General features: G+C 66.8%; 47 protein-coding genes and 2 pseudogenes (1 of these 49 running past the window's edge). 16 read left to right on the top strand and 33 right to left on the bottom strand.

Annotated elements, in window-relative coordinates:
• The 9 genes from KK141_RS17610 to KK141_RS17570 form a co-directional block, all read right to left on the bottom strand.
• Positions 1–75, bottom strand: partial view of a beta-L-arabinofuranosidase domain-containing protein gene (locus KK141_RS17610; protein ID WP_250901850.1) — the 5' end (the start) only. Its footprint begins 1749 nt before the window's first position; 75 of the gene's 1824 nt are visible here — the first part of the coding sequence; it begins with the start codon at positions 73–75; its stop codon lies off the left edge, out of view.
• Between the two features lie 2 nt (positions 76–77).
• Entirely contained in the window at positions 78–2264 is a 2187-nt protein-coding gene (locus KK141_RS17605; protein ID WP_250901837.1) for an SUMF1/EgtB/PvdO family nonheme iron enzyme, read from the bottom strand.
• 27 nt (positions 2265–2291) lie between these two features.
• Positions 2292–3221 carry a ribokinase gene (locus KK141_RS17600; RefSeq protein ID WP_214571085.1) on the bottom strand — a complete coding sequence of 310 codons (930 nt, stop codon included), beginning with the start codon at positions 3219–3221 and terminating at the stop codon, positions 2292–2294.
• Entirely contained in the window at positions 3218–4465 is a 1248-nt protein-coding gene (locus KK141_RS17595) for a serine hydrolase domain-containing protein (RefSeq protein WP_214571086.1), read from the bottom strand. The genes KK141_RS17600 and KK141_RS17595 overlap by 4 nt, the downstream gene beginning before the upstream one ends.
• Positions 4466–4500: 35 nt before the next feature.
• Positions 4501–6747 carry a TonB-dependent receptor gene (locus tag KK141_RS17590; RefSeq protein ID WP_214571087.1) on the bottom strand — a complete coding sequence of 749 codons (2247 nt, stop codon included), beginning with the start codon at positions 6745–6747 and terminating at the stop codon, positions 4501–4503.
• A gap of 287 nt (positions 6748–7034) precedes the next feature.
• Positions 7035–7916, bottom strand: coding sequence for a LysR substrate-binding domain-containing protein (locus tag KK141_RS17585; RefSeq protein WP_214571088.1), 882 nt, complete (start codon positions 7914–7916; stop codon positions 7035–7037).
• Between the two features lie 145 nt (positions 7917–8061).
• Entirely contained in the window at positions 8062–10431 is a 2370-nt protein-coding gene (locus tag KK141_RS17580; protein ID WP_345777577.1) for a sodium:solute symporter, read from the bottom strand.
• A gap of 62 nt (positions 10432–10493) precedes the next feature.
• Positions 10494–11348 (bottom strand): CoA ester lyase, encoded by an 855-nt coding sequence (locus KK141_RS17575; RefSeq protein WP_214571089.1) that lies wholly within the window; start codon positions 11346–11348, stop codon positions 10494–10496.
• Positions 11349–11563: 215 nt separating this feature from the next.
• Positions 11564–17248 carry a putative Ig domain-containing protein gene (locus KK141_RS17570; RefSeq protein ID WP_250901836.1) on the bottom strand — a complete coding sequence of 1895 codons (5685 nt, stop codon included), beginning with the start codon at positions 17246–17248 and terminating at the stop codon, positions 11564–11566.
• Between the two features lie 464 nt (positions 17249–17712).
• Between KK141_RS17570 and KK141_RS17565 the strand changes: the two genes are divergently transcribed.
• The 4 genes from KK141_RS17565 to KK141_RS17550 are packed head-to-tail and all read left to right on the top strand — an operon-like array spanning position 17713 to position 19886.
• Complete coding sequence (locus KK141_RS17565; RefSeq protein ID WP_214571091.1) at positions 17713–18216, top strand: tail fiber protein; 504 nt, start codon at positions 17713–17715, stop codon at positions 18214–18216.
• 14 nt (positions 18217–18230) lie between these two features.
• Positions 18231–18761: a tail fiber protein gene (locus tag KK141_RS17560; RefSeq protein ID WP_214571092.1), complete on the top strand. Its 531-nt coding sequence runs from the start codon at positions 18231–18233 to the stop codon at positions 18759–18761.
• A gap of 31 nt (positions 18762–18792) precedes the next feature.
• Entirely contained in the window at positions 18793–19326 is a 534-nt protein-coding gene (locus KK141_RS17555) for a tail fiber protein (RefSeq protein WP_214571093.1), read from the top strand.
• On the top strand, positions 19323–19886 hold the full coding sequence (locus KK141_RS17550) for a GNAT family N-acetyltransferase (RefSeq protein WP_345777578.1): 564 nt from the start codon (positions 19323–19325) through the stop codon (positions 19884–19886). Before KK141_RS17555 ends, KK141_RS17550 begins: the two co-directional genes overlap by 4 nt.
• On the opposite strand, the gene KK141_RS17545 is transcribed toward KK141_RS17550, so the two are convergent.
• The 4 genes from KK141_RS17545 to KK141_RS17530 form a co-directional block, all read right to left on the bottom strand.
• The gene (locus tag KK141_RS17545; RefSeq protein WP_167252992.1) at positions 19879–20175 is read right to left on the bottom strand and encodes a hypothetical protein; all 297 of its coding nucleotides are present in this window, start codon (positions 20173–20175) and stop codon (positions 19879–19881) included. The genes KK141_RS17550 and KK141_RS17545 overlap by 8 nt on opposite strands.
• A gap of 82 nt (positions 20176–20257) precedes the next feature.
• Positions 20258–20488 carry a hypothetical protein gene (locus KK141_RS17540; RefSeq protein WP_214571094.1) on the bottom strand — a complete coding sequence of 77 codons (231 nt, stop codon included), beginning with the start codon at positions 20486–20488 and terminating at the stop codon, positions 20258–20260.
• Between the two features lie 12 nt (positions 20489–20500).
• Positions 20501–21115, bottom strand: coding sequence for a glutathione S-transferase family protein (locus tag KK141_RS17535; protein ID WP_214571095.1), 615 nt, complete (start codon positions 21113–21115; stop codon positions 20501–20503).
• Between the two features lie 3 nt (positions 21116–21118).
• Complete coding sequence (locus KK141_RS17530) at positions 21119–22072, bottom strand: pyridoxal-phosphate dependent enzyme (RefSeq protein ID WP_214571096.1); 954 nt, start codon at positions 22070–22072, stop codon at positions 21119–21121.
• A 119-nt stretch (positions 22073–22191) separates the two neighbouring features.
• Between KK141_RS17530 and KK141_RS17525 the strand changes: the two genes are divergently transcribed.
• Positions 22192–22662, top strand: a complete 471-nt coding sequence (locus KK141_RS17525; RefSeq protein ID WP_214571097.1) for an Lrp/AsnC family transcriptional regulator — start codon at positions 22192–22194, stop codon at positions 22660–22662.
• A 3-nt stretch (positions 22663–22665) separates the two neighbouring features.
• Here the strand turns inward: KK141_RS17525 and KK141_RS17520 are convergent, their stop codons facing one another.
• Entirely contained in the window at positions 22666–23340 is a 675-nt protein-coding gene (locus KK141_RS17520) for a DUF1275 family protein (RefSeq protein ID WP_214571098.1), read from the bottom strand.
• A 79-nt stretch (positions 23341–23419) separates the two neighbouring features.
• Positions 23420–24121 (bottom strand): pirin family protein, encoded by a 702-nt coding sequence (locus tag KK141_RS17515; RefSeq protein ID WP_214571099.1) that lies wholly within the window; start codon positions 24119–24121, stop codon positions 23420–23422.
• Between the two features lie 172 nt (positions 24122–24293).
• Between KK141_RS17515 and KK141_RS17510 the strand changes: the two genes are divergently transcribed.
• The 3 genes from KK141_RS17510 (at position 24294) to KK141_RS17500 (ending at position 26824) form a co-directional block, all read left to right on the top strand.
• Positions 24294–25211 (top strand): LysR substrate-binding domain-containing protein, encoded by a 918-nt coding sequence (locus KK141_RS17510; protein ID WP_214571256.1) that lies wholly within the window; start codon positions 24294–24296, stop codon positions 25209–25211.
• A 19-nt stretch (positions 25212–25230) separates the two neighbouring features.
• Entirely contained in the window at positions 25231–25761 is a 531-nt protein-coding gene (locus KK141_RS17505; protein ID WP_214571100.1) for a helix-turn-helix transcriptional regulator, read from the top strand.
• Positions 25762–25840: 79 nt separating this feature from the next.
• Positions 25841–26824 carry an NAD(P)-dependent oxidoreductase gene (locus KK141_RS17500; protein ID WP_214571101.1) on the top strand — a complete coding sequence of 328 codons (984 nt, stop codon included), beginning with the start codon at positions 25841–25843 and terminating at the stop codon, positions 26822–26824.
• On the opposite strand, the gene KK141_RS17495 is transcribed toward KK141_RS17500, so the two are convergent.
• The gene (locus tag KK141_RS17495) at positions 26809–27618 is read right to left on the bottom strand and encodes a helix-turn-helix domain-containing protein (protein WP_214571102.1); all 810 of its coding nucleotides are present in this window, start codon (positions 27616–27618) and stop codon (positions 26809–26811) included. The genes KK141_RS17500 and KK141_RS17495 overlap by 16 nt on opposite strands.
• 151 nt (positions 27619–27769) lie before the next feature.
• Between KK141_RS17495 and KK141_RS17490 the strand changes: the two genes are divergently transcribed.
• Complete coding sequence (locus KK141_RS17490; RefSeq protein WP_214571103.1) at positions 27770–28171, top strand: DUF3224 domain-containing protein; 402 nt, start codon at positions 27770–27772, stop codon at positions 28169–28171.
• Between the two features lie 98 nt (positions 28172–28269).
• On the opposite strand, the gene KK141_RS17485 is transcribed toward KK141_RS17490, so the two are convergent.
• A complete protein-coding gene (locus KK141_RS17485; protein ID WP_214571104.1) occupies positions 28270–28908 on the bottom strand; it encodes a LysE family translocator in 639 nt (212 codons plus the stop codon).
• A gap of 84 nt (positions 28909–28992) precedes the next feature.
• Here KK141_RS17485 and KK141_RS17480 point away from each other — a divergent pair, with 84 nt between their 5' ends.
• Positions 28993–29949 (top strand): YafY family protein, encoded by a 957-nt coding sequence (locus KK141_RS17480; protein ID WP_214571105.1) that lies wholly within the window; start codon positions 28993–28995, stop codon positions 29947–29949.
• A gap of 22 nt (positions 29950–29971) precedes the next feature.
• Here the strand turns inward: KK141_RS17480 and KK141_RS17475 are convergent, their stop codons facing one another.
• From KK141_RS17475 to KK141_RS17450, 6 genes and pseudogenes are all read right to left on the bottom strand, one after another.
• Positions 29972–30424: a hypothetical protein gene (locus tag KK141_RS17475; RefSeq protein ID WP_214571106.1), complete on the bottom strand. Its 453-nt coding sequence runs from the start codon at positions 30422–30424 to the stop codon at positions 29972–29974.
• A gap of 57 nt (positions 30425–30481) precedes the next feature.
• Entirely contained in the window at positions 30482–31159 is a 678-nt protein-coding gene (traF, locus tag KK141_RS17470) for a conjugative transfer signal peptidase TraF (protein ID WP_284733897.1), read from the bottom strand.
• Positions 31068–32057, bottom strand: coding sequence for a fimbrial protein (locus KK141_RS17465; protein WP_214571108.1), 990 nt, complete (start codon positions 32055–32057; stop codon positions 31068–31070). The genes traF and KK141_RS17465 overlap by 92 nt, the downstream gene beginning before the upstream one ends.
• Before the next feature lie 107 nt (positions 32058–32164).
• Positions 32165–32344 (bottom strand): annotated as a pseudogene (locus KK141_RS22985) (conjugal transfer protein TrbN); the annotation flags it as partial.
• Between the two features lie 168 nt (positions 32345–32512).
• Positions 32513–33073: a hypothetical protein gene (locus KK141_RS17455; RefSeq protein ID WP_214571110.1), complete on the bottom strand. Its 561-nt coding sequence runs from the start codon at positions 33071–33073 to the stop codon at positions 32513–32515.
• 496 nt (positions 33074–33569) lie between these two features.
• Positions 33570–34214, bottom strand: coding sequence for a response regulator transcription factor (locus KK141_RS17450; protein ID WP_214571111.1), 645 nt, complete (start codon positions 34212–34214; stop codon positions 33570–33572).
• Positions 34215–34388: 174 nt separating this feature from the next.
• On the opposite strand from KK141_RS17450, the gene KK141_RS17445 reads away from it, so the two are divergent.
• On the top strand, positions 34389–34700 hold the full coding sequence (locus KK141_RS17445; RefSeq protein WP_214571112.1) for an EF-hand domain-containing protein: 312 nt from the start codon (positions 34389–34391) through the stop codon (positions 34698–34700).
• A gap of 52 nt (positions 34701–34752) precedes the next feature.
• On the opposite strand, the gene KK141_RS17440 is transcribed toward KK141_RS17445, so the two are convergent.
• From KK141_RS17440 to KK141_RS17420, 5 genes are all read right to left on the bottom strand, one after another.
• Positions 34753–36750: a serine protease gene (locus KK141_RS17440; protein ID WP_214571113.1), complete on the bottom strand. Its 1998-nt coding sequence runs from the start codon at positions 36748–36750 to the stop codon at positions 34753–34755.
• Between the two features lie 693 nt (positions 36751–37443).
• A complete protein-coding gene (locus tag KK141_RS17435) occupies positions 37444–40218 on the bottom strand; it encodes a TIM-barrel domain-containing protein (protein ID WP_214572999.1) in 2775 nt (924 codons plus the stop codon).
• A 395-nt stretch (positions 40219–40613) separates the two neighbouring features.
• Complete coding sequence (locus KK141_RS17430; RefSeq protein WP_214572998.1) at positions 40614–41426, bottom strand: hypothetical protein; 813 nt, start codon at positions 41424–41426, stop codon at positions 40614–40616.
• Between the two features lie 221 nt (positions 41427–41647).
• Complete coding sequence (locus KK141_RS17425) at positions 41648–42103, bottom strand: SRPBCC domain-containing protein (protein ID WP_214572997.1); 456 nt, start codon at positions 42101–42103, stop codon at positions 41648–41650.
• Between the two features lie 85 nt (positions 42104–42188).
• Entirely contained in the window at positions 42189–43334 is a 1146-nt protein-coding gene (locus KK141_RS17420) for an NAD(P)/FAD-dependent oxidoreductase (RefSeq protein ID WP_214572996.1), read from the bottom strand.
• 63 nt (positions 43335–43397) lie between these two features.
• On the opposite strand from KK141_RS17420, the gene KK141_RS17415 reads away from it, so the two are divergent.
• The 3 genes from KK141_RS17415 to KK141_RS17405 all read left to right on the top strand — a co-directional run bounded on the left by KK141_RS17415 (position 43398) and on the right by KK141_RS17405 (position 46061).
• Positions 43398–43856 carry a MarR family transcriptional regulator gene (locus KK141_RS17415; protein WP_214572995.1) on the top strand — a complete coding sequence of 153 codons (459 nt, stop codon included), beginning with the start codon at positions 43398–43400 and terminating at the stop codon, positions 43854–43856.
• A gap of 912 nt (positions 43857–44768) precedes the next feature.
• Positions 44769–45134, top strand: coding sequence for a hypothetical protein (locus tag KK141_RS17410; RefSeq protein WP_214572994.1), 366 nt, complete (start codon positions 44769–44771; stop codon positions 45132–45134).
• Between the two features lie 153 nt (positions 45135–45287).
• Positions 45288–46061, top strand: coding sequence for an SDR family oxidoreductase (locus tag KK141_RS17405; protein ID WP_214572993.1), 774 nt, complete (start codon positions 45288–45290; stop codon positions 46059–46061).
• Between the two features lie 72 nt (positions 46062–46133).
• Here KK141_RS17405 and KK141_RS17400 read toward each other — a convergent pair whose 3' ends face one another.
• A complete protein-coding gene (locus tag KK141_RS17400; RefSeq protein WP_214572992.1) occupies positions 46134–48239 on the bottom strand; it encodes an FAD-dependent oxidoreductase in 2106 nt (701 codons plus the stop codon).
• A gap of 37 nt (positions 48240–48276) precedes the next feature.
• On the bottom strand, positions 48277–50052 hold the full coding sequence (locus KK141_RS17395) for a thiamine pyrophosphate-dependent enzyme (RefSeq protein WP_214572991.1): 1776 nt from the start codon (positions 50050–50052) through the stop codon (positions 48277–48279).
• A 660-nt stretch (positions 50053–50712) separates the two neighbouring features.
• On the opposite strand from KK141_RS17395, the gene KK141_RS17390 reads away from it, so the two are divergent.
• On the top strand, positions 50713–52053 hold the full coding sequence (locus KK141_RS17390; protein WP_214572990.1) for an ATP-binding protein: 1341 nt from the start codon (positions 50713–50715) through the stop codon (positions 52051–52053).
• A 6-nt stretch (positions 52054–52059) separates the two neighbouring features.
• Here KK141_RS17390 and KK141_RS17385 read toward each other — a convergent pair whose 3' ends face one another.
• On the bottom strand, positions 52060–54363 hold the full coding sequence (locus KK141_RS17385) for a two-component regulator propeller domain-containing protein (protein WP_214587353.1): 2304 nt from the start codon (positions 54361–54363) through the stop codon (positions 52060–52062).
• A gap of 617 nt (positions 54364–54980) precedes the next feature.
• Between KK141_RS17385 and KK141_RS17380 the strand changes: the two genes are divergently transcribed.
• Complete coding sequence (locus KK141_RS17380; protein WP_345777623.1) at positions 54981–56612, top strand: recombinase family protein; 1632 nt, start codon at positions 54981–54983, stop codon at positions 56610–56612.
• 102 nt (positions 56613–56714) lie between these two features.
• On the opposite strand, the pseudogene KK141_RS17375 reads toward KK141_RS17380, so the two are convergent.
• Both KK141_RS17375 and KK141_RS17370 read right to left on the bottom strand, forming a co-directional pair.
• Positions 56715–56945, bottom strand: a pseudogene (locus KK141_RS17375) (IS3 family transposase); the annotation flags it as partial.
• Between the two features lie 156 nt (positions 56946–57101).
• Positions 57102–57296, bottom strand: a 195-nt coding sequence (locus KK141_RS17370) for a hypothetical protein (protein ID WP_214587352.1), incomplete at its 5' end; no start/stop codon positions are given.

Genomic DNA, 57296 nt, shown 5'->3' with positions numbered 1-57296 from the left:
GATGAAATGCGACAGGCGGCCACGTGCATTCGCGGCCAGCGCTTCGCCGAGCAGACCCTCCAGATGCACGGCCATGCTCACGAGGCATCCACCACGCAGCGAAAGCCGATGCAGCCGGAGCGGTCCTTGCCCGGCGCCATCAGCAGGTACTTGCCGTGCTGGTCCAGCCGGTACGCCTGCGGGAAATACCAGTGCGACGTGCGCGGCTGGTAACTGCTGCCGCCGCGCAGCACGGCGGCGCGGGTGTGCTCGTCGAGATACTCGTCGGTCCATTGCCATACGTTGCCGACCAGGTCGAGCAGGCCGAACGGACTGGCGGCCTCAGGATGCGCGTCCACGTCGTCCGGCGCACGCAGCGTGCGGCCGCGGTTGACGGCGGGCACCTTGCTTTCATCCCACGCGTTGCCCCACGGATACAGGCGGCCATCCGCGCCCTGCGCGGCGTACTGCCACTCCCACTCGTGCGGCAGGCGCTTGCCGGCCCACGCGGCGTAAGCCCGTGCATCCTCGATCGACACCCAGGTCACCGGCTTGTTGTCCCAGCCGGCCGGCGGCGCACCGTCGATCCAATGGCGCAGGAAATGGTGCGGATCGGCCGGCGTCCAGCCGCTGGCCCGCAGGAACGCCTGGAACTGCGCGTTGGTCACCGGCGTGCGGTCCATAAAGTACGGCTTCAGCTGCATGCGGCGGCGATGGCCGCGGCGCGGTGTGTTTTCCCAGGGATACTGCACGTCGTTGCCGGCCCAGGTCTGGCCTTCGATCTCGATGCCGCCGACGGCGAAGTCGAAGTCGCCGCCGGGGATGGCGATCATGCCCTCGGGTGCCGCGGCGGCCGGCGCCGTGGCCGCGATCGGGCGCAGCTGCTGCGGCAACGGCTGCCACTGGGCGGAATAAGCGCTTAAGGGTGTCGCCGCGAGCCCGCGCATGCGTGCGAGGAAAGCATCGAGTCCGTCGATCGACGCACCCGGCGCCAGCGCCAGCACGGCGCCGAACCCGCGTGCCTCCAGCGCGAACGACAGCACGGCGCGCCCGTGCTCGATGCGCGGCTCCAGCGCCACGCCATGCCACGCGTCGAAGTAGCGCGTGCCTTCGCGGTGCGGCACGGCCAGCTGCTCGCCGTCGACGTCGTACTCGTGCCGGTTGACCAGATTCCACACGGTGTAATCGGCCAGCGGAAAGCGCGAAGCGAACACGCCATGCTGCAAAGTGCGCTCATACGGCCGCCATTCCATGCTCACCATCGCCGGCGCGAACTGCCGCTCGATCGCCGCGATGCGCCGCAGCGATTGCGCATCGCGCGGCGTGAGCTGGTTCCAGATGCCCCACACGTTCTCCCAGGCGTTGTAGCCCACGCCATTGAAGAAGATGTACTGCAGGTCGTGGTTGCGCTCGCGCCCCCAGCGGTTCTCGTAGTTGATCATGTGGCGCGGTTCCAGCCACTTGAACTTCGCCACCGGCGGCACCGCCTCGTTCGGCGCCTTCTTGCCCCAGCTCTGCACGTTCCAGATCAGCTGCTCCTCGGCGCTGATGGTGGACTCCGGCTGCAGCACCACCGGGCGGCCGGCGGCATCGCAGGCGTCGAAGAAGGCCCGCGGTACGCCGTTGTAAGTGTCGCCGTTGAGGCCGTCGGCGCCCACCGCTTTCACCAGCTCGGCCGCCGCCTCCCAATCGCGCTGGCCTTGTTCGCGCGTGCCGTTATCCCACGGCATGGTGGGCAGGAACACGCACACGCCGCGGCGGTGGAAATCCGCGACCGCGCCGCGCAGGCCGTCGAGGCCACCGGGCAGGTCGCGCGCCAGGTCGAACTGGTTGCGGTCGTCGACGCCGATATTCGGGTAGACGTACCACAGCAGCACGCTGTCGATGCCGCCGTAGCGCTGCTCCAGATCGTCGAGGTAGCGGTCCACCGTGTAGCGGCAGGCCTGGGGATCGTAGAAGTAGCGGTCCTCCACCATCATCTGCGCGTGGACGAAGTTGCGCTGCGCCCATTGCAGTTCGGGGCGGCGGTAGTTGGCGTCGTCGTAGCCGATACGGGTGAGATGTTCGCGGCGCCAGTCCTTCAGCTCGGCGATCCAGTCGTCGGCGGTGCCGTCCACATCCATCTTCCAGTGGCCGATCTCGGCGAACGGCCAGCCCGGCGCCTTGCCCGGCGTGGGCAGGTAGCGGCCGGTGGTGACGTGGGAGAACTTGTACTCGGTCTTCACCGGCGGCGGGTTGGCGTCGTCGGCGTCCACGTCGTGCGGCTGTTCGGAGGAAGGCATCATGGGAAGCGTGATCGGTAAGGAAGGGAATCAGGCGATGCCGACGTAGGCGGCGAGCGCTTCGGTCGCATCGCCGGGACGCGCCGCCAGCAGCCGCCGCACTTCGTCCTGCCGCGGCACGCCAGTCTGCGCACCCAAGCGGGTGCAGGCTAGCGCAGATGCGGCACAGGCGCGGCGCAACGCGGCCGGATACGGCAGGCCCAGGCTCAGGCCGGCGACCAGGGTGCCGCAGAAGGTATCGCCGGCGCCGGTGGTGTCGACGGCATTCACGGCGAAGCCCGGCTGCAGCAGGTACTCGCCGCCCACCCGCGCGCAGCAGCCGCGCGCGCCGAGAGTGACCACCACGGCAGGAGCGTCCAGCGCGTCGAGGCCGGCGCCGATGCCTTGCCTGCCGCTGATCGCCGCCAGCTCGCCTTCGTTGACGATCAGCAGCTGGCAGTCGCCCAGCAGGCTGCGCGGCAAGGCCTGGGCCGGCGCGGCGTTGAGCGCCACCTGCACGCCGGCGCGGCGTGCCGCGCGCGCCCAGGCTTCCACCGTGGGCAAAGGCGTTTCCAGTTGCAGCAGGAGATGGCTGACATCAGCCAGCGGCGGCAGATGCTCCGGCAACAGCCGGGCATTGGCTCCGGGCGCCACGGTGATCGCGTTCTCACCGTCGCCCGCGAGACAGACGAAGGCGACGCCGGTGGCCGTGCCGCGCATGCGCACGATGTCGAGCCCGACGCCGGCCCCGCGCAGCGAGGCTTCGATCGGCGCCGCATGCACGTCGTCGCCCAGGGCCAGCAGCATGCGCGTCGGCGCGCCGCCGGCACGCACGCAGGCCACCGCCTGGTTCGCGCCCTTGCCGCCGGGAAAGGTGGCGAAGCCGTTGCCGAGCACAGTCTCGCCCGGCGATGGCACGTGCGGCGCGCGCACCACGAAATCCAGATTGGCCGAGCCGGCCACCAGCACGCCGCGCTTCATGGCTGCAGCGCCTGATAGACCAGGGCGTAGAAGCCGCGGCTCAGGCGCGGCAGGTCCTTGGCCGCGTCTTCGCGCGGCAGGTGCTGCAGCAGCAGGATGGCGAGCAGGTCTTCGTGCGGATCGATCGTGTAATACGTCGACGCGGCGCCGGACCAGCCGAACTGGCCCGGCGAGCCAGGCTGGCCGCGCCGTGCCGGATCGAGCACCACATAGCCGCCCAGGCCGAAACCTTCGCCCGCATTGAACTGGTTCACCGGCGGGTCGAGCATGGTGAGGTGGTTGCGCAGCATCAGCTCCACCGTCTTGCGGCCGAGCACGGTGTGGCCGTCCAGCGTGCCGTGGTCGAGCAGCATCTGCGCGAAGCGGGCGTAGTCGGCGGCGGTGGAATACAGGCCGCCGGCACCGCTGGTGTAGGCATTCAGTGGCGCGCCGGGATGCACGGCGCTGGGACCATCCGCGATCCGCAGCTTGCCGTCCTCGCCCATGCTGGTGATGTCGATCACCCGGGCACGCTTGGCTTCCGGCACCGCGAAGCCGGTATCGCGCATGTCCAGCGGCTTGAAGATGCGCTCCTGCAGGAAGCGCTCGAAGGATTCCCCGGACACCACCTCCACCACCCGCGCCGCCAGCTCCAGCGAAGCGCCGTCGTAGCCGAAGCGCGATCCGGGATCGGCGGCCAATGGCACGCGGCTCATGCGTTCGGCGAAGCCACGCAGATCCTGTGCGCCATGCGGATCGATGCTTTCCATCCGCTCGACCGCGGCCTCGTCGCCCTTCAAACCTGCCGGATAGCCTGCGGTGTGCGTCAGCAACGCATGCAAGGTGACCGGCCTGGCGGCAGCACGCTCGCTGCCGTCGCCCATCAGCACTCGCGGATGCTCGAAGCCCGGCAGATAGCGCGACAGCGGATCGTCCAGCGACAGCTTGCCTTCTTCCATCAGCATCAGGACGGCCACCGTGGTCACCGTCTTGGTCATCGAATAGATGCGGAAGATATCGTCGCGGCGCAGCGGCTCGCGCCGGGCCAGATCGCGATAGCCGTACGCCTGCCAATCGACGATGCGGCCATGCCGCGCGATCAGCGCCACCGCGCCAACATAGCCATCGGTGCCCGTCGCATCGCGCAGATAGGCATGCAGGCGCTCCAGCCTTTCCGCCGAGAAGCCCTCGTCCTTCGCCACGGCAAAAGGCAACAGCCCTTCCGCCGCCATCGCCGGCACCGCGCACAAGGCAACGGCCGCCATCAGGACGGCCCGTCGCCCATGCGCCAACCACCTCGTCACAGCGTGACGGTGTACGTCAGCGAAGTCATGCGCCCGCGGCCCGCCCAGTAATTCTGGTAGCCCGCCAGCTGCGACCAGCTGAGGATGTACTGCCGGTTGAACAGATTCTCCACGCCCAGCGACAGCTTGCCGTGCTTGCCGAGGTCGTAGTTCACGCCCAGGTCGAACAGGGTGTAGCCCTTGGTCTGTTCTGAGTAGCTGAACTGCGCGCCGTCATAAGCGCGCGTGTCCTGGCCGGACACGTGACGGCTGAACAGCGTGGTGAAGCCCAGCGTGGCATCGGCGTTGGGCAGGAACTTCCACGTGGCCGCCGCCGCAAACTTGTCGGGATTGATATCCAGCACGCCCAGCGGCTTGTTCAAGCCGCCCGAGCCATAGCGCCCGGCCGGATCGGCCGACCAGAACGCGGTCTTGCCGCGGATATGCGAGTACAGGCCGGTGATCTTGAAGTCCCGGTCGAAGCGCCATTCGCCGGTAACTTCGGTGCCTTCGATCCGCACGGGCGCGCGGCTGAGGATGAAGTCGGTGGTATGCGGATCCACCGCCAGCGAGGAACCGAACGGCGACTTCGACACATAGTGGGTGGCGCCGAACGCGCCATGCTCGCCATGCCAGTTGAAGCCGCCCTCGTAGTTCTTGAACACGATCGCATTGAGGTCGCGGATCTTGTCCACCGACTGCCCGGGCGTATTGATATTGCGCAGCGGGATGCCGATGTTCGGCAGGGTGAAGCCTTCGCTGTAGGACAGGAAGGTGGACCACTGGTCGTTGACGCGCCAGATCGCGCCGAAATTCTTCAGCCCTTCCTTGTATTTCAGGCTGCCGCCCTGCACGAACACGCGGTTGCGGTAATACGTGGTGGTATAGCTGTTGACGGTGAGCTTATCGTCCTCGCGGCGGTAGCCCGCGCTCAGCGTCACCGGGCCGACATCCCAGGACAGCTGCGCATACGGCGCCACGCTCTTGTAGTTCATCGGCGGCACCCACAGGCGGTTGGTCAGGGCCAGGCGCTGCTGCGCCTGGTCCTTGCCGAAGTCGATGCCGGTGTGCAGCTCCAGGCCCGTGACGTTGAAGATGTCCGGGCGCGTCCACGAGGTGCGCAGTCCCTTCTTGTGCACCACGATTTCCGACTGGTCGTACAGCGTGCCGAGCGGGGCGATCAACGGATCCTGCTTGTCTTCGGTGTTCTCCGGCAGGTAGCGCATGGACTGGTCGGCCTTGTAGGCGTTGATGTCCAGGTAGCCGCCGAAGAACTTGTCGTTGGTGTATTGCAGCTGGTACTGCTTGAAGTCGTTGAAGGCATCCTTGGCGCCGAAGATATGCCCCTTCTCCGAGGTATTGGTGCGCGGCACCGCGCACGGCGGGTCGTCGGTGGGGCCGCGGCAGCCCAGCACCTGCACGTACTCGCCCTTGCCCTCGATGCGGAAGCGGCTGACGCTGGCCTGCAGGCGCTGCTCGTTGTCCGCGCCGAAATTGAAGCCGACCTTGGCGTACAGGTTCTTGGTTTCCGAATCGGCCAGCGAACCGCTGGTGTTCAGGCCGATGCGGCGGCCGTTGCCGTCGTAGCTGATGCCGCGGTCGATATACGAGGCCGCCACCAGCGCATCGAACTCCTGCTGCTTGTGCGAATAGGTGGCGCCGACCTTCCAGCCTTCGCTGTCGCTGTGGGCCTGGGTCTGGTAGCGCGTGGTGAGGGTGACTTCGTCGCCGTCCTTGGTCGGCGTCTTGGAAATGTAGTTGATGATGCCGCCGGCCGCGCCAATGCCTTCGGAAGCGGACGGACCGTTGATCACCTCCACGCGCCCGACGATGCCCATATCGGTAAACGTGCCGTTGCGCGTGCCTTCGCGCAGCGGCGAGCCCTGCGGCACGCCGTCGAACAGGCGCAGCGGAATGCGGCCGCGCAAGGTCTCGCCGGTATTGCTCATGGCCTGCGAGGATTCGGCATAGCCCGGCACCGAGCGCGCCAGCACCGCCGTCGCGTCCTCGGTCACCAGCAAGGTGTGCTGGATTTCTTCCTTCGATACCACGGTGATCGCGCCCGGGATCTCGTCGATCGCCTTGGGGCTGCGCGTGCCGGTGACGATCACCTGCTGCAGGTTGACCGCGTCATTGTCCTTGCTGTCCTTCTTGGTGCTGCTGTCGGCCGGCGCGGCGCCAGCGGCGGGCGCATCCTGCGCCGGCGCGCCGACGGCGTAGGCCAGCAGGATGCCGCTGATGGCGGCGGTGAGTGGCTTGATCATGTCTTGTCTCGTCTTGGTACCGCCTTGCGGCGGGTCGGCGCGCGTGGCGCGCCGGGGACGGTGCTTCGTCTTCGAACTGGCGACGCCCTCCCCCAGGCGTCCCGACGGCCCATGTCTTCTTATGCGAACCGCTTGCGGCGGCTGTACTGCAACCACGTTGGATTGCGAGCGAGCCTATGCGCTTCGCTGTCGGCGTAGAACCGTCGCGGACTATGTTCAGAGGCTAGTTTTTGTTGCTTACGAAGGAAGCGGATGTATGCGGCGTTGCAGCACGCAACGTGCTTGCCTCAGCGCAGTCTGGCCTGCATCGCCTTGCGGCTTTCCTGCAGCAGCACGGTGACCAGGCGCACGCGCACGCTGGAGCGCGACCACACGATGCCGATGCGCCGCGGCACCGCGGGGTTGGGCAGCGGAAGGCGCGCCAGCTGCAGGCCTTCCGGCCACGGCTGCGCCCAGTCCGGCACCAGAGACACGCCCAGGCCGCGGTCGACCATCACGGCGATCGCATTGAGTGCGTTCAGTTCGAAGCGTTCGCGCGGCACGATGCCGTTCGCGCGCAGATAGTCGTCGGCCTGGCGTCCGCCCCACTGGTTGCGGTCGTAGCGGATCAGCGGCTGGGTGGCGAGCAGCTCGTGCGGATCGCGGCCGGCCATGCTTTTCGGCGCCAGCACGATCAGCGGTTCCTCGCGCAGCAGCAGCCATTCGCAGGTCTTGGGCAGCGGGAACGGCGCCTGCAGCACCACCGCCGCATCGAGGTCGCCCGCTTCCACGGCGCGATACAGATCGACCGAATAGCCGGGCTTGATGAAGACGTTGATCCGCGGGAAGGCGTCGACCATGCGCGCCAGCACGTCCGGCAGCATGCCGGCCAGCGCGGTGGGACAGGCACCCAGGCGCAGCTCGCCCGACACGGCGCTGTCGTTGGCCACGCTGCGCAGGTCGGAGACGCTGCGCAGCAGTTCGCGCGCGCGTTCGAGAATGCGCGAGCCTTGTTCGGTGACGCTCACCGTGCGGCCCACGCGCGCGATCAGCGTGGCGCCGAGTTCACGCTCCAGCGTGCGGATCTGCTGCGCCACCGCTGCCGGCGTCACGTTGAGCACGCGCGCCGCCGCCGCCATCGACCCCTGGTCGACGACGGTGACAAAGGTATTCAGGAATTGCGTTTCCACGTGCCGCCCTCATCGGTCTTGCCCCCGAGGGAACGATGGGAGAGCGCCTCAGCATCCGTCAAGAGTCGTAGGTTGGGGTGAGCGCAGCGAACCCCAACATGGCCAGGCGCCTCGCATCGTTGGGGTTCGCTGCGCTCACCCCAACCTACGCCGGACGGTTCGGTTTGCGGGAATAGATGGTCAACCCCTCCAGCGAACGCGTCGGCGCCGGAAACAGCAGGCTCGCCAGATAGCCGATCACGATGCACAGCAGGATGGAGATGGCCAGATAGAAATACGGATGCACCAGGTGGAAGGACCAGGCGATCAAGGTGAGCACGATGCTCGAGGCGATGCCGATCGCCACGCCGGGCGAGTTCGCGCGCCGGGTGAACATCCCCAGCGTATAGGCACCCGCAAAGCCTCCTCCCAGCAAGCCCGCCAGTTCGATCGATACGTCGAACAGCGAGTGGATATCGAAACGCGACAGCAGCAGCGCCGTGGCGATGCCGACCAGACCCACCGCGACCGTCATGATCTCCGCCATCAGCACGCTCTTCTTCGGCGAAGGGTTCTTCACCAGCTTCTCGTAGAAGTCGACTGAGATCAGCGTCGCCACGCTGTTCATGATCCCCGACAGCGTCGCCATCGCGGCCGCGAAGATGCCGGCGATGATCAGGCCGGTCACGCCCATCGGCAGTTCCGCCGCGATAAACAGCGGGAAAGTGGCATCGATGGGCAGCAAGGGATTCAGGCGGTCCGGGTTGTCCTTGTAGAACACGAACAGCGCCGTGCCGATCAGATAGAACACGAAGCCACCGGGGATCATGATCGCGGCGAACATCCAGATCGAACGGCCCGCCTCCTTGTCCGACTCAGTCGACAAGGTGCGCTGCATCAGCACCTGGTCCTTGGGGAAGGTCAGCACCACGTCGAACAGCACCAGGAACAGAAAACCCCAGACCGTCGCCTTGGTCAGGTCGAAGCTGAAGTCGAGCAGGTGCATCTTGTGGTTGGCGGTGGCGGTGTGCATGAACTGCCCCACTCCGCCATGCAGATGCCACACGATAAAGCCGATCACGAACAGCGCGCCGCCCATCTTCACCAGCACCTGCACGAAGTCGGTCCAGATCACCGCCTTCATGCCGCCCATCGCGGTGTAGACGATGGTGAACGCGCCCATCATCACCACGCTCAAGCTCACGCTGATGCCGGTGATGGTGGCGATGGCCAGCGCCGGCAGGAACAGGATCACGCTCATGCGGCTGCCGATCTGGGTCACGATGCACAGCGCGCTGGCCAGCATGCGGATGGCCGGATGGAAGCGCGTTTCCAGATACGAGAACACCGACATCAGATCGAGACGGCGCAGCAGCGGCACGATCCACACCGCCACGAAAGCCAGGCCGAGCACGGCGATCAGATTGTTGGTGAGGTAAGTCCAGTTGCTTTCGAAAGACTTGGCGGGGATGGCGATAAAGCTGATCGAGCTGGTATTGGCCGCATAGAGGCTTACGCCCGCCGCCCAGAACGGAATGCTGCGGCCGCCGACGAAGAAGTTCGCGGTGTTGTTGCGCTTCTCGCGCAGATAGAAGTACAGGCCGATGCCGAACATCGCGGCGAGATAGACCAGGATCACCACCCAGTCCAGCCACTTCAGCAGGAGCTTGCCGGACTGCAGCTGCGCAGTGTGGATAGCGTAGCCGGCGCCGTCGCGCTGGGCCCAGGTGAAGCCGTCTTGAGATGCGGCCATCAGCGCATCGTTCGCCGGTTGTGCACCGGGCAGCGTGGCCCAGGAACCGGTGATGCCGTGGTACGTCATCGGGCGCGCGCCTTCCGGCGTGCCGACCAGATAGAGCAGATGGGCCTGGCCCAGCGCGCGCGGGGTGGCGGGTAGCAGCGTGCCGGGAACGGTGGTGGCTTCGGTCCAGCCTTTCGTAGCCGACCAGCGCAGCAGTTGCTGTTTGCCGTCGTGCGCGACGGCGACGAACAGGTTGGAGCCTTGCGCGACCAGGGATAGCGCCGGCGAGTTGCCGGGCCATGCGGGAATATCGGTCCATCCGGCGCGGGGATCGGCAGGATTCGCTCGCCATGCGCGCGCCTTGCCGTCGACCGTGCCGGCAACGAACAGCGCATCGGCGGAAACGGCGCCGTGCGGATCCGCCAATGCCGCCGGCAGCGCGGGGAGTCCAGTCGCGTCGAAGCGATCGTTGCGCAGATGCAGTTCAACCAGGGCCGTGCGTCCCTGCTCCTGCCACAGCAGATAAGCGCGGGTGCCATCCTGGATCAGAGACACGGCGTTCGGTGTCGCCGCGGGCCATGCCAGTGCGAACCAGCGCTTGCCTGCCGCGTCGAGCCGCCATGCCTGCCCCTGCCCCACCGCCACGGTCTGCCCATCGATCACCGCCATGCCGACCAGCGCTTGCGCGGTGGCCAGCGGCGGCAAGTCCGCGGTTCGCAGCGGCGTCAGGCTTTCGGCATGCAGCGGCAGCGCCAGCAGCAGCCAGGCCAGGCAGAACAGGCACAAACGGAACACGTGGCGCCGGGCCTCTCGATACGGTCGTCGCGGAACGGATTCCTGCGCCGGGCGCGCCGCCGTCACGGCTTGTGCGCCGCGGCGAGCAGCGCCTGCGCCCGTTTCAGGAATGGCAGGTCGACCATCTTGCCATCGACCATGAAGGCGCCGCGACCCTGGTTGCCCGGCTCGCGCGCGGCTTCGACGATGCGGCGCGCGCTTTCCATCTCCGCCTCGGAGACGGCGAACGCTTCGTTGGCCAGCGCCACCTGGCGCGGATGGATGCAGCTCTTGCCGAGATAGCCGAGCCGGCGCGCGAGCGCGGCTTCGGCACGGTAGCCGTCGCTGTTGGCGACGTCGGCATAGGCGCCATCGAGCGCAAATACGTCCGCCTGCGCCGCGGCCATGCGCATGGTGAACAGCACCGACTGCACATTGGCCAGCTCGTGCCGCTCGATGCCATACGGCTCGAACATATCCGCCAGCCCCAATTGCAGCCCCGCCACGCGCGGATGCGCGCCGGCAATCGACGCCGCCCGGGCCAGGGCACGCGGTGTCTCGATATTCACCAATAGCCGCGTGCGTCGCTGCCAGCCGCGCGCCGCTTCCACCCGCGCGATCATGTCCACCGCCGCGCGCACCTCCTCGGCGGATTCGATCTTGGGCAGGTTGATCAGGGTGACGCCGTCGCCCACCACCGCTTCCACGTCGTCGTTGAAGTAAGGGGTGGATGGCGCATTGGTGCGCACGATCATCAGCTTGGGCGATTGCCGCGCCGCCTCGGTGGCAAGGAAGGCCGCGACGGCGGTGCGTGCGGCGCCCTTGAGTTCGGGCGTTACCGAATCTTCGAGGTCGAACGACAGCGCATCGGCCTCGCCGGCCAGCGCCTTGGCGAACAGCTCCGGCCGCCCTCCGGGGACGAACAGCTTGCTACGCATGGAGGGTCGGCGGCGGAATCGGCATGCCCGTAGTGTGCGGCAGCGATCCCGTGCGATCGGTACAGCGCGGGCTTGTTCAGACGATAGGGATGCTATCGATTCGCCGCGGTGCGGCATGGCGGGCGTACTCGCGACGCCCCCTGACCACCGTCATTCCGGCCCGCGCCGGAATGACGAGCGTGGCCGCGGGTGCACTGCACCCGCGGCCCTTCATCTTACGGATCGAACTTCTTCTCGACGCCCAGCTGGATCGACTGGTTGTCCCGCGTACTGTTGTCGAGCAGGTTCTGGTACTCCAGCCGCATCGACCAGCCCTTCAGCGTCTGCAGCATCACGCCCGCGCCCACCAGGGTGTGGTTGCGGTTGGTGTTGCCCAGCGCCGCCTGGTACAGCGGGCCGCCCAGCAGATCCGCGTAGCGCATCGCCGCGATGCTTGCGCCCTGGAAGTCGTGGCGGAATTCCGCCCGCAGCTGCGGCATCCACACGCCGTAGTCGCGCTTGACCATCCACTGGGCGCGCAGGCCCAGCACGCCGGTGCTGGTCTTCACGGTCTGGCGCTCGTACTGCAGCGCGTAGACGTTGTCGCCGTGCTCGGTGTAGCTGTCGAGCGTGGCGCGGGCGAAGTCGAAGCGGCCGTACGGCGAGATCAGCATGCCGTCCTCGGTGCGGTGCTCGTAGCCCACCGAGAGCGAGGCGAAGTACTGCTTGCCGTCGCGGCTGCCGGTCACCGTGTTGCCGTTGTCGGTGACGTAGCGGCGCGAGTCGAACGACATCTTCTGGTAGCCGATCAGCGCGTCGACATACACCAGCGGCACCGGGCGGTAGCTGCCGTACACCGCCGCGCTGTAGGCGTCGACCGTGCTGCGGCTGTCGTGCTTGCCCACGTCGGAGGAGTCGTGGCCGTAGCCGACGCCCACACCCGCCGCGAAGTTGTCGCCGAAGGCACGGTCCGCACCCAGGCTCACGCCCGAGGTGGTGAAGTCGATGCCGTTGCTGCTGCTGCCCGGCAAGGTCTTGCCGAAGTTCACCGCGCCGCCGGTCCACACCGACCACGTACCCGGCTGGCCCGCGGCACCGGAACGCTGGCCCTGGCCCGGCGTCGGCTCGTCCGGCTGCACCAGGAAGCGGCGGCCCCAGTCGTCGTCGCGGCCGCGCAGGCCCGCCATCGGATCGCGGTTCTGCCGTGCGCTGGCCGAACTGAAGCTGATGCCGTTGCTGAAGCCGCCGCCACCGGCGCCGGTGTGCAGGGTTTCCAGGCGGCGCTGGAAGTTGTCGATCTGGCCCACCGCCAGGCGGCGTGCCGAATCGGCCTGCGCCTGCAGGATGCCCAGCACTTCGGCGTCCTTCGACGGGTCGCTGCGGCCGGTCACGGTGATGTTCACCGTCGCCGTGGCCGAGGTGGCGTAGGCATTGCTCAACGTGTAGCTGACCTGCGCCTGGCCGCTGTAGCTGTTGGCCGCGGTGAACTCCAGCGTGTAGCCCGAGGTGCCGCTGTTGTGGATGTGCGCGTTGCCCGCCGCGGCCGGCGACACCGAGATCAGCGTGGCGCCGGTGAACGGACCGCCGTGTGCCGCCGTGGTCAGGTCCACCTGCACCGTGCGGCCGGCCACCACGTTGGCGGTCAACGCCGCCGGCAGCGGGATCGGATTCACGGTAACGGTGATGTGCGCCGGCGTGGAGGTGCCGAACGGGTTGGACAGCGTGTAGTCCATGCCCACCGCGCCCGACGCATCCTGCGGCGCCGTGTACACGATGTCGGTGCCGCTCACCGCCGCCGTGCCCTTGGCGGGCGGCGTGGTGATGGCCACGCCGGTGAACGGCGAGCCGGTGGCGCCGGCGGTGGCGTGGATGGTGACCGACTGGCCGGCCAGCACGGTGCCGCTCTGCGCCGCCGCGACCGGCACGGCCAGCGGCGTCACGGTGACGGTCACCGTGGCGGGCGCCGAGGTGCCGCCGGGGCCGGTGGCCGTGTAGGTGAAGGTGTCGGTGCCGAAGAAGTTGGTCGCCGGCGTGTACACCGCATTGAGGCCGCTCACCGTCGCCGCACCGTGCGCCGGAGCCTGCGCCACCGCGATGCTGGTGATCGGGCCGGTGTCGTTGGCGGTGACGTTGATGGTGACGGGCGCGTTCGCCGGCGTGGTGGCGGTGTCGTTCACCGCCACCGGCACCGGCTGGTTGATGCCCACCGTATAGGCCTGGCTGCCGGTGAAGCCGTTGGTGTCGGTGGCCGTGACGGTGAAGCTGTAGTTGCCCGCCGCGGTCGGCGTGCCGCTGATCGCGCCCGCACTGCTCAGCGCGATGCCGGGCGGCAGCGCACCGGTCGTGAGGCTGTAGGTGAAGCTGCCGCTGCCGCCGGTGGCGCTCACCGTCTGGCTGTAGGCCACCGCCACCTGGCCGCCCGGCAAGGTGGTGCGGGTGAAGGTGATGGCCGGCGCGTTCACCGTCACCGTGTAGGCCTGGCTGCCGCTGAAGCCGAAGCCGTCGGTCGCCTTGACGGTGAAGCTGTAGGGGCCGGCGGTGGTCGGCGTGCCGCTGATGACACCGGTGCTGCTCAGCGCGATGCCTGGCGGCAGCGCACCGGAGAGCAGGCTGAAGGTGTAGCCGCCGTTACCGCCACTCGCAGTCAGCGGCTGGTTGTACGCGACACTGCCGGTGAACGCCGCCAGGGTGGTCGGCGTGATGACGATCGTCGGCGTATTCACCGTGACGGTGTAGGCCTGGCTGCCGGTGAAGCCGAAGCCGTCGGTGGCCTTGACGGTGAAGTTGTAGGTGCCCGGCGTGGTCGGCGTACCCGACACGATGCCCGCGCTGCTCAGCGCAATGCCCGCCGGCAGCGCACCCGCCGAGAGGCTGAAGGTGTAGCCGCCGTTGCCGCCGCTGGCCGTGATCGTCTGGCTGTAGGCGACGCCGCCCGAACCCGCCGGCAGCGTGGACGGGGTGAGCGTGATGGCCGGCGCGTTCACCGTGAACGTGTAGGCCTGGTTGCCGGTGAAGCCGTGGCCATCGGTGGCGGTGACGGTGAAGTTGTAGGTGCCGGCCGTGGTCGGCGTGCCGGACAGCACGCCGCCGCTGGTCAGGCCGATGCCAGGCGGCAGCGCGCCAGCGGAGGGGCTGTAGATATAGGTGCCGTTGCCGCCGCTCGCGGTGATCGTCTGGTTGTAGGCAACACCGCCGGTGCTGGCCGGCAGCGTGGACGGCGCCACGATGACCGTCGGCGCGGCCAGCACCAGGGCGACCGGCTGGGTCGCCGTGAACGGCGCGTTGGTGCCGGTGCTGCTGTCGGTCGCCTGCACGGTGAAGTTGAAGGTGCCGGCCACCGTCGGCGTACCGGACAGCACGCCGCTCGACGACAGCGACAGGCCTGCCGGCAAGGTGCCCACGCTGAGCGCGTAGGTGTACGTCGGCGTGCCGCCGCTGGCGGTGAAGGTGTGGCTGTAAGCCGCTTCCGCCGTGCCGCTGGCCGGTGCGGCGGAAGTGAACACCACCGTGCCCGCACCCACCACGCCGCTATAGGCCTGGCTGCCGGTGAAGCCGCCGCTGTCGGTGGCGGTGATGGTGAAGCTGTAGGCGCCCGCCGCGGTCACCGTGCCGCTGAGCACGCCCGAGCTGCCGTCCAGGCTGAGGCCTGCCGGCGGTACACCGGCGCTCACGTGGTAGGTGAACGTGGTCGGATGGCCTTCGGAGGCGGTGATCGCCTGGCTGTAGGCCACGCCCACCGACGGTGCCGGCAGGCTGCCCGGCGACAGCGTGATGGTCGGCGCGACGATGGCCAGCGTGTAGCTGCTCGATACATGGAACGGTGCGTTGGTGCCGGTGGAGTTGTCGGTTGCCTGCACCGTGAAGTTGAAGTTGCCGGCCGCGGTCGGCGTGCCGGACAGCGTGCCGGTGGACGACAGCGTCACACCCGGCGGCAGTGCGCCCGCGGTCACCGCATAGGTGTAGGGCGAGGTGCCGTTGGCCGCGGTGAAGCTGCCGCTTACCGCCACGCCGGCCGTGCCGTTGATGGTGGTGCCGGAGGTGGGCGTCAGCGTCAGCGTCGGTGGGTTCACCGTCAGCGCATAAGGACTGCTGCCGGTGTACGGGCCCGTGCCGGTGCTGCTGTCGGTCGCGGTGATGGTCAGGTTGTAGGTGCCGGCGCCGGTAGGCGTACCGGTGATCGCACCGCTGCTGCTCAGGCTCAGGCCCGGCGGCAGCGAACCCGCGGTCACCGCATAGGTGTACGTGCTGGTGCCGCCGGAAGCCGTCACGTTCTGCGAATAGGCCCCAGCCACCGTCGCGTCGGGCAGCGAGGCCGGCGCGAGGGTGATGGTCGGCGCGCTCACCGTCAGCGTCAGTGCACCGCTGGTGGCGCTGAACGGACCGGTGCCGCCGCTGCTGTCGGTGGCGGTCACGGTGAAGTTGAACGTACCGCCCGCGGTCGGCGTACCCGACAGCGTGCCGTTGCTGGCCAGCGTGATGCCCGCCGGCAGGCTGCCGGAAGCGATCGTGTAGCTGTACGGCGCGGTGCCGCCGGTGGCGCTCGCCAGCGAGCGGCTGTAGGCGGTACCCACCGTGGCCGGCAGCGGATTGGTCGGCGCGTAGTTGATGGTCGGCGCGGCGATGGTCAGCGTCAGCGTGCCGCTCACCTTGTTGAACGGACCGGTGCCGGTGCTGCTGTCGGTGGCGCGCACGGTGAAGTTGAACGTGCCGTTCGCCGTGGGCGTGCCCGAAAGCGTGCCGTTGCTCGCCAGCGTGACGCCGGCCGGCAGGGCGCCGGAGGCGATGGTGTAGCTGTACGGCGTCGCGCCGCCGCTGGCGCCGGCGACCGACTGGCTGTACGCCACGCCGACGGTGCCGGCGGTCGGGCTGGACGGCGTGTAGGTGATGGTGGGGGGCGAGACGGTGATCGTCGCCGTGGCCGGTGCCGAGGTGCCGGTCGCATTGGTCGCCGTGTAGGTGAAGCTGTCGGGACCTGCGTAGCCTACGGTCGGCGTGTAGGTGATCGAAGTACCGCTCGCGGTGGCCGTACCGTGCGCGGCCTGCGTGCCGACGGCGACGGAAGCCGGCGCGCCGCCGGTGATGTTGAGGGTGATCGGGTTGTTGGTGCTGTTGTAGGCGACGGTGGCGCTGACCGGGTTGGCGACCGGGGGCGGCAGGGTCACTACGTTGATCGACAGGGCGTTGCCCGAGAAGAACCCGCTGTTGTCGGTCACGCGCACGAAGAAGTTCGTCGTGCCCTGGGTAGTGGCCGTGCCGCTGATCGTGCCGTTGCTCGCCAGCACCAGGCCAGGCGGCAGCGTGGAGCCGCTGTCCATCGCAAAAGTGTAGGGAGCCGTTCCTCCAGCCGCGATCAGCGTGAAGCTGTAGGGCGAACCGATCACCGCGTTAGTCGGCGTATTGGTAATCGTGATGTTCGCTTGGGCGACCGTGATCGAGTAGCTCGCCATGCCGGTGACCGGGGTGGCGGCGCTGTCGGTCGCGGTGATCGCGAACGCAAACGTGCCTTGCGCCGTGGGCGTGCCGGAAATGCTGTTGCCGGTGAGCGTCAGGCCGGAAGGCAAGGAGCCGCTGGTGACTGCGAAGGTATAGGGCGCGGTGCCACCGGATGCACTCAGCGTAGCGCCCGCATAGGCAACGCCTGCCGTACCCGACGGCATGGTCGCCGGCGAGATCGTGATCGGCGAAGTCGCGGGCTGGATGTACAGCGTCACGAGGACGTTGTGGGTGCCGGAGCCGTCGTCGAACGCGAACGTATCCGTGGTGGCGCCATCGCCGCTGTTGACGTAGGTGATCTTGGAGGCGCCATGATTGGTCGTCGTCGCCGTGCCGTGCTGCGCCGGCGTCGTCACGTCGTTGATGCCGAAACCGGCTACGGCCTGGCATGACGAAGCATCGATGATGATGGTGCCGCCCGCGGGCATCGGCGATCCGGCACTCGCATTGGAAGGCGTGAACGTCGCACATGCAGCACGCGTTATTCCTGGCGCCGCCAGCATGACGCATAGCAACAGGAAAGCTGTCCAACGGCCGAATACGCTACGGCCGAGCCCATGGCGCATCGCGTCGCGATGCTTCGACTCCGTATGCCACATGACTTGTCCCCTGCTTGCCCGTCTTCCCAACGGGCGGGCGCCTGGCGGCGCCAATGTGAAAGCTGCCGTGGCTCGTGAACGAGCAGCCGCGGTACCGGACCCCCTCCGCCGGACAGCTGTGAGCCTTGCCTGGCGGTCCTGCACCTTCCCCTAAGTGCTTACCCTCCTTGGGCAAGCAACGCAATATTGTGACCTTGCGCACGAAGTGCTTGTCAAGATGCCGCCCTCGCGCGACATTTAAGCGATCCGGCCAGGGGCTCTTTAATCGCCGGCACAACCAAGGGGGAAAACTCATGTCACAACCCTTTCTCGGGCAGGTCATGCCCGTGGCGTTCAATTTCGCGCCCAAGGGATTCGCATTCTGCGGCGGGCAATTGCTGCCGATCGCGCAGAACCAGGCGCTGTTCTCGCTGCTGGGCACGTACTACGGCGGCAACGGCACCACGAATTTCCAGCTTCCCGATCTGCGCAGCCGCACGCCGGTAGGTTCCACCAACGGCGCGGATATCGGCCAGATCGGCGGCGTCGAGAACGTCACGCTGCTGCCCACGCAGATTCCCGCGCACACCCACGGTTTCAGCGGGACCACGACCGCCGGCGGCACACGTATTCCTGCCGGCAACGTCCTGCTCGGCGGGACGGGCGCGCAGAAGGTCTATGGCAGCACCGGCGGTCCTCAGATTCCGCTCAATGTGCTCGCCAATGCCGGCCAGACGCTGCCGCATCCCAACCTGCAGCCATACACGGTGCTGAATTTCTGCATCGCGCTCAATGGCGTCTATCCCTCGCGCAGCTGACCGGAGTTCCTGCCATGTCCCAACCTTATGTCGGGGAAGTCCGCCTGTTTCCTTACAACTTCGCGCCGAACGGCTGGTTCGACTGCGACGGACGCCTGCTGCCCATCTCTGAATACGAGGTGCTGTACACCCTGCTCGGCACCACCTACGGTGGCGACGGGGTGAACACCTTCGGCCTGCCGAACCTGTGCGGCCGCGTGCCGATTCACCAGGGCACGGGACTAGGGCTGGGCACTTATGTACTCGGACAGATGGCCGGCACCGAATCGGTCACGCTGATCTCCAGTCAGATGCCTGCGCATACCCACGCCTTCTATGCCGCGAATTCGGCGGCGAGCGGGACCGCGCCGGCCGCCAATCTCCAGCTCGGCTCGGTCAGCGGCGACACGCTGTACACGAACAGCATCGCCGGAATCTCCGGCGGCCTCCTGGCGCCGGCAGCCGTCGGTCCCGCGGGGGGCAACCAGCCGCACGACAACACCATGCCGTCATTGGTCGCGCGCTTCTGCATCGCGTGGGCCGGCGTCTTCCCGTCGCAGGGTTGACGCTCATCGAGCGATCACAAGGACCAACATCATGAGCGATCCCTTTCTCGGCGAGATCCAGATCTACGGTTTCAACTTCGCGCCCTACAACTGGGCTCAGTGCTCGGGACAGCTGATGCCGATCCAGCAGAACACGGCGCTGTTCTCCCTCCTGGGCGTCACGTTCGGCGGCAATGGCACGTCCAATTACCAGCTGCCGAACTTCATCGGCAACGCCGCCTGTGGCCAGGGTTCGGGACCCGGGCTGACGCCGCGCACCATGGGCGAGACCTTCGGCTCGGACAGCGTGACTCTGATCTCCACCGAGATGCCGACGCACAATCACGGCGCGACCATCTACAACCAGCCGACCACAGCCAATCGCACCGGCATTCCGGCCGCCGGCTATGCGGTCATCACGCCGGAGAACGTGCAGATACTTGCCGTCGGCACCACGCCCAACGTCAACTTCCCGCCGCAGACGATCGGCGCTGCGGGCGGCGGCCAGGCGCACCAGAACCAGCAGCCCTACCTCACGCTGAACTTCTGCATCTGCCTGTCGGGTGTCTTTCCGACTCGTCCGTGAGCAACACAGCAACACTGACCTTTCCCTCGTTGCGGGCAGCCTGGCTGCCCGCAACAGGGAAAGACCTTCCGCCAGGCCTGAGCTGGCGCGAAGCGCAAAACGCGGACCTGCCCTTCTTCCGCGAGCTCTACGCCGATGTGCGCGCCGACGAACTCGCGCTCACGCCCTGGCCCGAGGCCGTGCGCAAGGCCTTTCTCGACAGCCAGTTCACCTTGCAGCACCAGCACTACACAGCGCACTACCAGCCGTCGGATTACCTGGTGATCGAAGACGCCGGCACGCCGATCGGCCGCCTGTATCTGCATCACGACGGGCGGGAAGCCAATGTCATCGACATCGCCCTGCTCTCGGCCACGCGAGGCCGCGGCTTCGGTTCGTCATTGCTGAAGCTGGTGCAGCAGACCGCGCACCGCGATGGCCTGGCCAGCGTGATGCTGCACGTCGAGCACCGCAATACCGGCGCGCGCCGGCTCTACGAACGCATGGGTTTCGCCGTGGAGGAAGATATCGGCAGCCACCTGCGCATGCGCTGGATGGCCACCGTGGCCGAGCTCAGTTGAACAGCGCCTGGTAGATGAAGCCGGTCTGGTCGCGCGCGACCGGCACCAGGAAGATGCCGAACTCGCCGATGCTGGCGTGCTTCATCTGGTAGATCTTCTGCGGAAACACGATCGCCGCCTCGTGGCGGAACAGCAGCGAGAACGGCGAGCGCACCATGCCCTGGTACTGCTGCACCGGCAGCGGCCGCGCCTCCACCAAAGCAAACGGTGCGTTGCCGTCGTGATCCAGGGCGACCGTGAAGGTCTCGCCCACATGTCCCGCGAAATGTTCCAGAGCAAAGAATTGCATCGCGCCGCCCCCTTACGCCGCTGATGGAATGGGCGCCGAGTGTCGCACAGAAGCCGCGGCGAATCGCGTGTCGGCAGCGCCCTTACTGCATGTGCACCAGCCCGCTGCCGATGCCCTGGCACAGCCGCAGCGAAAGCTTGCGACCGTGATCGAGCAGGCGGCGCATGGCCTCGCCGCTGGTCGCGGGTGCGGCGTCCGGATGTTCGGCGGCCTCCTCCGTTACCAGGCGCTGCGCCAGTTGCGGATCGGCGACGTAGCCATGCAGGAACAGCAGCGCGGTCCATAGCGAAGGCTTGGATGATGTCGGTTCCATGGAAGTCTCCACTCAGTCGTGCGTCGCACCGCTCAAGGCGGTGGCTTGCATGGAAGGACGCGACGAGAACCGCTCGTACCACGCGGCGAGGCGCGGGCGGCCGGCGCGGAAGTCGTAGACCTCGCGGAATTCGATCCAGCTCAGCGCGGTGGCGAGTGCGATGGTGCCGAGGTCGACGGCGTCTTCATCGATCTCGCGCTCCAGGTAATCGCAAGTGGCAGCGATCTTTTCGCGATACGCATCGACCAGCACCGGCCAGCGCAGCGCCTCCGGCCTGCGCTCGATATCCCAGCGCGCCGCAATACCCGCATCGGCGATGCCTTGCGCCAAAGCCTGCATGCGCAGCACGCCGTAGCGCGCGGCAGTCTGCGTGGGGATCAGCTTCGGTCCGCCATGCAGACCATCGAGGTATTCGCAGATCACGCCGGAATCGAACAGCACCTCGCCATCGTCGAGCAGCAGCACCGGCACCTTCCCCAGCGGATTGACCGCATACACCGCTTCGTTGCGCCGCGTGGGGCTGGTTTCGTGATGGATCACCTCGAGCTGGCCCGCCAACTCGGTTTCGTGGGCGGCGACGAGCACCTTGCGGGCATAAGGCGAGTGAGTCTGATAGAGGAGTTTCATGGGTCAGTCCGCGAGCAGCTGCTCGCGCAGCGAGGGATGGATGTTCCTGCCGCACAGCACGGTGGCGGCAAGGCGGCCGGCGTAACGCGCCGGCTCGGCGAGGATGGCCGCCACGCCGGCGGCGCCGGCCGGCTCGACGACCATGTCCAGGTGGCGATAGAGCAGGCGCATCGCACTCATCAGCTGCGCTTCGTCCACGGCAACGACGCGGTCGCAGCAGTGCCGCAGCTGCGGCAGTCGCGAGGCGATCGGTACGCGTACCGCGATGCCGTCGGCGATGGTATCGGCGCGCGCGGTTTCGATCGCGTGTTTCGCTTCGAGCGAAAGCTTCATTGACGGCGCACCCGCGGCGACCACCGCCACAATCTCGGCGGACGGTAAGCGCGCACGCAGCACCGAGCCGATGCCTTCCAGCAGCGCGCCATTGCCCAGCGGCACCAGCACCACCTCCGGCGCGGCTTCAGCAAGCAATTCCGTAGCAATCGTTCCAGCGCCTTGTGCAATCGCCGGCTCCGCACCGTCTTCGACAAAGCGCAAGCCTTGCTCTTGCGCATAGCGGCGTGCGGCCGCTTTCGCGGCATCGAAGTCCGCACCGGCAAGGCGCACGTCCGCACCGAGTGCACGCATCGCATCGAGCTTCGCGGGATTGGCGGTTTCGGCGGCGAACACCGTGCAGGCATGGCCGCGGCGCGTGGCAGCGCGTGCCAGCCCTTGCCCGAAATTGCCGGCCGAGGCGGAGACGATGGCTTCGCCGGGATGCAGGGCCGTGGCGACGAACCACTCCGTGCCGCGGCCTTTGAATGAACCGATCGGGTTATCGGTTTCGTCCTTGGCAAGCAACGTGCAACCCAGCGCCGCATCGAGTCCGGCGCTGGTGCGTATCGGCGTGCGAAGAAAGACCGGATCGATCAAGGACGGAGCGGCATGGACGCCGTCCAGCTCCAGCAGGGTGCTCATACGATGCGCTCACTTAAGTTGCGAAGGCTGACCATGCTAGGGTGGCGCCGCGCGGCAGGGCCGCGTCCGCTGTACGCACGGCGGGTTTTTCCCCCGACCTTCGACGAGACCGCGCGGCCATGCCCACCGCCCTGGATAAATTCGACCGCCGCATCCTGGCCATCCTGCAGCTCGATGCGCGCCGCTCGGCCGAGCTGATCGGCGCGGAGATCGGCCTGTCCGCCTCCGCCGTGCAGCGGCGCATCGCACGGCTGCGCGAGGAAGGGGTGATCGTCGCCGAGGTGGCCATCGTCGATCCGAAACGCGCGGGACGTCCGCTCACCCTGATCGTCGACGTGGAAGTGGAACGCGAACGCCCCGAACTGCTGGCCAGCCTGAAGCAATGGATCGCCGCGGAACCGGCGGTGCAGGAAGCCTGGTACGTCACCGGCGAAGGCGACTACGTGCTGGTGGTCAGCGCGCGCGACGTGGAGGACTACGACGCCCTGATGCAGAAGCTGGTGGCGGACAACGCCAACGTGCGGCGCTTCCAGACACGCGTGGCGCTGGGCACGCTCAAGCGCGGCGTGCTGGTGCCGATCGAGGAATAAGGCCTAGGCGTCGCCGGCCGTATCGCCATGGCACAGCGCCGCCAGCACCAGCAGCGGCGGCAGCGCGAAACACCACATGCCGGCATAGCGATACAGCAGCGCCGCAGCCGCGCAACCGGCCGCAAACGTCAGCACCGCGCCGCCCATGCGCATCATCCGTCCGCGTGCCTCCGCACGTTGCTCATCCGGCACGCCGTGCAGCAGGTCGGCCACGTCGAGCATCAGCTGCGTCGTGGTGCCCGTCATCATGGTGGTCGGTGGCGCCTTGCCCAAGTGCACGCGCTGCACCGCGTTCTGCACCGCCATGCCAGCCACCAGCACCAGGCCGGCGAACATCGCCGCCGGCGCATCGCCCTGCTCGAAATGCCCATGCCAGATCGCCACGCCGCCGCCCAGCACCAGCAGCACCAGCTGGATCGCCAGCAAGGTGCGGAACACCGGCCGCCCGGCCGCGACCAGCCGGTAGCGCAGCAGCCGCGCCAGGATCACCGCCGCGCAGAACGTCGGCAGCGCCAGCAGCTTGGTGACGATGCCCGTGGCGCCCATCACCAGCGCCGCGCCGATGGTGACGAAGTTGCCGGTGACGTGCGCGGTGAACAGGCCATGCATGGCCAGGAAGCCGGCGGTGTCGGTGTAGCCGGCGGCGAAGCTCAGCAGGGTGGGTACGGTGAGTTTCATGAGCGGGCGTTCCGGTGCAGGGTTACCGCGTGGCGCATGAGCTTCGCACCAACACGGCAACCGTTGTCACCGCCGCCGCTCAGCGCGGCAGGTCGAACACCAGCAGCTCGGCATCGCCGCTGCCTTCCAGCTCCACCGACGCGGCGTCCTTCAGCTGCAGCGCATCGCCGGCGTTCAGCACGGTGCCGTTGACGGTGACGCTGCCGCGCGCCACGTGGACATAGCCGAGCCGGCCCGGGGCGAGCGGGTGGGCGAGCTTGTCGCCGGCCGCCAGGATCGACGCGTACAAGTAGGCGTCCTGGTTCATGCGCAGCGAGCCGTCGCGGCCATCGGGCGAAACGACCAGGCGCAGCTGGCCGCGCTTGGAGGCTTCGTCGAAATGCTTTTCCTCGTAGCTGGGCTCGACACCCTGGCGCTCCGGCATGACCCAGATCTGCAGGAAGTGCACCGGCTCCTTGGCATCGTGATTGAACTCGCTGTGGCGCACGCCGGTGCCCGCGCTCATGCGCTGCACGTCGCCGTAGCGCAGCACCGAGCCGGTGCCCAGGCTGTCCTTGTGCTCCAGCGCGCCGCCGAGCACGTAGGAGATGATCTCCATGTTCTGGTGGCCGTGCGTGCCGAAGCCCTGGCCGCCGGTGACGCGGTCCTCGTTGATCACGCGCAGCGGGCCGAAGCCCATGTGGCGCGGGTCGTAGTACTCGGCAAAGGAAAAGGTGTGGCGGGAAGACAGCCAGCCGTGCTCGGCGCGGCCGCGTTCCTGGCTCTTGCGGACTTCCAACATGGGATGCCTCCGTAGTTATGTGCGATGGATTCGATGACTCGCCAGCCCGGGCCAACCCGCCCCAACAGGCCTTGTTTTTCTTGTCATCGCGCCCTGATGGAGAGAGTATGGGCGCCCGCGCCGGCACCGAAAAGCGAGTAGATTGCCGGTCTATCATCGAGAATTTCGAATGTTGCGCCTGAGCCTCGACGCCCTGCAGATCCTGGACGCCATCGACCGCCGCGGCTCCTTCGCCGCGGCCGGCAAGGAGCTGCACAAGGTGCCCTCCACCATCTCCTACACGGTGGCCAGGCTGGAGGAGGAACTGGGCGTGCAGCTGTTCGAGCGCGCCGGCCCGCGCGCCGACCTGACCCAGGCCGGCAGCGTGCTACTGAAGGAAGGCCGCCACCTGCTGCGCGCCGCGCAGGACCTGGAAGCGCGCGTGCGCCGCGTGGCTTCCGGCTGGGAGACCGAGTTCGCCATCGAAATCGACTCGATGTTCGCTCCCATCGCCCTGCGCGAGGACATCGAGGCGTTCTGCGCCGTGGCCGACCGCACGCGGCTGCGGGTGGGGCAGGAAGCGCTGTCCGGCACCTGGGAGGCGCTGCTGGAGCGCCGCGCCGACCTGCTGATCGGCGCCGCCGGCGAAGGCCCTTCCGGCGGCGGCTACGTGGCCGAGCCGATGGGCTCGCTGCCGTTCGTGTTCGCGGTGGCGCCGGATCATCCGCTGGCCGCGCTCGACCGCCCGCTGGGCCGGCTGGACCTGCAGCAGCACCGCGCCATCGCCGTGGCCGACAGCGCGCGCAAGCTGGTCTCGCGCACGGTGGGGCTGGCCTTCGGACAGGAGGCCATGACCGTGCCGGATATCCGCAGCAAGCTGGATTTCCAGCGCGCGGGCCTGGGCTTCGGCTTCCTGCCCGAGCCCTACGCGCGCCCCGCGATCCGGGCCGGCGAGCTGGTGGTCAAACAGGTGGAAGAACCCAAGCCGGCCGAGACCTTCTACCTGGCCTGGCGCACCGGCGAGGAGGGCGCCGCGCTGCGCTGGTGGATCGAGCGCGCGCGCCGGCCCGGCACGCTGGAGCGCCTGCTCGCGCTATCGTTCTGCCATTGACCGGATGACGGAGGCCGCCATGGCACCCTTCGGACGCGCGCTGCGGCGCCTGCGCCAGCTGCGTGGCATGAAACAGAGCCATCTCGCCGAACTGCTCGGCGTCACCCAATCCACCGTGTCGCGCTGGGAGCGCGGCGACCTCGAGCTGTCCGCTGCACAGCGGCTGGCCGTGCAGCGTTTGCTGGAAGCGCGGCCCGACCCCGCGCAGGACGCGGCGCTGAAGCGGCTGGTGGAGCACTCGACGCAGAAAGTGCACCTGGTCTGCGACCGCACGCACCGCCTGCTGGCGGTGTCGCCCGCGCGCTTCGCCGACTGGCGCCAGCCCGCCACCGAGCTGCTCGGCACCTGCATGCTGGTCTATGCCACGCCGGAAATCCTCGCCGCCGAAGCCACGCTCGATGCGCGCGGCTGGTACGAAGACCGCCAGGGCTCGCTGCGCATCGCCACCGGCACCAATGCGGAGCTGCCGATCAGGCCGGGCACAGCGTTGTGGGAACGCATCGCGCTGGCGGACGGTAGCATGGGGCGGCTGGTCACCACGCTGGCCTGAGCGCCGCGCATATTTAATGCGTGGCGGGCGCAGCGCCGCGCTCGCTACGCTTTGGTTCCCAGCAGCACGGGAGCAAGCCATGACCATCCTGGTGACCGGCAGCGCCGGCCATCTCGGCGAAGCGCTGATGCGCAGCCTGCGCGCCGCCTCGCGCGACGCCGTCGGCATCGACCTGAAGCCCTCGCCATTTACCCGGCACACCGGCGATATCGCCGACCGCGCCTTCGTGCGTGCCGCCATGCGCGGCGTCAGCGCGGTGATCCATACCGCTACCTTGCACAAGCCGCATGTGGCGACGCATCCGGCGCAGGATTTCGTCGACACCAATATCAGCGGCACCCTGGCCCTGCTGGACGAAGCACTGGCGGCCGGCGTGTGCGCCTTCGTCTTCACCAGCACCACCAGCGTGTTCGGCGCGGCGCTGACGCCGGCCGCGGATGCGCCGGCGGCCTGGATCACCGAGAACGTGGCGCCGGTGCCGAAGAATATCTACGGCACCACCAAGCTCGCCGCCGAGCAGCTGTGCGAGCTGTATCACCGGCGCCATGGCCTGCCGGTGGTGGTGCTGCGCACCTCGCGCTTCTTTCCCGAAGCGGACGACGATGCGGGCAAGCGCGCCGCCTACGAGCTGGCCAATGCGCAGGCCAACGAGCTGCTGTACCGCCGCGCGGATATCGAAGACGTGGCGAACGCGCATCTGCTGGCGGTGGAACGCGCGCCGGCGCTGGGCTTCGGCCGCTATATCGTTTCCGCCACCACGCCATTCGCGCAGGAAGATCTGGCGCTGCTGCACCGCGATGCGCCGGCCGTGCTGCGGCGGCTGTTTCCCTCGTTCGAGGCGTTGTACGGCGCGCGCGGCTGGCGGATGTTTCCGCGCGTGGATCGCGTCTACGTCAACGCGCTGGCGCGGCACGAGCTGGGCTGGCAGCCGCGGCATCACTTCGCCCACGTGCTGAACTGCCTGGCGGCGGACCGGGATTTCCGCAGTCCACTGGCGGTGGCGGTAGGTGCGAAGGGCTATCACGCGGCCAGCTTCGGCGAGATGCCTTATCCGGTGGACTGAAGGCGCCGCGCGTACTGCGCGGGCGTGCAGCCGACCAGGGCGCGGAAGTCGCGTATGAAATGCGCCTGGTCGAAGTAGCCGAGCGACAGGGCCAGTTCGATCCAGTCCGCGGACTGGCCTTGCTGCAGCTGGGCGATCGCCTCGTGCAAACGGTAGCGGTTGATCGCCCACTTCGGGCCGATGCCGACGTAGTTCTTGAACAGGCGTTGCAGGGCGCGTGCGTTGAGTGCGGTGCGCTCGCACAGTTGCTCGACCGTGGTGATGGCGCGGTCGGTGGCGATGTCGGCGACCAGGGCGGCGACGCGGTCGACGGTGGCGTCGGGTGCGGGCAGGTACGCCAGCAGGAGATGATCGGCGGCGGCGACCATGTCGTCGACATCAAGGGCGGCCACAACCTTGGCTTCGAACACATCGGCTTCGGCGCCGAACAGTTCGCTCGCGGCGATCGAACCATCCATCAACCGCGCCACCTCCGCGCCGTAGAACGGACGAAACCCGCCCGGCCGGAATTTGATGCCGAACACCTGGCCCTGCCCTTCGAGCACACGCACGAAGCGGCCCTGGTGCACGCCATAGATGCGCGCCTGCGGCGGCTCGACCACCAGATGCACGCTCGGATGCGGCAGGGTTTCCTGCGTCTGCGGCGGCAGGCCGCGCAGGTCCCAGGCGACGAACCAGTAATGCTCGACCAGCCCCGCCAGCGCGGCGCCGGGCAGGCGGCGCTCGTGGCGGAACTCGCCCTGCGGCAGGCGCGGGTGCAGCACGCCGCGCGGTTCGGGAGCCTTGCCCGTCATGGCTGTCGCGTTTTTCCAATCATCGGGGAGGGCTTCCTGTTGCAATGGCCACGCACTGACGGAGCACGCTATGTTCCCCCGACTTCCCTTGCTTGTCGCCGCCGCCGTGCTGGCGATGGCGCCGGCCGCATCGCACCTATCGGAGAATCGCATGAAGCACGCCCAAGGCAGCTTCGAGGTCAAGCTCGCACCGCAGCCCGCCGCACCCGGCATCGAAGCCGCGGCGCTGGGCCGGCAGACCATCGACAAGCAGTTCCACGGCGACCTCCAAGGCAGCAGCCTGGGCGAGATGCTGGCGGTGATGGATAAGAACACCGGCTCCGGCGCCTATGTGGCGCTGGAGCGGGTCACCGGCACGCTGGATGGCAGGCAGGGCAGCTTCGTGCTGATGCACAGCGCCACCATGACGCGCGGCGCGCCAGCCTTGTCGGTAACGGTGGTGCCCGATTCCGGCAGTGGCGAGCTGCAAGGGCTGAGCGGGACGCTGGCGATCCATATCGATGCGAAGGGTGCGCACTCCTACACCTTCGACTACAGCCTCCCTTCGGAGTGAAACGACCGGCGTAGGTTGGGGTGAGCCGCAGGCGAACCCCAACATCAGCACGTTCAAACGCACCGCACCGTTGGGGTTCGCCTGCGGCTCACCCCAACCTACGCCAGGCGCCGTATACCTTCGGCCGCCGTAAGCAGCGCAATCCCGATCAGCAACGCCCCCACCGCCCGCAAGGCCATCCGCGTATACCCCGGCCGCTCCACCAGCCACAGCTGCGCGCCGCCCGCCGCACATGCCAGCGCGCCGTATACCGCCAGCTGGGTCAGCACGATCACCACGCCCAGCGTGGCCGCCTGCGGCCATAGCGGCCCCTGCTCGCGGCGCATGAACTGCGGAAACACTGCCAGCATGAACAGGTAGGCCTTGGGATTGAGCAGGCAGGTGACGGCGCCGCGGCGGAAGGTGGTCCAGCGCGACTGGCCGGCCACGTCGGCGGCATGCAGCGCGCCGCCTTCGCTGCGCCACATGCCGTAGCCGATCCAGGCCACATAGCCCGCGCCGATCCACAGCACCGCCTGGAACAGCATGGGCGACCATTGCAGCAGCGCGCCGACGCCCAGCCCGGTCAGCAGCACATGGCAGGCGCCGCCGGCCATGATCCCCGCCACCGCGGCCAGGCCGCCGCGGCGTCCGCCGCTCAGCGAACTGCCCAGCACATAGGCCATGTCCAGGCCGGGCAGGGCGACGATGCCCAGCACCAGCAGGAAGAACAGGCCCAGCTGCACGGCAGGAATCATGGCGGCGATCTCGCGGGGGAACGGTGCCAGCCTAGGACCGAATCAGGGCGAAGACAGTCCTGTTTATCCGCTAGGCTGGCCGCCATGTATCGCCCCGCCACCCGTGCCCTGGCCGTGCTGGAACTGCTGCAGACCCACCGCCGCATCAGCGGCGTGGAGCTGGCGCAGCGGCTGGGCGTGGACGGCCGCACGGTGCGCCGCTATATCGCCGCGCTGGAAGAACTCGGCATCCCGATCACCGCCGAGCGCGGCCGCCACGGCGCCTACCTGCTGGTGGCCGGCTTCAAGCTGCCACCGATGATGTTCACCGACGACGAGGCGCTGGCTTTGTCGGTGGGTTTGCTGGCGGCGCGCAGCATGGGGCTGACCGAAGCGTCGGCGGCGGTGGCCAGCGCACAGGCCAAGCTCGAACGGGTGATGCCGGAGCGGCTGATGGCGCGCACGCGCGCGGTGGCCGACACGGTGATGCTCGACCTGGCGCGCTCGGCGGCGGCAGGCACCAGCGACACGCTGTTCGCCCTGAGCGCGGCCGCACAGCAATGCCGCCGCGTGCACATGGGTTATCGCGCGGCCAATGGCGTGGACAGCGAGCGCGGCATCGATCCCTACGGCCTCGCCCACACCGGCGGCTTCTGGTACGTGGTCGGCCATTGCCATCTGCGCCGCGGCCTGCGTTCGTTCCGGCTCGACCGCATCACGGAGGTCGTGACGCAGGAGACCCTGTTCGTGCGCCCGCGTGACTTCGACGCCGTGGCGCACCTGACCTTCAGCCTCGCCACCCTGCCGCGCGAACACACAGTCGAAGTGCTGCTGCACACCACGCTGGACGACGCACTCGAACGCCTCGGCGGCACCATGGGCCTGTTCGAGCCGACGGAAGCAGGCGTGCTGCTGCGCGCACAAGTCGATGGGCTGGACTGGTTTGCCCGCCAGCTGGCGCGGCAGCCGTTCGACTTCACCGTGCGTGGGCCCGAAGGCCTGCGCACCGCCGTGGGTGCGCTGGCTGCGCGCCTGGGCGAAAGCGCCGCGCGCGGCGGGTAAGGCGACGCAACGCACGCAGGCCCTATCGCACGCTTCCTTCGCGTTCCGATCCACCGTCTCGCTCAAGCGCCGCAAGGATGCGCCGCACGCGTTCGCAGGTCGCTTTCCGATAGGCCTCCTGCCTTCCCTGCCTGATCATCGATGCGTGCAGCTCCGCGGCCTCTTGCGCCGCACCGATAAAGATCGCCTTGCGCTGCGCATCGCCCTGGACCACCCATTCGCTGTACGCCGCGAACCTGGCCAGCGCCGGAGCGGGGAGCCGGCAGACGTCGCGTGCGGCCACCATGTCCATGCCGGCGGCGTGGGCGTCCTCGGCGTCAGGTTGGCCGGGCGTATCTGCCGCGGTGCCGGTGGACGCGGCAGCCGGAATCTCCGGCATCGGCGGCGCGATGGCCGGTTCGACGCGCCCATCGTCCGAGGAACCGCAGCCGGACAGCGCTGCCGCGAGCAAGGCAAGAACCATGAGGCTACGCATGCACTTCATCCTGTTGCACAGGAAACGCCGCGAACAGATCCGGGCTTTCCCGCCCCGCTAGCCGGACCAGGTGCCGCCCGGCCCCCAGGTCGCGACGGGAACGAGGACTTCCATCACCCAGGCGCGCTCGATCGGCCCGAAATAGCGGCTGTCGAACGAAAGGGGATACGTGTCCGACATCACCCATAGCTGGGACGGCGCGAGCCGCAAGCGTGCCGGCGCCGGCCGCGGCATCGGCCGGCCCGCCGCATCCACCGCGCGATGCGCGCTCAGCGGCAGCAGCCGTCCATCCACGCGCACGCCGTCGTCCTGCGCGCTGATCCACGCGCCGCCCACCGCGGCCACGCGCTTGAGCATCGGCAGATAGCCGTTGCCGCAGGCCTCGCCCTCGTGCAGATAGCCGCGCTCCATGGCCAGCGCGATGCTGCCGTAGCGCGGCGGACAGAAGCGCACGTAGGCGCCGCGCTGCACCGGCCGGTCCACCGCCCGGTACAGGCCCAGCGGCAGGCTGCGCGTGAGGTTCAGGCGCAGGCCCATGGCGTAGCCCAGCTCCAGCGCGATGAGCATCGTCAGCAGCAGGCCGAACGCGGCGACACCGATACGCCGCAGTCCGCTGCCCCCGCGCGACCGCCACCGCGCCACCTCAGCGGAATGTGACGCGCACGGCGATCGGCCGCTGGATGCTCCCCGCCGTGATGGTGCCGGCGCTGCGCTCCAGGCGCGCACGGAACGCATAGCTCGCACCCGTGCCGATGGCGGCGAATCCGCGCGACACGCCGGGCTGCATGCGCGCGGCGCCATCGCCGGTTTCGATGGCGATGCCGTAGCCGCCGGGGCCGTTGGCGTTCATGGAGAACAGATCCGCATGGCTGGCGTCGGCATCCGCTGCGGTGCCGAAGGTGATGTCGGTCAGCAGGTCCGCCGGATCCGCGCAGGACGCCATGGTCAGCTTGAACGCCTGCCACGCGGGCGTGACCTTGCCGTTGCGCAGATCCGACGCTACGTAGTTCCCCAGCGGAACCTCCTGGTTGAGCGAACCGGTCTCGATCGAGCAAGCCGGACGGAGCAGCAGCAGGTTCACCATCGTCACCGGATTGATGATCCGGTTGGGTGCGAAGGCCGTCATGTCCGGCACCCAGATCCGGCCCAGGCGGGCGTTGACGGCGGTGTCGGCCGGGCCGTATCTCACCGGCCCGCCGGTGCGCACGTATTCCGCGTAGAAGAACGTCTGCCAGGTCGATGCGCCGGCAGCAAACGTCCTGGTCGCCTTGCGCGGCAGCGCCGTGTAGCCCGTATCGCCGGGAACCTTGGACAAGAGCCGTATGCCCAGGCCGGAGCGCAGCCCGCCCACGGTGATTTCGCGCAGCGTGCCGTCGACCAGTCCGTCGCCCTGCAGCTCCATGCTGACCACGGTGGTCGTCTGCGCCGAGCAGTTGATGCTCGCGGTGGCGCTGTCCGCCGAGGTGGCCCGCACCAGCGCCCCGGCCGGCAGGTCGCCATCCACCACGATCCCGCCACTGCGGTTGACCATGAAGGGCGGGGTATAGGTCACCGTGCACGCCGCGCTCGCCTCACGCGCATGGCAGGCAGCAACCGCACACGCGGCGAGGAACAGGATTCGGGTCAAGGCCATGCTGGGTGATCTCCGCGGTTTCGAACGCCGGCCGTGGCGGCTTCGCCACGCCGATGCATGCTCTGGTCGGCCGGCGGCGATGGCGGCCGGGTGTCGTCGATGCTGTGCGTGTGGAACTGCCGGCGCAGCCACTGGCTCCACCGCCAGGCCCGGCGCATCAGCTGCGCGCGGTAGCGCGCGTTGTGCCGCGGCGTGCGCGAGTGATAGTTGGCGGCGCGCGTCCACACGTCGCCGCGGTCCTTGCGCAGATGGCCGCTCAGGCGCCATGCGGCCAGCCGGTAAGGAAAGATCACCCTGGTGCCGAGGATGACGACATCGGCTTCGCTGCGGCCGGCGCAGAAACAGGCCAGCCACAGCAGGCCGGCTAGGCGGCTGCGTAATAAACGTTCCATGGACTTTCCGTTCGGGTGGATCGCGGGCGGCACCGTGCCGCCCGCTTGGAAGGTGAAACCGGCTCAGTCGTAGCTGGCTTCGTAGATGACGTCCGAACGGACATTGCCGGCCGTGGCCACGCCGGTGGCGTAGTACTGCACGCCGTACCTGACGACCGTCGGACCGGCGGTGGCGAGCGTGACGTCCTTGCGCGTGTGATTGGTGAGGTTGATCACCGCATTGCTCTCGTCGAGCATCTGCAGGTCGACATTGGCCGCGCCGGTAAGGCCGAGCACGTTCTTCATGCGTCCATCGATGTTGACGCTGGGGCTGCTGCCGACAAAACGGAAGTGCGCCTTGGTGATCGCCGCGGTGGCGCAGGAACCGCCCTGGCCGTTGCTGAACACTACTTCGAAGCCCTTGCGCCCCGCGGTCTTGGCGGCCACGTCCAGCGCGGTGGTCCGGACCGGATCCAGTCCCACGGTAAAGTTGCCGAAAGCGCCGTTGCTGCCGTTGCCGCCACTGACCACGCAGGTACTGTCGGTCACCGAGCCGACGAAGGTGATGAGTCCCTGGTCGGCGCTCGCCGCACCGGCGGTGGCGGCGAGCGCCAGGCCGAAGATGGCTGTCTTGATGTGCTTCATGGTTGCTCCATTGAATGAAGTGGATCGGGTGAGTTGCTTGTCCGCCGCCTCCGCGGCCTTCCTCGTCGTCCGTCGGCCATGCCACGAAGACAAAGACCTTGGGGAGCACTACGCTTCATCGCTTTCCACCCTTTTTCAGGACGAATTTGTCCACCATCGCTGTTTCCGGCGATGTCGATGTCAGGTTCGAGATGGATGGATAGCGCGAAGCGCAAGCGCTACCCGCGCGGGATGCCTGCCTCGCGATGCGATGCATCCCTTGCGGGTTTGGACGGCTGAATCATAGGAAACGCTTTACGGTCCCAGCCATAGTACGAATTCGAAAAATGAGCCGATATGGACCTTCGCCGTGCTTTTGGGAGCAATCCGATGACCACCGGCCAGCGCTTCGCTTTACCTCGCATGGCAACCGCGCATTGGATCGCTCACCAGGCGTGAAGGGGTTGCGCGTCGGGCCATGGGGGCCGCGCGCGGCGTTCCTTGCTTGCCGGAATAATCAGCCGGAAAAACCCTCGCGCCGCAGGAAGTCGAACAGCTCCACGTCATTGCGGATGCCGAGCTTGCGCGCCGCGTCGCTCTTCTGCTTGCTGATGGTGGTGATGCCGCGGTTGAGCTGCAGCGCGATCTCCTTCACCCGCATGCCCTTGGCGACCAGGCGCAGCACTTCCACTTCGCGCGGCGACAGCAGCCGCTGCCCGGCGGCGTGCGGCCGGCGCAGGCCGGCCTGCGCCAGCAGCCTGCGCAACGGGGCACTCACATAAACGCTGCCGCGCCGGATCGCCTGGATCGCTGTGGGCAGTTCGGCCATGGACGAAGCCTTGTCGAGCAGGCCCAACACGCCCGCGGTCTGCAGCAGGCGCAGGATGCTGGCATTGCTGGTCATGCTCAGCACCAGCACGGGCAGGTCGGGATAGTTGCGGCAGATGCGCTCGACCATGGCGTAGCCGTCCGGGTTGATCGGGCCGGGCATGGACAGGTCGGTGACCAGGATGTCGTAGACCTGCTCGGACAGCAGGGCGAACAGCTCGTCGACGGTGCCCGCCTCGGCGGCTATCTGTCCCGCCTCGTGGGCCTCGATGACCGAGCGCACGCCGATGCGCACGACGGGATGATCGTCGGCAAGAAGGATCCGCAGGGACATGACCGAGAGGCTCCGAGACGAACGCGCACTAGCTTAGGCGCATGCTTTTGCGATGCGTAGACGGGCGATGTCCGAAAGTTACCGCCGATGCGGGGCTATGCTGTATCCCGTTGCACCGCCGCGGTACCCGATCGCCCGGCGCCGCCGGGCCTACTCACCGGAAAGGAGCAGCTCATGCCTAAGCGCCACCGTTTTCTCATCGCCGCCATCGCGCTGGCGCTCGCCGTTCCCGCCGCCGCGCAGACCGGGCTTGGCTATATGGCGAAGAAGCTGGACATTGCCGTGAAGAACTTCGACGCGGCCGACCGCAACCACGACGGCCTGCTGAGCAAGGAAGAAGCGCAGAACGGCAACGTGCCGTTCATCGCCAAGCATTTCGATCAGATCGACCGCGAGCATCGCGGGCAGGTGTCGAAAGAGGATGTCGCGAATTATCTGAAGTCGCTGACGCGGCCGGCGCCGGCGGCTTCGAGCGCGAAGCCGTGAAACCGCGCGGCGCGCGCTGCTGCGAACAGCGCGCGCCGCGGGTCGAGCGGACTTACTGCTCGCTCACCTTCAGATCCTTCATCAGCAGGTCGAGCTTCGGCCTCATGCTGTCCTGGCCCTGCGAGCCGGCCATGGCATAGAACACCGAATAGACCACGCCGGGCGTCGCGCCCGCGCCGCTGGCCGGCGCGCCGATGCGCGTCTCGCCATTGGCCGAGTACGCCGTGCCCTCGTAAGGATGGCGGCGCTTCAGCAGCTTGTCCCAGTAGCTCTTGGCGTCGTCGTCGAGCGTGGCCGGCGGCACCACGTTTCGCTCGATATGCAGGCGGTCGGACTCCTGCGGATTGGCGCGCAGCGCAACGGCGTTGACGTCCCACACCACCTTGCCGTGGTCCGGCACGAAGCCCATGCCGAGGGTGAGCGTGCTTTCCGGCTCGATCTTCTGCAGCTGCGGCGTCACCGAGAAAGCCAGGCGGTTGGAGCTGTAGCTGAAGCGCTGCTGGTAGTCGGCCTGGATATGCACGGACTTCAGCGCGTCGGGCAGCAGGGCGGTGTTCTTCAGGAAATCCTTCCACTGCGCCAGCGAGCCTTCGTAGCCCACCGACATATAGTCGAGCAGGGCGCGCATGTCGGCGAGGTTGTCGTAGCTGTCGTCGGCCGAGGCGAAGCGCATCAGCATGGCGTAGCCGTCCGGTACCGGCAGGGCGAAGGTGATCACCCGCGTATTGGCGAACGGCAGCGTCCACACGCGCAGCTGCCAGCGGCGCTGGAAGTGGTCGACATACACGCTGTCGGTGACCGGCTTGCCCAGCGAGGTGATGCGCACCTGCTCCGAACCCACCGGACGCATGAAGATGCCCATCTTGCACAGCTGCTCGGACAGTGCACTGGGGTCGTTGTAGAGCTTGTCCGCAGGGAGATTGTCCGGACGGCGCAGATGCAGCAGGAAGTTGTGGCCCGACACGCCCGCCTGCACATAGCCGTTGGCGGCCAGCGACATGCGGTTGCCTTCCTTCTCCACCAGGCCCCATTCGCCGGCGCTGTTGCGCACGATCAGGCCCGGCACGGTGTTCATCCACGAGGCGCCGTACAGCAGCTGGTTGGAGCCGTCGCCGCGCGGGAACAGCTTGTCGGTGTCGCGGCTCAGGATTTCCTTGAGCTGGTTGTCGATGTAGCCGTTGAACACTGCCTCGTAGCGCTTGAAGAACTCGGCCACGCCCAGCGGCAGCGCGAACTGGCCCTTCAGGTTGTTGCTCAGCGTGCTGCTGAAGATGTCGAAGCGGAACGGCACGCGGCTTTCCATCACCGCCTGCGCCGGCGCATTGAGCACCTCGCCCATCTGCAGCGCGTAGTTGAGGTTCTCGTTGGCCGACTTCATCAGCACCACGCCGATGACCTTGCCTTCCTTGTTCAGCAACGGACCGCCGCTGTTGCCCGGCGAGGCGGCGGCGGAGAAGCGCATCCACTTCCACGCGCCGTCCTGCTGCTCGGGCGTGTCGGAGGTGTACAGGCCATCGCGGATCACCACACCCGTGCCCAGCGCATTGCCTACCGCGTAGACCTCCTGGTTGAGCACCGGCTTGGTGTCGACGTCCAGCGTTTCCGGGCCCGGGTTGCCGGACACGGTGAACACCACGAAGTCCTTGCGCAGGTCGAACTTCTCGATCTTGTCGATCGCATAGACCTTGCCGTTGGCATCGCGCAGCGAGGGCGCGCCCCACAGGCTGTCCACGCCGGTGAGCAGAACGTGGCCGGCGGTGACGAACTGGTTCTTGCCGATGGCGAAGGCGGTGCCGATCGAGTGGTATTTGTCGGTGCGCTCCTGGAACGGGAGCAGGTCCAGCGGCAACGCCTTCTCGTAGGTGAGCGGGTCGTCGGCGGGTTTGGCGGCGACCACTTCGAAGGTGGCGCCCTGGATCTTCGGCAGCAGGGCTGCGTCGAGGCTGGCGGCGGAGGCCGCGCCGGTGGCGGCCAGCCATAGCGCGAGGGCGCATGCCCAGGTTCGGGCGAGTCCTTCGCCCCCGATCAGCGACCACTTCGTGTTCCGCATAGGTTTCCCGCGCGTGAGATCCGGCGCCGGGGCCCCCTCCGGGCGTCCTTGTCACGACGGAATGGGCGGCATCTTGGCATGGATTGCATGGGCTGGGGTGTGCCCCTGCCAGCCCCCTCTGGTTGTGTCGCCAGATGTTGCGATATCGCGGCTTGGGGGCTTGTGTGGCGGGCATTTCGGGTGCCCGCCCTTTGCTCGTCATCCCGGCGTAGGCCGGGATCCTTTTGCGATATCGCCTAGTTTTTGCGCTGACGCGATTTGGCCGCTTATGCAGCGGGCATTTCGGACGCCTGCCGGCGCCCGAGTCACTTTTTCTTTGCTGGCCCAAAGAAAAAGTAACCCAAAAGAAATGGCCTGAGAGCAACGGCTCGCGACGCGACTAGAAGGAGCAGTGGCGGCCGTGGAAACGGATTAACCAGAGTCGACACGAAACGGCAGTGCGTTTACGTGACGCGTCCTTCAACGTGCCGTTGCCGAGAGGACGTTCCGCGACTGAGGCCAGCTTTTGCTCTTCGCCCCTGTATGCGACGCCACCCCACTTCTCCCTCTCCCCTCCGGGGAGAGGGAGAAGTGAGGGGTCTCTCGGAGCGCAACGTGAAACCCTGCCATACCAACGTGGCGAGGTGCGTGAAGGTGTGGGTGTTGGGGTTCGCCTGCGGCTCACCCCAACCTACGCCGGGATTGTCGCTTCATTCAATGCCAACTCAAGCGCACCGCTTCGCGCACCGACCGCGCTGGCACCGTCGCCGTCGCCACGCCTTCCTTCGCATTCCACTTCCACGCCTGCCCTTGCTTGCCGTCCACGGTCAAAGCACCGGGCTTTTTTGCCGCATGAAGGCGCAGCTCGTATGCGCGCTTCTGCACCTGCCCCTTGAACTCGCCCTGCGCGGCGTCGATCGTCAACTCGTGCGTGCCGTCCTGGCCGGTGCTGTGGTGCATGGTGGTGATGGCGTGTCCGCCTTTGTCGTAATCCAGCGATACGCCGTCGTCCTCGTAGAGCGAGAAGCTGCCGTCGCCGTCGCCGAATACGTGCAGGATCAGCGTGTCCAGCGGCTTCGCGTCCGAGTAGTCGCTCGGTGGCTGCATCGGCACGATGGCGCCGGCGCGGGCGAATACGGGAGTGTCATCGGAGGCGTAGCGGGCGGTGAAGGTGGTGTCGCCCTGATAGCGCTTGCCTTTGAAGAAATCGACCCACTGACCGGGCGGCAGATAGACCGTGCGCTGGCCGCTGGTGTCGAGCACCGGTGCCACCAGCAGGTCTTCGCCGAAGAAGTATTCGTAGGGCTGCTTGTAGGCCTCTTCCAGCTCCGGATGCTGCAGGTACAGCGGGCGCAGCAGCGGCAGTGATTCGGTATGCGCGAGCCAGGCGTAGGAATAGATGTAGGGAATCAGCTGGGTGCGCAGGGTGAAGTATTTGCGCATCAGCGCCAGGCCCTTGTCGCCATACATCCACGGCATGCGCGTATTGCCCTCGCGCGGATTGGCATGGGCGCTGTGCATGCGCAGCAGCGGGCTGAAGGTACCGAACTCGATCCAGCGGGCGTAGAGGTCGAAGTCGATCTTGGCGCCGTGGAAACCGCCGATATCGTGGCTGATGTAAGGCACCAGCACATTGCCGCCGCGCGCGGTGAACGCCACTTCATAGGCCAGCACCGGCCATTCCGAATAGGTGTCGCCGGTAAAGAAGCCCGGATAGCGCTGGCTGCCCCAGTCGCCGTAGCGGCCGAGGATAAAGCCGCGCTTGCCGGTAGCCTGCGCGCTGAAGTCGTAGAACACCTTGTTGGTCCACAACTGCGAATTGAGGCCCGGCATCCCGGTGGCACCGCCACCGCCATCCACCCACCACAGGTCCACGCCCTGGCGCATCAGCGGCTCGTGCAGCCGGCGCATGAAGACCTCCGCCTGGCGCTGGTCGGACAGATCGAACGCGATGGGTTCCGGCGGATGCACGTCGCGCAGCGCCACCGGCCCGCGCAGCAGGCCGCCGCCGCCGCGGCCGGGTTCCACGCGCAGGGCGATGTGGATCGTCTCGCCGGGCTTGGTCACCGCCGCGACGTCGGTATAGGTCAACCGCTGCGGCCACTGGATCTGGCTGTGCTGCAGCTCCTGGCCGTTGACGAAGATGCGGTAGCTCTGGTCCACCTCGCCGAGCACCAGATACAGCGTCTTGGGCAGATCGGCCGGCAGGCGCACGTCGCTGCGGTACCAGGACACGCCCGCATAGTTCGGCTGGCCCTGCACCTGCCAGGAGCGGTCGGTCTGGATGCTCTTCCAGCTGCGCGCATCGAAGTCGGACGCGTACCACTTGGCCTTGATGCCCACGTCGCGCGGATCGATCGCGAAACGCCAGCGGCCGGACAGGTCCAGATCGAACGACGGCCTCACCAGCGGCGGCTTGCCCAGTGCCTCCAGCACGCCGGGTGCATGGCTGTCGTCGAAGGACAGGATGCTTTCCTTGGTATTGGCATAGCCCGGATGATCGTTGAGCCCGAGCTTCACGCCGCGCCCGTGCAGCCAGGTGACGAAGCGGTCCGGTTGCGCAATCAGCGGGCTCCAGTCGTAGCCGCCGTCCCAGCCGTAGTTGTGCCAGGCGAAATCCAGCACCAGGGTGTCGAACGGAATGCGCGCGGCGCGCAGGCGGCTGACCTCGTCCTCCAGCATCTTCCGGTTGTAGCGCTGGAACGCGGGCTGCTTCGCTTCCGCGGTGCCGGGGAAGTATTCGAAATTGAAATCGGTGATCCACGGGCCGAGCACGTAGCGCGGGATCATCGGGATCTCGCCGCTCAACTGCGCGTACTCGCCCAGCGCCTTGCGGTAGTCGTTGCCGTAGGCGAACAGATACCAGTCCTGCCCGCTGCGCTCCTTGCGCGGCTCGATCCATTGCGAGGTCTTGTTCCACAGCGGCGTGCCGCTGTCGTCGACGAAGGCGTAGCCGCTGCGGCTGAGCAGGCCGGGCTTGGCTTTCTCCAGCTTCACCTCGATGCCGGGGATCACGTCATTCACCGGGCTTTCCAGCGGATTGCCGGTGAGGTTGGCCTTGCTGACGTTGTCCAGCGAATAGGTCAGGCCGCCGAGGTTCTGCGCGTCGTCCGCGCCGGGGTGCCACTCACCCGGTTTTCCGGCGGTCCAGGTCACCTTGAGGTTGTCGGCGTTGAAGGGGCCGGAGTTCAGGCGATAACGCAGGGTCATCGCGTCCGTGCCGGCCACCAGCCAACCCTTCTCGCGCGATACGTGCACGGTGACCGGCGCCCAGTCGCGCTTCTGCATCACCGCGGTGGGCGCGTCCACGAAGGCGCCGCCGGGGGAGTACTCCATGCGCACCAGGGTCGGCGTAAGAAAGGAGAAGCGCGCATGGTCGGCCACCACCACCGGCTGGCCGGACTTCAGCGGCACCTGGGCACAGGCGGCCAGGCACAGCGAAGCCAGCAGCACCGGCCAGGCGGGCCATCTCGGACGGCGAACGAACATCGGGTACTCCCCCTTCCTTCAATGTCGGCGCCCGATGACACGGTCGTAGGCGTCGGCCAGGCGCAACGTCAGGCCGGCGCCGGGGCGCGCGTGGATACCGGGCGGAAGCTAGCGCAATGGCGGCAAGGAGTGGAGAGGCGCAAGCCGCCATGGCAGGCATCTGCTGGCCTCGTCACATTCCTGGATGCGCGGCGCGGCCTTGGGGGTAGGCCCAAAAAAAACCCCCGAGAAATCCGTCTCGGGGGAAGAACGACTGCGGTATGCGTCACCGCAGGAACGCACGGGCTATTGCCCCGGACCCAGCGCCTCGGAGAGCGCCGCCTTCGGTGCCGGGACAGGTACAGCATGGGCAAGCACGACGCCGCGCGCCATGCGGCGAACTCTGAAATTGCGGCTCAGCCGCCCATGCCGGGCAGTGCGTCGGCGATGTAATCGCGGCTTGCCCAGCTGCCGCCCTCGCCCGCTTCCGCCGCATGGATGCGCGCCCGCCCGCCATCCGCGGCCGGCATGGCCGAGACGGCGCGGTTGCGCGGATCGCGCGCGCTGCGCTCGTCGATCTTCACCATCAGGCCGTCGGCGATATCCAGCCTGGCCGCGATGCGGCTGCCGTCGGTGAACTGCACCAGCACGCTGACCACCGGGCTGCGCGCGCTGTCGGTGGTGTGCAGATAGGCCAGGCTGCGCCGGGTGATGCCGAGGTCCAGCGGAATCCGGCGCAGGATGTCCGCCTGTACATAGCCTTCGAAATAGCGGCGCTGGCGCGCGTCCTCCAGCACGTCGTAGACCGAGATGCCGGGATCGGGGTAGTCGGAGACCGGGATGACCTTGCGGTTGAAGTAATCCACCGCCTCCCTGGCCGAATCGACGATGCGCAGCGTGTAGGTCTTCTTCCAACCCATCGGCGCCGCGTCGTGAAAGCGCAGCAGCTGCGCGAACGCCGATTCGACTTCCGGCTCGGTCCACTTGCGCCGCACATCGTACGGCAGCGCCTGGCCCCAGCTGCGGGCCACGCCGTACTTGTGCAGGGTGCGCGTGGAGGGATCCCCTACATAGACCTCGGACCACGCCTGGCCGTGTTCGACGCGCCCGAGCATGGCCTTCTCCTGTTCCGGCGTGCATCCGTCGCACCAGTACAGGTCCGCCGCGCGGACCGCGCCGGAAAAACACAGGCAGGCTGCCAAGGCCATCGCCGGTAGCCGGCCGATCAAGAATCTGCTCGTTCCCATGCCGATGGCCTACAACGCTCTTCCCGCTCGCCTACAGCAACGTTCCAACAGCGGTGCGCAGAAAAGCAATCGGCGCGATCCAAAACACTAGGAAATGGATAAGGGACCGCAGGCTGCAAAAGCAGGAAAAGTCGCAGAAAAACCTAATGTGCGAGCGGCTTCCCGGCGTGGCTCATTCAGTCAATTCTGATTTCTTAGGAATATCACGCATGCTTTTCGCGGCCATGGCGGGATGCCGCCTGTCGCGCGATCGCATCCAGCGTGCCGCCCCAGTAGAAAGCGAGATGGCGGAAGATCACTTCAGTGGGGAAGGTGTGCGCCTCGAAGTCCAGCCGGGTCTGTTCGCCCAGCGGTGTAAGGCGAAACTCCAAGACGGTGTAGCTGGAGGGCTCGTCCGGCAGTCGGGATACGGAACTGAGGTGCGTATAGCTCAAGCGCCGTTCCGGTTCGAAGGCCAGCACCTTGCCGCGATTCTCGAAGCGGCCGGTGTGCACGCCGCGCACGCTGACGGCGCCGCCGATGCGCCAGTCCGCGCTTACTTCGAGTTTCATGGCGGGCTCGCCCATCCAGTCGCGCATGAGGTCGGGCTGGGTGAGGCTTTCCCATACGGTGGACGGGGGCGCTTCGATGGTAACGGATTCGATGATTCGGTCTGGCATGGAATAGTCCGATAAGTAACCACGAAATATCGTAGCTCGCCTGGCGACTTATCAGAGTACGCCGCGCCCTCTCCCGCGGCGGCCTTCAGGCCGCCTGGGGTCGCGCCGCATGGCTGCGCCAATGCTCCAGCGACAAAGCCAGCCCATCGTGCGAAAGCTGGGTCGCCGCGGCTTCCGCCGAACCCTCGGCCGCCTCGATGACCCGCTCGAACATATGCGCCTCGTAAGCCGCCACCGCGGCATCCCAGTCGCCGCCACTCACCAGTTGCATGGCCAGCTCTGCCGCATCGAGCATTGCGGCATTGACGCCCTCGCCGCCGAACGGCGACATCAGATGCGCGGCATCGCCCAGCAAGGTGATGCCGCGGCGGTGCGGCCAGCGATGGCCGACGGGAAGCGCGTGGATGTAGCGCGGCGCGATGGCGTCGTTGCTCGCGCGGATCAGGTCCAGCAGCTCCGGCGCGAAGCCTGCGAACTGGCGCAGCAGCTCCGCGCGTGCGGCCACCGGATCGGCGACATCGAAGCGGCGCTCCACCCACGCCATCGGCACCCGGAACACGGCATAGCCGCGCAGGTGCGCGTTGCCGTTGCGCTGGACGATCAAGCCCTTGCCCTCGCCTTCCGCATCCAGCTTGCCGCGCCCCACCAGCAGCGACAGCGCGGGGTGCCGGTCGTCCACCTCGTCAATGCCGAACTCGATAAAAGCCAGGCCGCTGTACTGCGGCAGGTACGGCGACAGCAGCGGGCGCAGGCGCGACCATGCGCCATCGGCGCCGACCACCAGGTCGAAGTTGCCGGCGAAGCCGTCCGCCAGCAGCAGCTGCCAGCCACCATCGGCGTTCTGCCGCACTTCGCGCACGTCGCTGTTCCAGCGCACGCAGTTGTCAGGCAAGGATGCGAGCAGCATGGCGCGCAAGGCGGTGCGGTCGACCTCGGGCCGGTTGCCGCCGGCGGCGTCGGCTTCCTCGTAGAGCACGCGGCCGTGCATGTCGAGCAGCTTCGAACCCTGGTCCTCGTAGCGCGCGATGCGCAGGAACTCGTCGGTGAGCCCCGCCAGCGCCAGCGCGTGCTGGCCGGACTCCTCATGGATATCCAGCGTGCCGCCCTGCGGCCGCGCCAGCGGGTCGGCCTCGCGCTCGAATACCGTGGCCTGCCAGCCATGGCGATGGAGGATGCGCGCCAGGGTAAGACCGCCAGGGCCGCCGCCCGCGATCGCGATACGAGGTTTCATTGCCGGCCCTCGCCGAAAAAGATAGGATGCTATTTATCCTGAGATGCATAGGAGCCTATGTCAATGGGCAAATCGACCGCTTCCACCCCGATGCGCCCCCGCATCGGCCAGCTGATCAACCGCGCCAGCCGGCTGCTGCTGCGCGCTGGCGATGCGCGGCTACGGCCGCTGGGGCTGGCCGGCGCACAGATTCCCGTGGTCGCCATGCTCAAGCACCACGGGCCGATGACGCAGAAGCAGCTCGCCGAGATGGCGCAGATCGAGCAGCCGTCGATGGCGCAGACGCTGGCGCGGATGGAGCGCGACGGGATGGTGGAGCGGCGCGCCGATCCGGCGGATGGGCGCAGCAGCTTCGTGCACCTTACGGAGTTGGCTTTGGGCAAGTTGCCTGAGGCGCAGAGGGTGTTGAATCTTGGTGAGCGGAGGATGCTGGCGGGGTTGGAGGAGGGGGAGGTTTTGGTGTTGATGGGGTTGTTGCAGAGGGTGGTGGGGAACCTTGAGAGGGAGATGGGGGTGGCGTGAGACGCTACCTTCTCGTCATTCCGGTTTGGGCCGGAATCCGCCCTTACTCGTTGTGCCGACGTAGGTCGGAATCCGCTTTGCTCGTCATTCCAGCGAGAGCTGGAATCCAGGGCCTTTGCGCTTGATGTTGCGCTGGCGCTTGGGTGTCTCGCCTTTGGCGAGTGTTTCGTGCCGCTGCCGCGGCCCGAGTTACTTTTTCTCTGCGTGCCCAGAGAAAAAGTAACCAAAAAGAGAGGGCACCCTGCTTGGCGCCCTCAGCAGCAAAGCTGCTGAGGGTCCGTGAGGGCTGGCCGGGCTTTTTGACAGGGCATCCATGCCCTGATCAAAAAGGCGAGGACTCCTGTCCTCGCCCCCTGCGGGGCCTGATCGTCCAGCCCTCACCGCCGGCGCCAAGGGGACCCGGTAGATCAAGAGCAAGTGCAGGAGCGAAAGCAAAAGCGCGCAAGCGGAACGCCGCGGCTGCGCCGCATGCTCTTCGCTCGATTTTCGCGTCTGCCGTCATCCCCCTCTCCCCTCCGGGGAGAGGGTTGGGGTGAGGGGCCGGTCGGAGCGATGCGATGAACTTCGTAGCGACTCGCTCTTAAAAACTCGAAGCGATCCACAACAAACATCGCACTCCAACTAACACATCGCCCTTTGAAGCACCTCACTGACACCACAACTCTTCAACCTCAACGCGATTGCCATTCCCACGCACCACGCGCATCCGCAACACGCCTACGCAAATCCCCTCTCTCCTGTCGTCCTCACCCGACAGACACTCACACCATGCTTTGCTAGCGTGGCGAAGTTGCGTGTTGCATCACTTCGCACGCGACCATCCTTCTTTCAGCACAAAAAAAGCGCGGGCCGGTAGGGCTGCAACCCCGACCGGCCCGCTGACCACAACCAACTCCTATAGGAAAGTCGATCATGGCTAGCAAGGATCATACGGCAGATATCTACACCATCCCCTCCGCGGACGATTTGCGTATTAACACCGCGACTAATCCCCTAGGTCGCCCGATTTATCTCACTGACGAGGTCGAAGATTCTCAAGAACGTTTGCTTACCCGCCTGGCCGGCATACATATGGCGGTGAATGTGATCAATGATTTGCTCGCCAACAGCGATGCCTTCCGCGAGCGCCAAGCCAGTGGACAGCCGAATGCACCCGGTGAATGGCCGTTGCCGCCGACCTATGTGGAAGGCTTGTTCGTCGCCGTGCGCTTTCTTAGCGAATACGCCGAGTCGCTGAGCCTCGGTGCGCTTTCCGAAACTCGTATCGACGACGTCTGACGACAGGTGCGATCCATCGAGTGACTCGGTGGATCGTCCTGTTCCTATAAGGATTAGTCTGAATTTCTGGATGATCCATCCCGCCGCAGCGGGATGATCCGCGGCAGGCCGCTGCCTAGACTCGTCTCACCCTCACCTCTCAGGAGACAAGTCATGGCAGATCATTCCATCAAGGGCAAAACCGTGCTGATCGCCGGCGGCGCCAAGAACCTGGGCGGCCTGATCGCACGCGATCTGGCCCAGCACGGTGCCAAGGCCGTGGTCGTCCACTACAACAGCGCCGCCACCAAGGCCGCCGCGGACGAGACCGTGGCCGCCGTGAAAGCCACGGGTGCGCAGGCGGTGGCGATCCAGGCCGATCTCACCCGCGCCGCCGCGGTGGAAAAGCTGTTCGCCGAGGCGGTCGCCGCGGTCGGCCGGCCGGATATCGCCATCAATACCGTGGGCAAGGTGCTGAAGAAGCCGCTGGTGGAGATCACCGAGGCGGAATACGACGAGATGTCCGCAGTGAATGCCAAGACGGCGTTCTTCTTCCTCAAGGAAGCCGGCCGCCACGTCAACGACAACGGCAAGGTGGTCACCCTGGTCACTTCGCTGCTCGGTGCCTTCACTCCGTTCTATGCGTCCTACGCCGGTACCAAGGCGCCGGTGGAACACTTCACCCGTGCGGCGGCCAAGGAGTTCGGCGAGCGCGGCATCTCGGTCACGGCCGTGGGTCCGGGGCCGATGGATACGCCGTTCTTCTATCCGGCCGAAGGCGCGGATGCGGTGGCCTATCACAAAGGGGCCGCGGCGCTGTCGCCGTTCTCCAAGACGGGCCTTACGGATATCCAGGACGTGGTGCCGTTCATCCGTCATCTGGTGAGCGAAGGCTGGTGGATTACCGGCCAGACCATCCTGATCAACGGCGGCTATACCACCAAGTAATCCCCCGCCGTCCTGCCCATAAGAGAAAGCCCCGCATCGCGGGGCTTTCTCGTACAACATGCAGGCGATCCCTTACACGGGCTCGGACTCCTCCGATTGCCGCGTCGGGTCGATATTACGCAGGAACTTCTCGACGTCGTCGGCATTGCCGACCACCGACTCTTCCGGACAGATAAACGGATAGGCCTTGTTGTCGATGATCGGCTCGATGCCGAAGAAATCGTTCAAGACCGATTCCGAGGTGCAGTAGGCGCCCTCCACCCAGGCCTGGTCGTTGGAATAAGCCTCGCCGACGATGAAGATGTCGGCATCGGCGCCCTTGATCAGCTGCGAGGGCTTGCGGATCTTCCGTTGCACGTCGCCGATGTCGTAGTGCGGCGCCCATTCGTGATAGCCGGCATTGAACGGCGGCAGCGCCCAGTCCATGTAGGCCGATTCCAGCGGCTCCGGCACGGCGGTGTAGTCCGTGTTCGGGCCGAAGTGCAGCTCGGCCAGCATCTTGCGCAGCATCTTCACCATGCGCGCGGGCACCTTGCGCGGCCCCTCCAGGGGCTGGGTGTCCGACGAGCTGGGGATCTCGCGCAGGCGCTTGGGCCCCAGTTCCAGCTCGTGCCAGAACGCGGTGTTGTCCTCGTCGTCATAGCTGGCCAGGATGCCGTAGACCGGCTTCTTCTTCGGCGTGGTCGCGTTGTTGCCGAAGTACACCACCATGCGGATCGGCGAATTGGTGACGCTGGGCCCGATGGTGTCGTTGCGCGACGCCGCGGTGAGCTGCTTGACCTGCTGAATGGTCAAGGCCTGCTCGGTGATGTTCTCGATCGCCTTCACCATGTCCCCGGCCGACTCGTACGGAACCTCGATCATCGTCGCCATCGCCTTCAACGCGGCGGCGGGGAATTTCTGCGCGCGCAGCCCGGCGATGGTGTCGGGGGTAATGGTGTAGCCGACCACCATGGCCGGATACGGCGCCGGATTGTCGATGTCGGGCGACCACCACGGCTGGTCGAAGAACATGCCGATCTTGTACGAGGGCTGCATGATGGTCGCTTCGAGATAGAGGCTCACCTTCTCGTGATTGAGCACGTCCACCTCGCCCTTGGCCGGCGCGCGGAAACGCGTGGCCTGCGCCACCAGGTCGATCGCGGCGCGCGGCATCGCCATCCACGCGGCATCGGCCTCGCCCCCGCCCACGGGGAGATTGGGATCGGCACGCAGCGCGGTGGTGTAAACCGCCTTGCCGGACTTCGACAGGATCGAATGCAGGCGCGTGTCGGGGTGGTAGCGGAAGTCGATGCCCTTGGCCTTGGCCAGCTTCAGGATCTCCTCGAACAGCGCATTGAACATGCCCGAGTAGCCGATCGACAGCGTGCGGTACTGGCTGCCCGGGGTGAACTCGTTGTTGATATTGAACGACACGCCGGCATGCGTGTTGATCACATTGGAACTGTAGCCGTTGCCGTCGGCCGCGTAGTCGTAGCCTTCCGAACCGAGCTGATCGTAAAGCAGGTTCCAGTAGCCGATATCCTTCAGGTAATCGCCCTGCTGGAACACGCTGGCCTCCGGCAGCTTCGCCGTGATACGCCCGTGCTGATAGAACGAGCACCAGTCGCGGCGGGTGAAATCGGCCCATGGCTTGGTGGTCGCCAGGTCCTGCACGATGGTGAAGCCCTGGTCGGGCGTGGTGGACGCGCCGAAGTTGTTCACCGCATACGGCGCCGGCGTATTCGAGGTGATGCCGTTCAGATAGAAATTGCGCGAGCGCAGATAGAACAGCTGGTTATTGGTGACATTGAACGGCACCGAATACTTGTCCAGCCCCAGCAGCGAAATCACCGCGGTGACCACGCGGTGGCCCGGCGCCAGGCCGTTGTTCGGATCCGGGAACTCCTTGGTCGGAATCCGGTTCCAGTGCGAATAGCGCATGCCGCCGAGTTCGACGTAGGAGTTGGTCTTGTCGTTGTTGTAATGCCAGGTGCAGACGCGCGCGCCCGCGGCGCGGGTGCCCGGATGGCGCTTGGTGAAGTCGTAGCGGCCCCAGTCGTGCAGCGCCAGGATGTCGCCCTTCTTCAGCTGCTTGGCATTGAACTTGGCTTGTTTGGATTGGCCGCTGAGCAACCGCCAGGCCGTGTAGAGGCCGGCGGCGCCGGCCCCGAAGATCGCATAGGTCTTCTGTGTCATGGTTCTGTAGCTCCCTGTATGAGAGTGGCTGGCAGCATTACTCGCTGCCGAGGCGGTACATCTGGCCGGGCAGATCCTTTTGCGGAATGACGACTTCGACGAGCACAGGCTTGTTCTTGATCTTGGCGATGCGCGGCAGCGCCGCATTGAGTTCGTCCACCGTGGTCACGCGGATGCCTTCCGCGCCGAAGGCCTGGGCCAGGGCGAGGTAGTCCCACTTGGGCAGGATGTCGAAGGCATCGAACTTGTGCTTCGGGCCGGGCTTGAACGCGGACATGTCCACGTAGACCTGCTCGATCGCATAGACCTGGTTGCTCATCACGAAGATCACCGCGTTGAGCTGGTTGCGCGCCAGCGTGGACAGCGACTGGCAGACCATCATGAAGCCGCCGTCGCCGGCCACGGTCCAGGCGCGCTTGCCGCTGCCCAGCTGGGCGCCGGAGGCCGCGCCGGTCTCGAAACCGATGCACTGCCACGCCGCCGAGGCGATAAAGCTGCCCTGCGACAGGCCATAGCAGTTGGTGGCCACGTACATGGCGGAACTCACGCCGTAAGTCATCACGATGTCCTTCAGCAGGTTCTTGTCCTGCAGGAATTTCATCGTGTTCGCGAAGAAGCGGTTGTAGGTGATGATCTGCGGATCGACGTCGTAGACCGGGTCGGAGTTGGCCGCCCACGGGTTGGGATACTTCGGCTGCGGCGGCGCCTTGGCCTTGATCGGGTAAGCCTTGCTCGCGACGAAGCGCGCCAGCAGTGCTTCCATGAAGTCCTGCATGGTGACGTCGCCGTACTTGAAATAGCCGGCGCGCACGCCGTCGGTGTCGGCCAGCACCATGCTTCCGTACTTGCTCTCGATGAAGGCGAGGTAGTCGTCGGTGATGATGGCGCCCAGGGTCAGCACGCAGTCCGAGGCCATTACGATCTCGCGCACTGCCTCGATCGAGGCCGCATCCGAGTAAGTGCCGATGAACTTGTCGCCCTGCTCGTCCAGCACCGCCTTGCCCAGGCTGGTGGTGGTGTAGAGAAGGCCGCTGGCGTCGATGATCTTCTGCAGCAGGCCGGAGAGCCCGAAACGCAGCACCTCGACACCGGCGAAGATCAGCGGCTGCTTGGCCTGGGTGATCTGCATCCAGGCCTGGTCCACCGCATTGCGCAGCGCCAGCTCGGGGCTGCGCGTGACGCGCGGCTTGAGCGGCGTGGCCGGCGGGCGCGCGCAGGGCTGGCCCCACACCTCTTTGTAGCAGGCGATGTAGACGGGGCGCTTCTGGGTGATCGCCTCGACCAGCAGCTCGTCGATCTGTTCGGCCGCGCCCACGTTGGTGCTGAGCGTGATCGCCTTGACGGTCACGTACTCGTAAATGGCGCGGTCCGAATTGAGGTCGCCGGTGGAGTGGTGGAACAGCACGTCGTACATGTCGGTGATGTCGCGCATGTCGGCGCCGGGCGTGGCGCTGATCACCACGATCGGGCTGCGCTCGACCCAGGCGCCGGCAATCGCGTTGAGCGCGCTATAGGTGCTGACGCCGAATTGCAGCGACACGGCGGCCAGGCCGCGGGTGCGCGCATAGGCGTCGGCGGCGTAGGCCGCATCCAGTTCGTTGATGGCGCCGATTGCGGTGACGCCGTCGAAGTATTCCAGCGCCTGGGTGAAGTGCTTGACGTAGTCGCCGGGTATCTGGAAGACCTCGGTGACCTGCAATTGCTTGAGCCGCGTCAACAGATAATCGGCCACGGTAAAGGTGGCGGTCGAGATCGACGCCGGTGCCGTGCTGATCGAACGGGACTTATTGGTGGTGCTGCTGCTGTCTGCCATGACGATTCCCCCTGTCTGAAGAATGGAGGCGCGCGACACGAGCCGGCCGGGCCGTGCGCCGCTTCCGTCGTTACCGCAAAGAAAGAAAATGAAATGTCCGCCGGTTAACGCATGCGTGCCGGGGCGAGTGCATTGCACCGCCTCGCGGATGGATGGAACTATTCCGTGTTGCCCCATTCGGCATGGCTGCGCAGAACGGTCGTTGCGACCCGCGCAGGAATACGCAAAGCGGCTGCCCGCAGGCGAACGATGTCTTTCATAGAGCGCTCCCTGGACCGATCTGTCGGTCCGCCCCACTACGCTTTAGAAGTGATGTGCTCCAGCCAACGTCGACGCATGGACGGGCGAGCTGGCTGGACTCCCCGAGGTGCCTCAAGACCACCACAGCACGGGGGCGACAGCCGCATGTGGACGCCGTGAATACCTACGGACGCCGGCATGCTTTTGTTGCGGAAATCGTGGATTCAGCCCCCTGAAAACGCCCGGAGACTACAACGCTCGGGTGTGAAGCCGATGTCACGGATAAAGTGCGAAGCTGGGCTTGCGCAGCGAGCGCCCTACAATGCGTGCCCGGCACAAGGCAGCGGCGCGAATCGGTGCGCCTGATCCTTGTGTCCGCCGTGGCATCCCCGCCCCATTCCACCTGTCGACACGGTCGCCATGTCCACCGAAGCCTCCTCGAATCCGCTGCAGTCCTTCACGCATCGGCGGCCGCTGCCCTTCCCTACCGCCGAACCGCGCAGCGACCGGATGCTGCAGGCGATTCTCGCCGCGGTCGGCACGGTGGCCTCGATCGCCGCCATCGCGACGCAGCGCGGTACCGATGCCGCGCAACCCCAGGATGCGTGGACCGCCATGGCCATCGGCGCCTACGCATGGGCCTGCTTCGCGCTGGCACGCGCCGGCTATTACCGCGGCTCGGCCAGCCTCACGGTGATCGGCAGCCTGCTGCTGATCGGCATCAACTACGCCGTCTACGGACTGCAGGCCCAGCCGGACCTGCTGATGATCCACCTGCTGCCGCTGCTGCTGGCCGGCCTGCTGCTGGGCCGCGCCGCGGTGTGGTGGGTGGCGCTGGGCAGCGTGCTGTCGGTGCTGCTGGGTGCGTGGAGCGACCTGCATGGCGCGACGAATGCCGTGGCCGGCGCGGAAACCTGGTCCAGCCTGTTTCTGTCCGGCATGAACTTCCTGGTGCTGGCGACCATCCTGGATCGCCTGATCCTTTCCTCGCAGCGCGCCATCGCGCGCAGCCACGAACTGGATGCCGCCTACCGCGAACTGCAGCGCACCATGGACGAGAAGGACCAGGCCTATGCGCGGCTGCTGGAATCGCAGCGCATGGAAGCGATCGGCCGCCTGTCGACCGGCGTGGCCCACGACTTCAACCATATCCTCAGCGTGATCCTGGGCCTGGTCGCTTCGCCCGCCTCCAACGGCGGGCCGGACATGGCGCTGTCGCGCATCGAGCGCGCGGCCCGGCGCGGCACCATCCTCACCCGCCGCCTGCTCAGCTTCAGCCGTCCGCAGAGCCGCGACATGGCGGTGTTCGACCTGGGCGAGGCGATCGACGAAATGTCGGCGCTGATCGCCGCGATGTTCCATCCGCGCATCAAGGTGGAATTCGATATCTCCGCCGGCGATCTGCTGGTGCGGGCCGATCGCGACGAACTGGAACTGGCCCTGCTGAACCTGGCCAGCAATGCCTCCGACGCCATGCCGCAGGGCGGCCATTTCAGCGTCTCGGCCCACGTCGACGGCACGCATGCGCTGATCCGCATCGAGGACGGCGGCGTCGGCATGGCGCCCGACGTGCTCGCGCATGCGTCCACGCCGTTCTTCACCACCAAGCCGCGCGGCGAAGGCACCGGCATCGGGCTCAGCATCGTGCACCGCTTCGTGGCCGACTGCGGCGGCAGCATCGCCATGGACAGCCAGCCCGGCCGCGGCACGCGCATCGAGATACGGCTGCCGCCGACCGGCGGCGAGACGGCGGAAGCCTGAAAGCCGCTACGAGCGCAGGCGCCGCCAGGCCGAAGCGCCGATCCCGTCCGAACGGCCGCCGGCGACCAGCACCAGCAGGCCGAGCAAGGTGATCAGGGTCCAGATCCACGGCCGCTGATACCAGGGCTGCGGATGCACGATGGTCAGCACCGCCGGTGCCGACACCCACGGCCCACCCACCACGCGCGCCTGCACCTCGAGCTGGTGCACGCCCCACGGCACCACCGGATACAGCAGGCTGCGGCTCTGCCCGGCATCGACCCAGTCGCGATCCACGCCAGCCAGGCGGAAGCGGAACAGGGTTTCCTGCGGGCGCCCGAGATTGACCGCGGTGTAGCGAATTTCCAGGTTGCGCGAGAACGGCGGCAGCACCAGCTGCGGACCGGAAAGATCCAGCGCATGGCCGTTCACCGCCGCGTATTCCACGTGCGAGGTGGGCGGCGCGGGATCGGTGCCCGGCACCTTGGCCGGATCGAGCACGCCGAAGCCCGACACCAGGGAAAACCACAGCCGCCCCTGCCCGTCGCGATAACAGGCGACGGAACCGCCGCCGTTGATTTCGGCGGGGATCAGGCCGTCGCGCTCGGCGAAACGCACCGACTCGATCGAAGCGCCCGCCTGCCCCGGCGACGGCAATACCGTCACGCCGAGATTGCCCGCCAGCCACAGGCGCCCGCGCCCGTCGTCCTCGATGCAGGACACGGTGTCGTCGAACAGGCCGTTGCTGCGGTCGTAGTACTGGATGCGGCCGTCCTTGATGCGGTTGAGTCCGCCGCCGTAGGTGCCGATCCACAAGCTGCCGCTGGCGTCCTCGTGCAGCGCGCGCGCAAAGCGCGAGGACAGCCCGTCGTCCACCGTCCAATGCTCGGCGACCTGCCCGCCCTGCAATCGCCACGCGCCATGATCGCCCACGAACCAGTAGCCGCCACGCAGCGCCTTGCTCACGCTGCCGATGCGCATGCCGCGCAGGGCGTCGATGGATTGGCGGCGGACGATGCGTCCGCCGGCATCGATGTCGAGCGCGAACGTCGAGCCACCGGTGGAGACCAGATAAGCACCGTCGCCGCGCTGCCACACATTGACCGGCTCCTTGCTCGGCCAGGTGTCGACCCGCCGCACCGCGCCGTTGTCGAGCAGGCCGAGGTCTCCGTTCGCCGTGCCGATCCACAGGCGGCCCTGGCGATCCAGCAGCAGGCTGAAGACGCAGGAGCTGCTGAGCGCCGGCTGCATCGGCACCGCACGCGCGCGGCCGTCGGCATCCCAATGAAAGAGACCGCCACAGGCGGAACCCAGCCATAGCCCGCCCTCGCCATCGGCGGCAATCGCACGGCCAGCCATCGCGGTACCCAGCCTGCGTTCGCCCACCAGCCCGAACAGCGGCGCACGCACCTTGAGCAAGCCGTTATGCCCACTGCCGGCCCACAGATTGCCCTCGTTGTCCCAGGTGAGATTGGCCACGCCCGGCACCGACAGCTCGGGCGCTTCCTGCCATCCCCCACGCCCGTCCTGCGCCAGCACGCCCCCCGTGGCCTGCGCCACCCACCAGCGCCCGTCCGGCGCCTGCGCCGCATCCCTGGGCTGCGCCACGCCCAGCGCCAGCCAGCGCTGCATGGCCGGCGTATAGCGGTAAAGCTCGGTCTCCGTGCCGACCAGCAAGCTGTCGCCATCCAGTCGCAGCAGCCACACCGTGCGGTCGTTCGCCGGCAAGGCGATGTTCCGAAACGCATCGCCGTCGACCCTATGCAAGCCGTTATTGCCACCGACAAACAACGTCCCCGCCCGATCCATCGCCAGCTGGTTGTCGCCCACCGGACTCGAATGCTCGCTCCAGCGCACCTCCCCGCTGACCGGATCGAGCTTCAACAACCCCGCATTGGTAGCCGCCCAGATCGCACCATCCCCTCCCTGCAGCATCGCGTTGACCTGGCAGCTCGCGGCGCATACCGGCAGATGCCGGAAGCCGGAGCGGCCGCGGATGCTCAATCCGGCGTCTTCCGTCCCGATCCACAGATTTCCATCGCGGCTTTCGAGCAGCGAGGTGATGCGATCGCTGGCAGGAGCGTCGATGCGTCCCGATCCCGAACGCGAGCGGCCATGAAAGATAGTGAAGGTGGTGCCATCGAAACGGGCCAGACCGCCAAAGGTGCCAACCCACAGATAACCGTCGCGGGCCTGGACGATGGCATTCACATGCGACTGCGGGAGACCGTCGTCGCCGCTGTAGAGGCGGATGCCCACGCGGTAGTCGAAGGCCGGGTTTGCTCTGACCGTAGCGCTGATTCCGAGCAAAGCGCAGACGAGCAGCAGCATGGAGCAGCAGCGGCTGTGAAGCGTCCGGTGGCGGGCGCTGACGGTCTTGTTCGATGTGGAGCCGCTGGGGGAGTGAATGTCGGTCACGTACGCGGCTCGGGGCCACTCGCTCGGGGTGAAATTGCTGAGGATGGCGTGGTGGCTCGGGGTATGGCCGTCCAGGCGAAGGGGCGATCTTGTAGCTGATCTCGGGTAAAGGAAAGGGCTTTTGATTTGCCAACAGTGAGCGGTGGGGCCAGCACCGGCCCCTCACCCCAACCCTCTCCCCGGCGGGGAGAGGGAGATGACGGGCGGGGCGAAAATCGAACGAAGAGCATGCGGCGCAGCCGCGGCGTTCCGCTTGTGCGCTTTTGCTCTTGATCTTCAGGGTCCCCTTGGCGCCGGCGGTGAGGGCTGGACGAAAAGGCCCCGCAGGGGGCGGGGACACGATGTCCCCGCCTTTTTGATCAGGGCAAGGATGCCCTGTCAAAAAGCCCGGCCAGCCCTCACGGACCCTCAGCAGCTGCGCTGCTGAGGGCGCCAAGCAGGGTGCCCTTTCTTCTTGGTTACTTCTTCTTTGGGCAGCCATATGAGATTCCATATAGACTTCGCAGTCTACTCAGGGATCGATGCTTCACGTGGATACAAACATCAAGGTCTATAGCTACTTACGCTTCAGTGACGCTCGACAATCCACCGGCAGTAGTGCCGATCGCCAGACCGAGTATGCGGCTACCTGGGCCAAGAGCCGACAGTTGCAGCTCGATGCATCGCTCTCCCTCCGTGACGAAGGATTGAGCGCCTACCACCAGCGCCATGTGAAACAAGGAGCCCTGGGCACCTTCCTCAGCGCCGTGGACGAGGGCCGGATTGCCGCGGGGTCCGTGCTGGTCGTGGAAGGCCTGGATCGACTGAGCCGCGCCGAACCTCTCCTAGCCCAGACACAGCTCGCCCAGATCATCCATGCCGGCATCACCGTGGTGACTGCCAGCGATGGCAGGGAGTACAACCGGGAACGACTGAAGGCTAATCCCATGGAGCTGATCCACAGCTTGCTGGTGATGATTCGGGCCTATGAGGAAAGCGATACCAAGAGCAAGCGGGTCAAAGCCGCCATTCGACGTCAGTGCGAGCGGTGGTTGGACGGCGCTTACCGCAGTCGCATTCGCAATGGCAAGGATCCCCAATGGCTGGCGTGGCATTCGGATGGCTGGAAGCTCATCCCGGAACGGGTCGAAGCCGTCCGCATGGCCATCGACTTGTTTCGGGCCGGGCATGGTCCGCTGGCCATCGTGGATCGGCTCAATGCCGCCGGGCTGTCCATCTCAGCTAAGGGGAGCCGGGCAACCCATCTCTATAAGCTATTTCGTCTGCCCGCCCTGCGTGGTACGAAAACCCTGTCGGTCGATGGCGTCGATTACACCCTGTCCGACTACTACCCCGCCCTGCTGAGTCCAGAGGCGTTCGACGAACTGCAGGGCCAAATCCGACAGCGGGGCCGGCGCAAGGGCAAAGGCGAATTGCCGGGGATCATCACCGGCCTGCGCCTTACTCAGTGCGGGTATTGCGGGTCGGCCATGGTGGCTCAGAACCTCATGAGCCGGAAAAAAGACGATGACGGCCGGCTCCATGACACCTACCGTCGCCTGTCATGCGGCTCAGGGCAGGCCTATCGCCGTTGTCCTGTGGGCGGCAGCACGAGCATTGCCCCGATCGAACGGGCGCTGTTGGACTTCTGTTCGGACCAGATCAACCTGGATGCCCTGCTGGATCGCGGCGCCGTCGATCCGCCTGCTCGCCAGAAACTCGCCGTCGCCAAGGCACGCGTTGCCGACGTGGAGACGCAGCTCAAGCGCCTGACCGATGCACTGCTGCAAGACGACGGGGCAGCGCCAGCGATCATTCTTCGTAAGGTCCGCGAACTGGAGAATGAAGGCGAGCGGCTGCGGCACGAGATGGCGGACGCCGACGCGGAATGGGCAGCCGTATCTCGGAAGGCGCCGACGACCGCCGACGCTTGGCGTGAACTAGTGATTGGCGTGAAGAGCCAGGATTACGATGCGCGGCTGAAAGCACGGCAACTCGTGGCCGACACCTTCGCCCGTATCGTCGTGTACCGAGTGGGAGTTGAGCCCGACGAGCCAGCCGGCCCTGCGCTAGATCTGGTCCTAATACCGCATGGCGGTCACCCTCGGGTGCTTCGCATTCACCGCAAGACGGGGCAGTGGCTTGGCGCAGAAGAGGTCAGCACTCAAGCCTTAGCCTGCTGATCAACATATAGATATGTTGCGCGAACAGCCTCAGACGGAGTCACTCAATACCTACGGCGAGAGGACAAACCTCATTTGGTCAAACTTAGGGCAGGATCGGTGGTGCAGCCGCTCGACGCGCTTGTAGTTCACCACAAGTCCTTCCTGCCGAAGCTTCAGGTAGATCATGCCGACGCCACACCGTCGCTGGCGCTGCGCCAAGCCGACGATGCGATCGCGAAGCGCCACGTTGCGATCGGAGCGACCTTGATAGCGATAGGCGCTTGCGCTCATGCCGACTATGGCTAGTGCTCGACGTTCGCTAGGTTCGTTGCCCACCATGTAGCGCACGAGCTCGGTTGTGGGAACGCAGCGAGTCGCCGGGGTCATTGTCGACGACGAAGACTATGCGCAGATCACTACCGGCATGACGAAATGTTCGAACTTTGAGCATGACAAGGCGTCGATGGGGTGTCGCGGTGCCCGATCCGGATGAACTGCTTGCCGACATCACGGTGCTAGAAACATGGCGCGCGCGTTTTGAGAAGCGCAGCGGTGAAATTGCCAAAAGCAAAGCAGACCGGTCGCTACTTCGGCGCCCTCAGTGGCCGCAGCACCGTGGTACGCCCCCGATTCCGTAGACACCTGATAGTGTCTATTGAGGATCGGAGGATCTATGACCAGCAAACGTTTCACCGACGAGTT

Origin of the sequence: Dyella sp. LX-66, assembly GCF_018599165.1 — a bacterium.
GTDB lineage: Bacteria > Pseudomonadota > Gammaproteobacteria > Xanthomonadales > Rhodanobacteraceae > Dyella_D > Dyella_D marensis.
This window is presented reverse-complemented; position numbering and strand designations above follow the sequence as displayed.

What these genes read in the sequence shown, in the direction of transcription:
- KK141_RS17605 (WP_250901837.1), bottom strand. Translation starts at nt 2,264, where the DNA reads ATGATGCCTTCCTCCGAACAGCCGCACGACGTGGACGCCGACGACGCC.
- KK141_RS17600 (WP_214571085.1), bottom strand. Translation starts at nt 3,221, where the DNA reads ATGAAGCGCGGCGTGCTGGTGGCCGGCTCGGCCAATCTGGATTTCGTG.
- KK141_RS17595 (WP_214571086.1), bottom strand. Translation starts at nt 4,465, where the DNA reads ATGGCGGCCGTTGCCTTGTGCGCGGTGCCGGCGATGGCGGCGGAAGGG.
- KK141_RS17590 (WP_214571087.1), bottom strand. Translation starts at nt 6,747, where the DNA reads ATGATCAAGCCACTCACCGCCGCCATCAGCGGCATCCTGCTGGCCTAC.
- KK141_RS17575 (WP_214571089.1), bottom strand. Translation starts at nt 11,348, where the DNA reads ATGCGTAGCAAGCTGTTCGTCCCCGGAGGGCGGCCGGAGCTGTTCGCC.
- KK141_RS17570 (WP_250901836.1), bottom strand. Translation starts at nt 17,248, where the DNA reads ATGCCCGCGGGCGGCACCATCATCATCGATGCTTCGTCATGCCAGGCC.
- KK141_RS17565 (WP_214571091.1), top strand. Translation starts at nt 17,713, where the DNA reads ATGTCACAACCCTTTCTCGGGCAGGTCATGCCCGTGGCGTTCAATTTC.
- KK141_RS17560 (WP_214571092.1), top strand. Translation starts at nt 18,231, where the DNA reads ATGTCCCAACCTTATGTCGGGGAAGTCCGCCTGTTTCCTTACAACTTC.
- KK141_RS17555 (WP_214571093.1), top strand. Translation starts at nt 18,793, where the DNA reads ATGAGCGATCCCTTTCTCGGCGAGATCCAGATCTACGGTTTCAACTTC.
- KK141_RS17545 (WP_167252992.1), bottom strand. Translation starts at nt 20,175, where the DNA reads ATGCAATTCTTTGCTCTGGAACATTTCGCGGGACATGTGGGCGAGACC.
- KK141_RS17540 (WP_214571094.1), bottom strand. Translation starts at nt 20,488, where the DNA reads ATGGAACCGACATCATCCAAGCCTTCGCTATGGACCGCGCTGCTGTTC.
- KK141_RS17535 (WP_214571095.1), bottom strand. Translation starts at nt 21,115, where the DNA reads ATGAAACTCCTCTATCAGACTCACTCGCCTTATGCCCGCAAGGTGCTC.
- KK141_RS17530 (WP_214571096.1), bottom strand. Translation starts at nt 22,072, where the DNA reads ATGAGCACCCTGCTGGAGCTGGACGGCGTCCATGCCGCTCCGTCCTTG.
- KK141_RS17525 (WP_214571097.1), top strand. Translation starts at nt 22,192, where the DNA reads ATGCCCACCGCCCTGGATAAATTCGACCGCCGCATCCTGGCCATCCTG.
- KK141_RS17520 (WP_214571098.1), bottom strand. Translation starts at nt 23,340, where the DNA reads ATGAAACTCACCGTACCCACCCTGCTGAGCTTCGCCGCCGGCTACACC.
- KK141_RS17515 (WP_214571099.1), bottom strand. Translation starts at nt 24,121, where the DNA reads ATGTTGGAAGTCCGCAAGAGCCAGGAACGCGGCCGCGCCGAGCACGGC.
- KK141_RS17505 (WP_214571100.1), top strand. Translation starts at nt 25,231, where the DNA reads ATGGCACCCTTCGGACGCGCGCTGCGGCGCCTGCGCCAGCTGCGTGGC.
- KK141_RS17500 (WP_214571101.1), top strand. Translation starts at nt 25,841, where the DNA reads ATGACCATCCTGGTGACCGGCAGCGCCGGCCATCTCGGCGAAGCGCTG.
- KK141_RS17495 (WP_214571102.1), bottom strand. Translation starts at nt 27,618, where the DNA reads ATGACGGGCAAGGCTCCCGAACCGCGCGGCGTGCTGCACCCGCGCCTG.
- KK141_RS17490 (WP_214571103.1), top strand. Translation starts at nt 27,770, where the DNA reads ATGAAGCACGCCCAAGGCAGCTTCGAGGTCAAGCTCGCACCGCAGCCC.
- KK141_RS17485 (WP_214571104.1), bottom strand. Translation starts at nt 28,908, where the DNA reads ATGATTCCTGCCGTGCAGCTGGGCCTGTTCTTCCTGCTGGTGCTGGGC.
- KK141_RS17480 (WP_214571105.1), top strand. Translation starts at nt 28,993, where the DNA reads ATGTATCGCCCCGCCACCCGTGCCCTGGCCGTGCTGGAACTGCTGCAG.
- KK141_RS17475 (WP_214571106.1), bottom strand. Translation starts at nt 30,424, where the DNA reads ATGCGTAGCCTCATGGTTCTTGCCTTGCTCGCGGCAGCGCTGTCCGGC.
- traF (WP_284733897.1), bottom strand. Translation starts at nt 31,159, where the DNA reads ATGCGTTCCGTGCGCGCCTGGAGCGCAGCGCCGGCACCATCACGGCGG.
- KK141_RS17465 (WP_214571108.1), bottom strand. Translation starts at nt 32,057, where the DNA reads ATGGCCTTGACCCGAATCCTGTTCCTCGCCGCGTGTGCGGTTGCTGCC.
- KK141_RS17455 (WP_214571110.1), bottom strand. Translation starts at nt 33,073, where the DNA reads ATGAAGCACATCAAGACAGCCATCTTCGGCCTGGCGCTCGCCGCCACC.
- KK141_RS17450 (WP_214571111.1), bottom strand. Translation starts at nt 34,214, where the DNA reads ATGTCCCTGCGGATCCTTCTTGCCGACGATCATCCCGTCGTGCGCATC.
- KK141_RS17445 (WP_214571112.1), top strand. Translation starts at nt 34,389, where the DNA reads ATGCCTAAGCGCCACCGTTTTCTCATCGCCGCCATCGCGCTGGCGCTC.
- KK141_RS17440 (WP_214571113.1), bottom strand. Translation starts at nt 36,750, where the DNA reads ATGCGGAACACGAAGTGGTCGCTGATCGGGGGCGAAGGACTCGCCCGA.
- KK141_RS17435 (WP_214572999.1), bottom strand. Translation starts at nt 40,218, where the DNA reads ATGTTCGTTCGCCGTCCGAGATGGCCCGCCTGGCCGGTGCTGCTGGCT.
- KK141_RS17425 (WP_214572997.1), bottom strand. Translation starts at nt 42,103, where the DNA reads ATGCCAGACCGAATCATCGAATCCGTTACCATCGAAGCGCCCCCGTCC.
- KK141_RS17420 (WP_214572996.1), bottom strand. Translation starts at nt 43,334, where the DNA reads ATGAAACCTCGTATCGCGATCGCGGGCGGCGGCCCTGGCGGTCTTACC.
- KK141_RS17415 (WP_214572995.1), top strand. Translation starts at nt 43,398, where the DNA reads ATGGGCAAATCGACCGCTTCCACCCCGATGCGCCCCCGCATCGGCCAG.
- KK141_RS17410 (WP_214572994.1), top strand. Translation starts at nt 44,769, where the DNA reads ATGGCTAGCAAGGATCATACGGCAGATATCTACACCATCCCCTCCGCG.
- KK141_RS17405 (WP_214572993.1), top strand. Translation starts at nt 45,288, where the DNA reads ATGGCAGATCATTCCATCAAGGGCAAAACCGTGCTGATCGCCGGCGGC.
- KK141_RS17400 (WP_214572992.1), bottom strand. Translation starts at nt 48,239, where the DNA reads ATGACACAGAAGACCTATGCGATCTTCGGGGCCGGCGCCGCCGGCCTC.
- KK141_RS17395 (WP_214572991.1), bottom strand. Translation starts at nt 50,052, where the DNA reads ATGGCAGACAGCAGCAGCACCACCAATAAGTCCCGTTCGATCAGCACG.
- KK141_RS17390 (WP_214572990.1), top strand. Translation starts at nt 50,713, where the DNA reads ATGTCCACCGAAGCCTCCTCGAATCCGCTGCAGTCCTTCACGCATCGG.
- KK141_RS17385 (WP_214587353.1), bottom strand. Translation starts at nt 54,363, where the DNA reads ATGCTGCTGCTCGTCTGCGCTTTGCTCGGAATCAGCGCTACGGTCAGA.